This is a genomic window from Nostoc sp. PCC 9305 (genome assembly GCF_963920915.1).
Classification (GTDB): Bacteria; Cyanobacteriota; Cyanobacteriia; order Cyanobacteriales; family Nostocaceae; genus Nostoc.
This window is the reverse complement of record NZ_CAWUDN010000060.1, coordinates 1-49,913: the sequence shown is the minus strand read 5'-3', so window position 1 is coordinate 49,913 and position 49,913 is coordinate 1. Positions and strand designations below refer to the sequence as shown.

General features: G+C 43.7%; 51 protein-coding genes and 7 pseudogenes. 36 read left to right on the top strand and 22 right to left on the bottom strand.

The genetic code is table 11. The annotated features are described in order from the left end of the window. The first annotated feature begins 39 nt into the window (after nt 1-39). Together ACM0OX_RS21745 and ACM0OX_RS21740 are read left to right on the top strand one after the other, a co-directional pair. Nucleotides 40-321 carry a hypothetical protein gene (locus ACM0OX_RS21745; RefSeq protein ID WP_414517049.1) on the top strand — a complete coding sequence of 94 codons (282 nt, stop codon included), beginning with the start codon at nt 40-42 and terminating at the stop codon, nt 319-321. Nucleotides 322-547: 226 nt separating this feature from the next. Beyond that, nucleotides 548-796, top strand: a complete 249-nt coding sequence (locus ACM0OX_RS21740) for a hypothetical protein (protein WP_414517048.1) — start codon at nt 548-550, stop codon at nt 794-796. Between the two features lie 15 nt (nt 797-811). Here ACM0OX_RS21740 and ACM0OX_RS21735 read toward each other — a convergent pair whose 3' ends face one another. The 4 genes from ACM0OX_RS21735 to ACM0OX_RS21720 all read right to left on the bottom strand — a co-directional run bounded on the left by ACM0OX_RS21735 (nt 812) and on the right by ACM0OX_RS21720 (nt 3,106). Continuing rightward, nucleotides 812-1,144, bottom strand: a complete 333-nt coding sequence (locus ACM0OX_RS21735) for a hypothetical protein (RefSeq protein ID WP_414517047.1) — start codon at nt 1,142-1,144, stop codon at nt 812-814. Between the two features lie 775 nt (nt 1,145-1,919). Further along, a complete protein-coding gene (locus ACM0OX_RS21730) occupies nt 1,920-2,195 on the bottom strand; it encodes an HU family DNA-binding protein (protein ID WP_292723339.1) in 276 nt (91 codons plus the stop codon). Nucleotides 2,196-2,380: 185 nt separating this feature from the next. Further along, nucleotides 2,381-2,656, bottom strand: coding sequence for an NACHT C-terminal helical domain 2-containing protein (locus ACM0OX_RS21725; protein WP_414517046.1), 276 nt, complete (start codon nt 2,654-2,656; stop codon nt 2,381-2,383). Nucleotides 2,657-2,659: 3 nt separating this feature from the next. Further along, nucleotides 2,660-3,106 carry a hypothetical protein gene (locus ACM0OX_RS21720; RefSeq protein WP_414517045.1) on the bottom strand — a complete coding sequence of 149 codons (447 nt, stop codon included), beginning with the start codon at nt 3,104-3,106 and terminating at the stop codon, nt 2,660-2,662. A 2-nt stretch (nt 3,107-3,108) separates the two neighbouring features. Here ACM0OX_RS21720 and ACM0OX_RS21715 point away from each other — a divergent pair. After that, a protein-coding gene (locus ACM0OX_RS21715; protein ID WP_414517044.1) for an IS630 family transposase occupies nt 3,109-4,096 on the top strand; the annotation gives its coding sequence in 2 pieces (ribosomal slippage) (nt 3,109-3,449 and nt 3,448-4,096; 990 coding nt in all). A 42-nt stretch (nt 4,097-4,138) separates the two neighbouring features. Here the strand turns inward: ACM0OX_RS21715 and ACM0OX_RS21710 are convergent. From ACM0OX_RS21710 to ACM0OX_RS21700, 3 genes are all read right to left on the bottom strand, one after another. Then, nucleotides 4,139-4,699: a ribonuclease III domain-containing protein gene (locus ACM0OX_RS21710; protein ID WP_414517043.1), complete on the bottom strand. Its 561-nt coding sequence runs from the start codon at nt 4,697-4,699 to the stop codon at nt 4,139-4,141. Between the two features lie 260 nt (nt 4,700-4,959). Further along, entirely contained in the window at nt 4,960-5,181 is a 222-nt protein-coding gene (locus ACM0OX_RS21705) for a hypothetical protein (RefSeq protein WP_414517042.1), read from the bottom strand. A gap of 193 nt (nt 5,182-5,374) precedes the next feature. After that, nucleotides 5,375-5,527: a hypothetical protein gene (locus ACM0OX_RS21700; protein WP_414517041.1), complete on the bottom strand. Its 153-nt coding sequence runs from the start codon at nt 5,525-5,527 to the stop codon at nt 5,375-5,377. 35 nt (nt 5,528-5,562) lie between these two features. Here ACM0OX_RS21700 and ACM0OX_RS21695 point away from each other — a divergent pair, with 35 nt between their 5' ends. After that, on the top strand, nt 5,563-6,114 hold the full coding sequence (locus tag ACM0OX_RS21695) for a hypothetical protein (protein ID WP_414517040.1): 552 nt from the start codon (nt 5,563-5,565) through the stop codon (nt 6,112-6,114). Nucleotides 6,115-6,195: 81 nt separating this feature from the next. Here the strand turns inward: ACM0OX_RS21695 and ACM0OX_RS21690 are convergent, their stop codons facing one another. Further along, nucleotides 6,196-6,804 carry a hypothetical protein gene (locus tag ACM0OX_RS21690; protein ID WP_414517039.1) on the bottom strand — a complete coding sequence of 203 codons (609 nt, stop codon included), beginning with the start codon at nt 6,802-6,804 and terminating at the stop codon, nt 6,196-6,198. 123 nt (nt 6,805-6,927) lie between these two features. On the opposite strand from ACM0OX_RS21690, the gene ACM0OX_RS21685 reads away from it, so the two are divergent. Beyond that, the gene (locus ACM0OX_RS21685) at nt 6,928-7,659 is read left to right on the top strand and encodes a HEAT repeat domain-containing protein (protein WP_414517038.1); all 732 of its coding nucleotides are present in this window, start codon (nt 6,928-6,930) and stop codon (nt 7,657-7,659) included. A gap of 208 nt (nt 7,660-7,867) precedes the next feature. On the opposite strand, the gene ACM0OX_RS21680 is transcribed toward ACM0OX_RS21685, so the two are convergent. The 4 genes and pseudogenes from ACM0OX_RS21680 to ACM0OX_RS21665 form a co-directional block, all read right to left on the bottom strand. After that, nucleotides 7,868-8,935, bottom strand: a complete 1,068-nt coding sequence (locus tag ACM0OX_RS21680; protein ID WP_414517037.1) for a WD40 repeat domain-containing protein — start codon at nt 8,933-8,935, stop codon at nt 7,868-7,870. 82 nt (nt 8,936-9,017) lie between these two features. Continuing rightward, nucleotides 9,018-9,620 (bottom strand): hypothetical protein, encoded by a 603-nt coding sequence (locus ACM0OX_RS21675; protein ID WP_414517036.1) that lies wholly within the window; start codon nt 9,618-9,620, stop codon nt 9,018-9,020. A gap of 253 nt (nt 9,621-9,873) precedes the next feature. Continuing rightward, a complete protein-coding gene (locus ACM0OX_RS21670) occupies nt 9,874-10,347 on the bottom strand; it encodes a hypothetical protein (RefSeq protein WP_104899497.1) in 474 nt (157 codons plus the stop codon). 127 nt (nt 10,348-10,474) lie between these two features. Next, nucleotides 10,475-11,531 (bottom strand): annotated as a pseudogene (locus tag ACM0OX_RS21665) (IS630 family transposase). A 65-nt stretch (nt 11,532-11,596) separates the two neighbouring features. Between ACM0OX_RS21665 and ACM0OX_RS21660 the strand changes: the two are divergent. Further along, complete coding sequence (locus ACM0OX_RS21660; protein WP_414517035.1) at nt 11,597-12,052, top strand: pentapeptide repeat-containing protein; 456 nt, start codon at nt 11,597-11,599, stop codon at nt 12,050-12,052. Nucleotides 12,053-12,594: 542 nt separating this feature from the next. Beyond that, a complete protein-coding gene (locus ACM0OX_RS21655; protein ID WP_414517034.1) occupies nt 12,595-12,903 on the top strand; it encodes a hypothetical protein in 309 nt (102 codons plus the stop codon). Nucleotides 12,904-12,943: 40 nt separating this feature from the next. Here ACM0OX_RS21655 and ACM0OX_RS21650 read toward each other — a convergent pair whose 3' ends face one another. The 5 genes and pseudogenes from ACM0OX_RS21650 to ACM0OX_RS21630 all read right to left on the bottom strand — a co-directional run. Continuing rightward, nucleotides 12,944-13,315, bottom strand: coding sequence for a hypothetical protein (locus ACM0OX_RS21650; protein ID WP_414517033.1), 372 nt, complete (start codon nt 13,313-13,315; stop codon nt 12,944-12,946). A 190-nt stretch (nt 13,316-13,505) separates the two neighbouring features. Further along, complete coding sequence (locus ACM0OX_RS21645) at nt 13,506-13,835, bottom strand: hypothetical protein (protein WP_414517032.1); 330 nt, start codon at nt 13,833-13,835, stop codon at nt 13,506-13,508. Between the two features lie 57 nt (nt 13,836-13,892). Continuing rightward, entirely contained in the window at nt 13,893-14,531 is a 639-nt protein-coding gene (locus ACM0OX_RS21640; RefSeq protein WP_414517031.1) for a hypothetical protein, read from the bottom strand. Between the two features lie 3 nt (nt 14,532-14,534). Beyond that, nucleotides 14,535-14,804: a hypothetical protein gene (locus ACM0OX_RS21635; RefSeq protein ID WP_414517030.1), complete on the bottom strand. Its 270-nt coding sequence runs from the start codon at nt 14,802-14,804 to the stop codon at nt 14,535-14,537. A 344-nt stretch (nt 14,805-15,148) separates the two neighbouring features. Further along, a pseudogene (locus ACM0OX_RS21630) lies at nt 15,149-15,352 on the bottom strand (tyrosine-type recombinase/integrase); the annotation flags it as partial. A 225-nt stretch (nt 15,353-15,577) separates the two neighbouring features. On the opposite strand from ACM0OX_RS21630, the gene ACM0OX_RS21625 reads away from it, so the two are divergent. Both ACM0OX_RS21625 and ACM0OX_RS21620 read left to right on the top strand, forming a co-directional pair. Then, nucleotides 15,578-17,038, top strand: coding sequence for an ISLre2 family transposase (locus ACM0OX_RS21625; RefSeq protein ID WP_414517053.1), 1,461 nt, complete (start codon nt 15,578-15,580; stop codon nt 17,036-17,038). A 251-nt stretch (nt 17,039-17,289) separates the two neighbouring features. Then, a pseudogene (locus ACM0OX_RS21620) lies at nt 17,290-18,120 on the top strand (molybdopterin dinucleotide binding domain-containing protein); the annotation flags it as partial. 165 nt (nt 18,121-18,285) lie between these two features. Here ACM0OX_RS21620 and ACM0OX_RS21615 read toward each other — a convergent pair. Then, entirely contained in the window at nt 18,286-18,960 is a 675-nt protein-coding gene (locus ACM0OX_RS21615; RefSeq protein WP_414517029.1) for a choice-of-anchor R domain-containing protein, read from the bottom strand. Between the two features lie 234 nt (nt 18,961-19,194). Here ACM0OX_RS21615 and ACM0OX_RS21610 point away from each other — a divergent pair, with 234 nt between their 5' ends. The 4 genes and pseudogenes from ACM0OX_RS21610 to ACM0OX_RS21595 all read left to right on the top strand — a co-directional run bounded on the left by ACM0OX_RS21610 (nt 19,195) and on the right by ACM0OX_RS21595 (nt 22,361). Next, nucleotides 19,195-19,350: a hypothetical protein gene (locus tag ACM0OX_RS21610; RefSeq protein WP_414517028.1), complete on the top strand. Its 156-nt coding sequence runs from the start codon at nt 19,195-19,197 to the stop codon at nt 19,348-19,350. Nucleotides 19,351-19,739: 389 nt separating this feature from the next. Beyond that, nucleotides 19,740-20,210: an NAD(+)--rifampin ADP-ribosyltransferase gene (gene arr, locus ACM0OX_RS21605; RefSeq protein WP_414517051.1), complete on the top strand. Its 471-nt coding sequence runs from the start codon at nt 19,740-19,742 to the stop codon at nt 20,208-20,210. A gap of 476 nt (nt 20,211-20,686) precedes the next feature. Next, a protein-coding gene (locus ACM0OX_RS21600; RefSeq protein ID WP_414517027.1) for an IS630 family transposase occupies nt 20,687-21,746 on the top strand; the annotation gives its coding sequence in 2 pieces (ribosomal slippage) (nt 20,687-21,094 and nt 21,096-21,746; 1,059 coding nt in all). A gap of 18 nt (nt 21,747-21,764) precedes the next feature. Then, nucleotides 21,765-22,361 (top strand): annotated as a pseudogene (locus tag ACM0OX_RS21595) (hypothetical protein). Here the strand turns inward: ACM0OX_RS21595 and ACM0OX_RS21590 are convergent. Then, nucleotides 22,343-22,450, bottom strand: a pseudogene (locus ACM0OX_RS21590) (IS66 family transposase); the annotation flags it as partial. The pseudogenes ACM0OX_RS21595 and ACM0OX_RS21590 overlap by 19 nt on opposite strands. A gap of 66 nt (nt 22,451-22,516) precedes the next feature. Here ACM0OX_RS21590 and ACM0OX_RS21585 point away from each other — a divergent pair. The 3 genes from ACM0OX_RS21585 to ACM0OX_RS21575 all read left to right on the top strand — a co-directional run bounded on the left by ACM0OX_RS21585 (nt 22,517) and on the right by ACM0OX_RS21575 (nt 24,669). Further along, nucleotides 22,517-22,825 (top strand): transposase, encoded by a 309-nt coding sequence (locus ACM0OX_RS21585; RefSeq protein ID WP_414517026.1) that lies wholly within the window; start codon nt 22,517-22,519, stop codon nt 22,823-22,825. Next, nucleotides 22,822-23,181, top strand: coding sequence for a transposase (locus tag ACM0OX_RS21580; RefSeq protein ID WP_414517025.1), 360 nt, complete (start codon nt 22,822-22,824; stop codon nt 23,179-23,181). Before ACM0OX_RS21585 ends, ACM0OX_RS21580 begins: the two co-directional genes overlap by 4 nt. Nucleotides 23,182-24,090: 909 nt before the next feature. Continuing rightward, nucleotides 24,091-24,669: a hypothetical protein gene (locus ACM0OX_RS21575; protein ID WP_414517024.1), complete on the top strand. Its 579-nt coding sequence runs from the start codon at nt 24,091-24,093 to the stop codon at nt 24,667-24,669. A 26-nt stretch (nt 24,670-24,695) separates the two neighbouring features. On the opposite strand, the pseudogene ACM0OX_RS21570 reads toward ACM0OX_RS21575, so the two are convergent. Then, nucleotides 24,696-24,830, bottom strand: a pseudogene (locus ACM0OX_RS21570) (IS5/IS1182 family transposase); the annotation flags it as partial. 95 nt (nt 24,831-24,925) lie between these two features. On the opposite strand from ACM0OX_RS21570, the gene ACM0OX_RS21565 reads away from it, so the two are divergent. From ACM0OX_RS21565 to ACM0OX_RS21515, 11 genes are all read left to right on the top strand, one after another. Continuing rightward, complete coding sequence (locus tag ACM0OX_RS21565; RefSeq protein ID WP_414517023.1) at nt 24,926-30,967, top strand: AAA family ATPase; 6,042 nt, start codon at nt 24,926-24,928, stop codon at nt 30,965-30,967. Then, nucleotides 30,964-31,593: a response regulator gene (locus tag ACM0OX_RS21560; protein WP_414517022.1), complete on the top strand. Its 630-nt coding sequence runs from the start codon at nt 30,964-30,966 to the stop codon at nt 31,591-31,593. Before ACM0OX_RS21565 ends, ACM0OX_RS21560 begins: the two co-directional genes overlap by 4 nt. A 612-nt stretch (nt 31,594-32,205) precedes the next feature. Next, complete coding sequence (locus ACM0OX_RS21555; RefSeq protein ID WP_414517021.1) at nt 32,206-32,796, top strand: DsbA family protein; 591 nt, start codon at nt 32,206-32,208, stop codon at nt 32,794-32,796. Between the two features lie 154 nt (nt 32,797-32,950). Beyond that, the gene (locus tag ACM0OX_RS21550; protein WP_414517020.1) at nt 32,951-33,418 is read left to right on the top strand and encodes a VOC family protein; all 468 of its coding nucleotides are present in this window, start codon (nt 32,951-32,953) and stop codon (nt 33,416-33,418) included. A gap of 160 nt (nt 33,419-33,578) precedes the next feature. Further along, the gene (locus ACM0OX_RS21545) at nt 33,579-34,373 is read left to right on the top strand and encodes an SDR family NAD(P)-dependent oxidoreductase (RefSeq protein WP_414517018.1); all 795 of its coding nucleotides are present in this window, start codon (nt 33,579-33,581) and stop codon (nt 34,371-34,373) included. After that, nucleotides 34,342-34,491, top strand: a complete 150-nt coding sequence (locus ACM0OX_RS21540; RefSeq protein ID WP_414517016.1) for a hypothetical protein — start codon at nt 34,342-34,344, stop codon at nt 34,489-34,491. The genes ACM0OX_RS21545 and ACM0OX_RS21540 overlap by 32 nt, the downstream gene beginning before the upstream one ends. Next, entirely contained in the window at nt 34,488-35,267 is a 780-nt protein-coding gene (locus ACM0OX_RS21535) for a hypothetical protein (protein WP_414517015.1), read from the top strand. The genes ACM0OX_RS21540 and ACM0OX_RS21535 overlap by 4 nt, the downstream gene beginning before the upstream one ends. A 399-nt stretch (nt 35,268-35,666) precedes the next feature. Then, complete coding sequence (locus ACM0OX_RS21530; protein WP_414517014.1) at nt 35,667-36,179, top strand: YybH family protein; 513 nt, start codon at nt 35,667-35,669, stop codon at nt 36,177-36,179. A gap of 296 nt (nt 36,180-36,475) precedes the next feature. Further along, complete coding sequence (locus ACM0OX_RS21525; RefSeq protein WP_414517013.1) at nt 36,476-37,252, top strand: SDR family NAD(P)-dependent oxidoreductase; 777 nt, start codon at nt 36,476-36,478, stop codon at nt 37,250-37,252. 55 nt (nt 37,253-37,307) lie between these two features. Continuing rightward, entirely contained in the window at nt 37,308-38,018 is a 711-nt protein-coding gene (locus ACM0OX_RS21520; RefSeq protein WP_335054363.1) for an SDR family oxidoreductase, read from the top strand. An 82-nt stretch (nt 38,019-38,100) separates the two neighbouring features. Further along, nucleotides 38,101-38,448, top strand: coding sequence for an NIPSNAP family protein (locus ACM0OX_RS21515; RefSeq protein WP_414517012.1), 348 nt, complete (start codon nt 38,101-38,103; stop codon nt 38,446-38,448). Nucleotides 38,449-38,575: 127 nt separating this feature from the next. Here ACM0OX_RS21515 and ACM0OX_RS21510 read toward each other — a convergent pair whose 3' ends face one another. Next, the gene (locus ACM0OX_RS21510) at nt 38,576-38,821 is read right to left on the bottom strand and encodes a hypothetical protein (RefSeq protein WP_414517011.1); all 246 of its coding nucleotides are present in this window, start codon (nt 38,819-38,821) and stop codon (nt 38,576-38,578) included. Between the two features lie 72 nt (nt 38,822-38,893). Here ACM0OX_RS21510 and ACM0OX_RS21505 point away from each other — a divergent pair, with 72 nt between their 5' ends. From ACM0OX_RS21505 to ACM0OX_RS21490, 4 genes and pseudogenes are all read left to right on the top strand, one after another. After that, nucleotides 38,894-39,835, top strand: a complete 942-nt coding sequence (locus ACM0OX_RS21505) for an aldo/keto reductase (RefSeq protein ID WP_414517010.1) — start codon at nt 38,894-38,896, stop codon at nt 39,833-39,835. A 264-nt stretch (nt 39,836-40,099) separates the two neighbouring features. Then, entirely contained in the window at nt 40,100-41,446 is a 1,347-nt protein-coding gene (locus tag ACM0OX_RS21500; RefSeq protein ID WP_414517009.1) for an epoxide hydrolase family protein, read from the top strand. A 245-nt stretch (nt 41,447-41,691) separates the two neighbouring features. Then, a complete protein-coding gene (locus tag ACM0OX_RS21495) occupies nt 41,692-43,374 on the top strand; it encodes a GMC family oxidoreductase (protein ID WP_414517008.1) in 1,683 nt (560 codons plus the stop codon). Between the two features lie 260 nt (nt 43,375-43,634). After that, nucleotides 43,635-44,547 (top strand): annotated as a pseudogene (locus ACM0OX_RS21490) (IS982 family transposase). A gap of 96 nt (nt 44,548-44,643) precedes the next feature. Here the strand turns inward: ACM0OX_RS21490 and ACM0OX_RS21485 are convergent. After that, complete coding sequence (locus tag ACM0OX_RS21485) at nt 44,644-44,871, bottom strand: hypothetical protein (protein WP_414517007.1); 228 nt, start codon at nt 44,869-44,871, stop codon at nt 44,644-44,646. On the opposite strand from ACM0OX_RS21485, the gene ACM0OX_RS21480 reads away from it, so the two are divergent. From ACM0OX_RS21480 to ACM0OX_RS21460, 5 genes are all read left to right on the top strand, one after another. Then, nucleotides 44,829-45,401, top strand: a complete 573-nt coding sequence (locus ACM0OX_RS21480) for a bleomycin resistance protein (protein WP_414517050.1) — start codon at nt 44,829-44,831, stop codon at nt 45,399-45,401. The genes ACM0OX_RS21485 and ACM0OX_RS21480 overlap by 43 nt on opposite strands. A gap of 249 nt (nt 45,402-45,650) precedes the next feature. Further along, nucleotides 45,651-45,821, top strand: a complete 171-nt coding sequence (locus tag ACM0OX_RS21475) for a hypothetical protein (protein WP_218651792.1) — start codon at nt 45,651-45,653, stop codon at nt 45,819-45,821. Between the two features lie 18 nt (nt 45,822-45,839). Then, a complete protein-coding gene (locus ACM0OX_RS21470; protein ID WP_414517006.1) occupies nt 45,840-46,919 on the top strand; it encodes an NAD(P)H-dependent flavin oxidoreductase in 1,080 nt (359 codons plus the stop codon). A gap of 56 nt (nt 46,920-46,975) precedes the next feature. Beyond that, nucleotides 46,976-48,028 (top strand): alpha/beta fold hydrolase, encoded by a 1,053-nt coding sequence (locus ACM0OX_RS21465; protein ID WP_414517005.1) that lies wholly within the window; start codon nt 46,976-46,978, stop codon nt 48,026-48,028. A 133-nt stretch (nt 48,029-48,161) separates the two neighbouring features. After that, the gene (locus ACM0OX_RS21460; RefSeq protein WP_414517004.1) at nt 48,162-49,538 is read left to right on the top strand and encodes a dihydrolipoyl dehydrogenase family protein; all 1,377 of its coding nucleotides are present in this window, start codon (nt 48,162-48,164) and stop codon (nt 49,536-49,538) included. The last annotated feature ends 375 nt before the right edge of the window (nt 49,539-49,913 follow it).

The window sequence follows — 49,913 nt, the reverse complement described above, 5'->3', positions numbered from 1 at the left end:
TCTCCGTATTTACTTATCTTTACATAGTTTAGTTTTTTTATGCCCACCTACTTAAATAGTCCCAAATTGTATAAACTCTTTCCTGAACTTTGCTATCAAATCTCCAAGCGTCACAAAGAATATCGAAACGCTTGCACATTAGAGAAGAGAAATCAAGTGATTCATGAAATGAACGAGGCTATTTTTAAGCTTCATAAGCAGGGAAAAGAACCTACCCTTGCTCAAGTTAGGAAACTTTTAACCAAACCAGGATATACACGGGATCAATTTTTTCAAGATGCCTTATTTAAAACTCGACAGGAACTCGGTTATGAAAATTGATATACCACGATAATCATGATTTGATAAATCATGTTCAACCTATTCTTTTGCGATAAACCAATATTTTTGTTCATCCCTGCTTGGAAGCATAACTTTTCTGAGGTGTATTAGAAGCATAAGCCTTTCGTGACGGAAAAGTTATCCTTCCAGTGACAGTCTCCTCTATTCACATAACCCCCACCTCGTCTGTGTCGTTCACCCTGATGGGGTAGAGGGTGAGAGCTGCTTGGACTTTCGACTTGACCCCAACGCCAAAGCAGAGGAGTTATGGCAACCGGAGGGGGCAAGCTACTATAACAGTGAATTAATACTGCAACCACAACAGAGGTGGACGCAACAGCAAAAGCTGGAGTTACTTGATTGGCATCCAATGTTTACTGGTAAGTGTCCCCAGTGCAGTGCATCCTTTGACCGAGACTACACCTCAAGAGTACATTGGGATTGTGAATGCGGTTGGATGGATGACTCAATTTAAGATATTCGTACTTTTTTACTTCCTTGCGCTTAATGCCTGTTGACTTAATTGCATCACAATATTTTGGGGCAATGGGTCTATGACAGCATCAGTCGGCAGAGATTTAATAAAAGCTGTCACCTCTTCCCCAGTTTTATATTTCCCTTCACTCCAAGCATCAGCAATCTGTTTAGCTATTTTATTAGCATCCTCTCGCTGATTATGGGCAGTGACACACTGTATATCATGACCAGTAAATGATATCCATGTCTGCCAAAGTCCCGTAACTGGATGTTGAACAATCCCTGTGGTCAGTTCATTGTCCTCAAGCACTGATTTTTTCTGACTGCGACCGAATCCTTTAAACATGGCAATATTGAGTAAACGCTACTTTAAAATGCCCAAAATCAACACAGCGATCGCGCTTTCATGTAACATCTACAATCCCACACTCACGTTGTCTCTACTGTTGCCACATGCTCCCTGAAAAACAGCGAGAGCTAGGGCTTTGCATCGGATTAGATTGCTAGTGGTAAAGCAATCTATCAATGGCTCTACTTTTTCCGTAACTGCTTCCCAGGGGGAAATCCAGGCACTATCTAATAATTACTAATTCGCAATTCGTAATTAATTCATAATTGTGTAACTATCAGAATAGTTGTAAAAACTTTAAAGTTAAACAATTTTCTCCATGCGCTCGTTACTCTTTCAAAACTTAAAGCTGACTATCCCTACAGCTTTATTATTTACGGTTCTTGGCTATATTCTAAGTCTATTTCTGAGTTTTCTTACCAATCCACAAGCAGCAAGATGGCAATTCCATCTAGAATTCGGGCCTGAACCCCCAAACCTTCATGAGCTTACAATTTTTCAAGCTCAGGCAGCATTCTCCGGTACAGCGCTCGGAATTCTAATAGCTCAAACAACTTTTTTTGTATATGTAAGTAAATTTGGACTCAGCAATCGTAGCACTAAGCAGTAATCGTAAGCGATGTCACTCGACTTGCCGCTTGCACGTCTACGCTATCTGCAACATCTGCAATTCAACGCTCACATTCCATCTACCGTTGCCCCACGCCGTCTTGAGAACAGCGAACGCTACAGAGGAAGCAGTGATTGGATTGCCAGTAATAAAGCAATTCATCTATGGCGCTACTTTTTCTTTAAACTGCTTTCCAGCAGAAAACGCAGGCACTTTCGTCGCTGGGATAGTCATTGGCTCATTGGTTTTCGGATTACGCCCTTCGCGCTCTGAGCGATCGCGTCGCTCGAATGACCCAAAACCAATCAGCGTTACCTTTTCACCATTAGCTACAGCCTCGGTAACAACTGACAAAAAAGCACTAATGACTTCATCAGCTTGCTTTTTTGTGATGTTGGTCTTTGCTGCTACAGCATCCACTAGCTCACCTTTGTTCATAAATCACCCTGAAGTATGCCAGTATTGGAAATTTACTTTACCATTACTTCCTCTTGTTGCGAAAGGGGGGAAAGGACTAACAATCAAGCAGCATACGAAAATTAACTGACAATTTTCAAAAAACTTGATGACAAACAATATCTGACATTAGTAAAAGCTACATCATTTAACTAGCGCCACCCAATTTAGATATCGTTGCTTTGAGTAGGTAAAAATAAGGTTTTTTCAATCTCTTGTTTTTGTTCAATAGCTAATTGACTCTTATTTATACACTCCATAATTGATAAATTTTTTTCATAATATTGCTTTAATAATTCTTTTTGATGTTTGCTCAATACTAAATCATAACCAATTACCTGTTTTATTCTATCAAGCCAATTTTGACCATGAGCTTGCCGCCAGTCACCAAATCTTAATTGTTCTGTTTTTGGATTAGGTAATTCGATTTTTAATTCTTGCAAAGCTTACTTAAGTTCAGGTTCAATATCCAATATTAATATTGATGCAATGATATTAGCTGGATCAAAAGTAGGGTTAAATTTAAAAGAAACTTCAAGTCCCAGATTATTTACACGATTAAAACTATCAAAAAAGGTGCGAACTTGGCTATTAATATTTTCATTAGGGTTAGAATTACGAACAAAGCCAAGAATAAATATACACATGAGAGCTAGATAAAAAGCTTTAACTTGTGTACGTTTATAGCTAGGGCTAACTAAAGATGATTTCTTATCTATCCAAGATAATAGACTCTGTAATTCCTCATCTTGTGCAACTAAAGCATCAGCTTCTTCCTTCTTCTGCTTTATAAATTTAAGTGATTCATCGATATTAAGTGAACTATAGCGGTTTTCACTTGAGTGAGAGACACTCAAATGTACTATAGAGATCAAAGAAGTAAAATTTGTCACTAATGAAAGCATACTCCATAGATTTGCGGCGGAAAATTACAGAAACTTATGAACGCGAATCTATATCTCAACGTAAGTTGGCAGAGCGGTTCAGAGTAGCCCCAAGTTTTATATATAAACTGCTTAAACAATACAGAGAGAAGGGGACGCTAGAAGCCAAGAGTCATGGAGGTGGTCAAAGTCTGAAACTGAGTCCAGAAAACATAATAGTTTTGGGAGAACTAGTAGAACACAAGAATGATACCACCTTAGAAGAGTTGAGAGAGCAACTGTATGAACAGACTCAGGTTCTCTTAAGTAACTCCACTATTAGTCGTGTATTGACCCGGTTGGGATTGACCCGCAAAAAAAACGCTTCATGCCAGTGAAAAACAAACCGAGCGAGTTCAAAATTTACGGAGAGAGTACCGACAACAAATGACTATGTTACCTGTGGAGAATTTAGTCTTCATAGATGAAGCGGGAGTGAATTTAGGAATGACTCGCCGATTCGGACGGGCCCTATCGGGACAAAGAGCTTATGGGACTCGTCCTCAACAACGAGGTCGGAATGTCAGCGTCATCGGTGCAATCGCATTGCGAGGTGTTGTCGCTTCTATTGCTATTGTGGGGGCAACAGATGGTTTAACTTTTGAGGCGTTTATTTCCCAGCGACTAGTACCTAACCTCTGGGCGGGAGCCTGTGTAGTCATGGACAATGCTTCCATTCATCAAGAAGCTTTTTTACGCCCTATTCTAGAGCAAGCAGGAGCTACTCTACACTTTCTCTCTTCCTATTCCCCTGACTTCTCCCCTATAGAAAACTGTTGGTCGAAAGTGAAAGAGTTTATTCGTTCTATCGCTCCTCGCACCTATCATGATTTAGCTCAAGCCATTAACAGGGCTTTTCAACAAGTCTCTCTTCAAGATATTCATCACTGGTTTACTCATTGTTGCTATTGCATCACTGAATACGTAGAGCCACTATCAAGTCTTCCAAGTAACTCTTGAATTCAGTAAATCAAACCTCTAGTACACAAGTTCGTATCTCATTCAAATGCATACCGCTATAATAGCTTGTAAATAGTCTACCGACGGCTCTTCTAAAATTTGATTCGATTGGAGGAAATCATTAATACTAGATTTGATGAAGTAATTGATTAACCATTCGCTAGCTAGAGACAAAATCCTATCATAATGTAAATATATAGCTCCAAATAAAGCTTCAAACATCTCGCCAAAAAGCTCTATTTGTTTATTTTCATCTTGAAAACGTTCACTTCCTCCCAATAAACATAAAAATTTCAGATTTAACTGTTTTGCAAACTTGTAGCAGGTTTTTCTACTTACAATATGGCTTTTTATATTAGTAATTTTCTCTTGATTAAAACCTGGATATTCTTGATATAGATAGTCAATTACAACAGTACCTAAAATAGCATCTCCCAAAATTGCCAATCTTCTATAATTGCGCTCCTGTTTATCTTGCTGCTGTCGATTATTGGAATTTTCATAAATTTGTGAAGGATGAGTCAAGGCAATTTCAAGTAAATCTATTTTTTTGAAGTTGGGGATACAAATTGCTTGTTGAACTGCTTCAATATTTATACTCATGTTATTAGTACTCTAACTTTTACTGATTTTTGTAAACATCCCATTGCCTGGGTTCACTGCCTCATCCCAGTGCAGTTAGTCTTATGTGACTTAATCTTAAAATAGCTTAACTATACTTGCCCCTCAAGAATTTGAGCCAATTCACGACGGCTGCGATTTGCTTCTGACTTGAATCCTCTTAGTTTATTCAACACGAGGTCTTGTTTTCAGTTTTCCCTCAACAGTAGCTTTTCTAACACAAAAACTCCCAAACCGAATCTCTAGATCCAAACCGGATCTTCGCGCCAGATTTTCCACCAACATACTTGACCCTGTTGTTGACGCAGCATATTCAACAAGTTTATCGATTTTTGTAGTTTGGTGCTGCTCAAATCCTTTGCCAGGAATGGTAGTAGGTTTGTGTGATTAAATATAGGGATTTTAGCAGGGTTAGGAATTTGAGGAGTGAAGAGAGCGATCGCTCTTGGTTTTCCTCTGTACAAGACCCTACTCGCGTTCGCTTGAAAAATTTGAAGTTATATTACGAACCATATTCATAGGTTTTGGCAATTTGGCATCACAAGTCTGTGAATTGCAGTTTAAATAAGATATCAACAGAACAGACACAAATCGCCAGTTGTTGACCCAACGCTGTAGAACTCAGCAGCCAACCCACAGCACTCGGTCATCGCTTCTCTACATACAACTGGCTAGTAATGGACTAGAAAACACATAGTAAAGGTGGTATGGCGTACCCACCAACAGCCTGCAACCACGCGCAGTTTCCTCTAATGCCACCGTAGGCAGCAGACATCGCCTAACACCTAAAATACTGCTATGGTCAATCACTACCAAATTGCCTTATAGGAAAAGTTAGATTGAATATGAATGAGACTTTAGCAGCCACACTAGGGGAATTACAAGCACAAATATATTGGTTACATGATGCTGAGGAGTTTGCAGAATTGGCATCAGCAGCAGCTACTATATATATGAAACTTGGTTATACTCAACAGCAGTCCGAAACGGCAGGTAATTTAATTAGTCAGGCTTATCAATTATCTGATGATGCTGTTTTAGCCCAAGAAGCAGGTGATTTTGAAAAAGAAATACAGTTTTATCATCAAGTTAAAGATAAATTAACCCAAGTAGAAACTACATTACTTTATCAAAACAGCATTGCCATACATCAAATGAAATGGTGGATGTATTTTCGTCATCAACAAAAATTACAAACTATTATTCACTTATTTTTACAACATTTTCAAGCGGTAGGGTTGATGAACTTACTTACTGCTCTTAAACTTACATATTTTATAATGGAGATATGCAAAGTTCATAAATCGCGTGACACAGAAACCACCAAACATAATGCTATAAAATACTGGACAGAATTATTGGAAATCAAACCGCCACAATATCCTTATCTTGGTTAAATTACCTATTTTTCTAGGCTAACTGCTTCAATCACGTTGCAATACAGTTCGGTTAAAGAGAAAAGGGAAATCTAGAACCAATTACTGCTCAAGAGAAATATTGTCCGAGTAGATATGCCATCTCCGTTGCTTTGGAGTTGAGCCAGGAACGTTATTGACTCTTCGCAGCTTATAGCTACCACGAAAACGCTGTGGAGTTCCATTGCTAGTAACACTCGTAACAGTAACGGGAATTTCAATATATAGCGAGCCTGCTGCCCCTTCTAAAGAACCCGGTTTTCCGACTTCTTCAACAATGGATACGATGTTAGCAAAACCCTGCTGAAATTCCTCAAATGATTGCTTACTGGCAGTACCATCTCCATCCCAAGCCAAGTAAGCTTGTTTATAGTCTTGGCGAGCAATGGCATCGTAATAATCATGAATGAGTTGGACTGCTTGTTGTTCTTGGGACTGGTTATTGTCAGGATTTTGTGTGCCAGAAGCGGGTGGAGAAGATGGATTAGACCTGTCCGAAAGATTTGCCAGCATTGGGCGATTGGCAGATGCTAATTGTGATGTAGCAGAGTTACTGCAAGCTGTAATAGACATAGCAAGCAATAAAACTCCAATGACTGGATAACGTTGTTTTAACCAGATACAAAAAGAAAGGTTGATATTCAACAAAGCTATCTCCTGTGGAATCTGCACTCTTCACTGATAAATTCAGCATAGTTGAATTTATTGGTTACAGCCATTTACAAATTAAGATGAATAGTAATACTTTCAGCCAATAAGCCCCTAGTGTGGGCGACGCTATTTTTACACCAATTTATGAATCTTCAAGAAGTCAAAAATCAATTTCCAGAAGCAGTAGGTGAGATCGAGACACTTGAAAGACTAGGGTTTGCTTCCCGTAGTGGTAATTGGATTGATACCCTTGACTTTGAGAAAGCACAGACAGCTTGTTGGTTATTCGGAAGAGTCGGTGATGATCGAGACGCTGATGCTCTTATTCGTACTTTGTCTAGTCAACGTCATGAATTATGGATGCAAGCAGCAACTTCCCTTAGTCTCATCGCTACTGAGAAGCACCTAAAATCTTTGTTGTCTATTCTGTCTACTAGTTCTGATCCCATACAGCGAAATAGTGTGGTGTATGCAATCTCTTTTCTCTCGAATTACCAAGGAAATCAGGAAGTTATTAGTACGCTGACCGAAGTAGCAGCAAACATTGCTGAGGCTCCTTTTGTTAGAGCGCAAGCATTAGAGGGAATTGGCAATAAGCTCTCTCATGAATTACCAGAAAATTTATATCAGCCAGCAGTGAGTGTAATTATCCAAGGGTTGGATGATACTGAACCTGAAGTTAGATTTTGGTCATGTTTTGCTGCCGGTGCTTTAGAAATCAAGGAGACTTTGCCCAAGCTGCAACTATTGGCGCAGACTGATAAAACAATCGTAGCTGGGTGGTGGTCTGTAGGTGAGGAAGCTGAAGATTCAGTTACTCTTATGAGTGGAGGAGAACCACCACTGCGTAAACCATACAATTTACCTACCAATTAAATCTATTTTCTAGAACTCTAGTGGTCTGTCTGTTTTGTATTTGCTGTCGACAAATGGCGTGTTAGAAACGGAAAAGTACCGATTTTAGAAAAGCTATTTTGAATCGTACTTTTTGAGCGAGAATACCCATAGTTAAAGTTAAGTTCTGTATCCGTAACCAGCTTCTCCTTTTAGAAGTTCCCGTGCGCCAAAAATAGGGCTAATGCAGTTATTTAATTTGCCAAATATGTATAATGCTATCCTCATTGCTACTAACAAGGGTTTTACCATCCCGGCTCAGAGCAAGCCCTAAAACAGAACTGGAACCATCTTGAAAGGTATGCAATGGCTTTAAAGTCTCTAAGCTCCACAGTTTAATACTGCCATCATAATTGCCGCAAATCAGAATTTTTCCATCGGGGCTAATGGCAAGAGATTCAACTGAACTAAAATTATCACTAAACTCATGCAGCAGTTTTCCAGTTTGAAGATTCCATAACTTTAGGGTACTAATCGCACGATTTCGAGAAACTAGCTGACCAAAACTACCAGTAACAAGCTTTATGCTATCTGGAGTAATGGCAATAGCATCAACTCCGGTTTGGTGTCCTTTGAGAATATGGCGTGTTTTTTTGGTTTGTAAATCAATCAGCCTAATTGTATTATCATCGCCACCCCCACTACTCACAAGGGTTTGCATATCAGGGCTAAATGAAACTTTACTCACAAATCCTGAGTGTGCAGGAATAGTATCAAGCAGCTTAAGCGTGTGTAAATCCCAAAGCTTGATTGTGCCATCGTCACTGCCACTAGCAATCAATTTACCATCTGAACTAATCGCAACGCTTTCTACCGGTTGAGTATGTCCACTGTCGCCCTTTAGCATAAGGAAAGTGCGTAAATCCCAAACCTTCATTGTTGGGGTGGTTATTCCACCAGTTACAATCCGCTTGCCATCTGGACTAATCGCAATTGAAGTGACACCATCTGAGTCAGCTTCTAAACTACGCAGCAATTTCCCAGTACGTAAATTCCAGAATTTAATTGTATCATCTCTACCTCCAGTAATTAGCGTTTCCCCATCTGAGCTAATCGCAACGGCTCGAACACCAAAAGTCACTTTTTTATGCCCAGTCAGTGTGTGAACAAGTTGAATCTGTGGTTGTAACTGAGTAATTGTACTCTTGTCTATGGGAAGATTTGAACTAGAAGAATGTACATCAATACCAGTGATGTTTACTGCAATTGCTAAAACTATAATGACTGGTCTGGATTTGAGAAAATGCAATAATTTCATGGTGCCAAGGAACGCAATTACATAACATAGTTCCCATTGGATGGGACGCGATCGCTTATAAATAGAGCAAATCAAATCTTAGTTAATCAATTGGTTCTTTGGTACAATGTAGATAATTTGAATTAACCCATCCTGACAAACCATTAATTCTAGTATTGGGCCCTTGAACGACACTTATATAAGCCCAGATACCCTCTTGTTTCTTCAACAAAACATTATTGCCATTATCAAGACCTGCCCTAGATTGTCCATTCGGGCTATCACGAAGTGCCAGTTGCCCAGATGTAATATTCACTACATCACAATAAGTTACACCCTTGAGAGTTCCTACATTTTCAGTTGTCTCTACTAGTTGACGGCGTAATATCTGCTTATCTTTGTTGTAAATATTCAAATACATTCCTTCATTGGCATTTTCACGCCAGGAAACTGAATAAGTATAATCGCCATTTTCCCAGGTAATACCCCGATAACCATTATCACGCCAAGATGTTCCATTTTCTAAATTTATACATTTCCCCTGAGCATCACAACCTCTGTAGGTTTTGCCATTTTCTCCATCATCCAAAGTAATTGTAAATTCTCCAGCAAGGTAAGTCTCCGCTTTTGCATGAGTAGCAGTTACTCCAATAAAGAAAACAGTCAAAATTGCAGTCAAAAACAATCCTTTTATGCGTTTAATCATATTTACCTCTAGAATTTTCTAAAAATCAGAAAAACTTTTCAAAATTAGTATTTATCTTGTAATCTGGTAGGTTTTTTCTCTTAATTAAGCGGGTGATTACATCTTTAATAGCATTTTATTTATCAAAGTATGAAATTTATCTATTTTCAATAATGGGATTATAAATAAAACGTAAAAACTAGATAATACTAATAACACTATAAAAACTATTTAAATGAACAAGATATTGCAATTTAATTCCCAAACAGGTTACTTATACTTGTCCTTGAATAATTTGAGTTAATTCACTGCGGCTGCGATTTGCTTCTGACCAAAAAGCTACCCAAAAAATCATTAGCATCAACATCGGCATACCTACAAATAGCGCAGCCATATAATTAGGCATAGCCCCTGTCAACGTTATCGGAATGACTGCACCATACCAGGATAAAAACCAGAATCCTAAAAATGCCATCACAAAAGGATGTATCCTCATTTGTACATGAATCAAGGTTTGGTGAGATTCTACTTCAAAGCGTCCTCGAATCACTGGTAAAAACGAGTTCCGATAGTGAATTATGCGACTGATTTGAAACCCTGATTCCGAAATGGTTCCTTGATAAGGGAGGTGTTTCTTAGAGAATCTAAATACTTTTGTCGGTTCAACTTGTGCATTCAGCCGTTGCAGAACTATAGGCAGTTCATCAGGTGTCAAAATCGTAAAGCTATTGTCGGGTAATACTTTCATGTTGATTGAGGTTGCTGACTGAGAATAAAAACTCGATAATTTGTAATATGAATCCTCTTAGTTTATTCAACACAGGGTCTTACTTTAAGTAGGTGGGCGGAAAAACTTACAACTATGTAACGAAAAGTTAAGGAGAAGGATTAGAGTGAAATTTTACACGTTTTGTACTGTAGTTACCTTTTTCTCCTCTAGCTTGAACACCATCAATTACGGCATAAGCAAGGTCTAATTCATCATCAAATATTTGCCCAGATAGCTCATCTTTTTTCAGGTGTTGCCATTCCAATTCAATTGGATTCATCTCGGAGCAATACTTGGGTAAAAAGAAGATGTACAAACCCATCTGTTCCCACTTTGGCCATAGCTTTTGTACCTCAAGGCATCTATGTATTGGTCCGTTATCCTGCACAATTACCCTTATGCGTCCCAATTCCGATGCCTCTTGTGCTTCTTTTTCCATCATTTCGATATAAGACTTGCGGTTAACACCCCCAATCACCAAACCATAAACAAAGCTTATTATTGGTTGGAGAAAGCCGATAATACTTAATCTACGACCTCGACGCAATGTGAAGTTCTAAACGTTTTTGCTCACCCCTGAAATAATAGGTGTAACCCGGTTCACTCCACATACAAAACCCTGATTCGTCTAGATATTTAAGGTCTATTTCTCCTGCCGCAGCAGATAACTCCAAGATGTCTAGGTCTGCTTGTTTCCTCGCTTTTGTAATCGGGTCTTGTTTTCTTTTATGACAAATTCAAAGCCCGTTTCCAATTGACCCCCTTTTTTTGAGTACCCGTCTTAATCTGTCAGGACTCAGTTGCACGTTACGTTGTGTCTTTAACTTCTCTGATAATTGGGAACTATTATATGTGCGTGGCTCAACTCTTAAACATTCTTCTAAAAATACGATATCCTCTTCTTTCCACTTAGGTTTTAACCCTCGACCTGGTAATTCCCAAAGACTCTCTAAACCCTGCTTTCTCCATTTATGCAAAACATCTCTAACCGTTTGCTTATCCCAACCAAAATGGGCTGCTATTTTTTCTACATACCAGCCATGTGCGTTTAGCCTGATTACTTCTGCTCTATCTTTAACCTTCTGCGACACCTCCTCTGTTCTTAGATTTAACAGAGTTTGGTCTTGCTCACGAGTTAGAAATACCCTTAAACGAGCGCCCATATATAAGTCACCTCATGTAGATGCATTCTCCGTATTTACTTATCTTTACATAATTCAGTTTTTTTATGCCCACCTACTTAACTTATACAAAATGGTTTCAAGCAAGAAACCTTGATCGCGCTCGTGTTGGGATGACTTATCTTCAAAATTCAAAAGTGCGAAAATTGTTGATTACAAGACAGGGAAAAAATAAAAATTTTGATGGATTTAATTTAAGGAGTGTTAATCTCCAGAGAGCTAATTTAACAGATGCTAGCTTTATTGGTGCAGATTTAAGCAAAGCCAATTTACAGGATGCAGATTTATCAAAGGTAAAGCTGAAGCAAACTCAACTAGACGGCACTGATTTTACAGGTGCAATTCTCACCGGCGCATTCATTGAAGATTGGAACATTAGCATTGATACCAAATTTGATGGGGTTAGATGCGAGTACGTTTATATGCACCTGCCCACGCAAGACAACCCAGACCCTCACCGTAAACAGGCGTCACCGTGCCAAAACGGGAAAATTGTACGCTAAGGCTGAAACCATTCCCCCATAAGCATTTTAGCCACCAATTTTCAATAATACCCGTAAGTGATATTGAGCCGAGATAGGGTGTAATTTCCGGAAAAATGGTCTAAAAGGGCTTGCTGTATCTAAGTTTTAGCGATTTTGGCTAGCAACTTTATAAAATTTACCGCAGCCTGCGATTATTTTTGGTCAAATTCTAATTTCTTCTTTGGCTTTTTAGGAGCTTCTTTTGGTTAGTTTCGATTGGCAAAGAATTTTGTATAGTAATCGCTTCTCTTTAGGTGTCCGTGTGCGCCAATTACGCCAATTATCTATACTCATAAGTAGAAAGTTCTTATGATTCTAATTCGCCAATAAAACCAATCAAGGCAAATGGACATTTACAATTCAAAGCTTTTTCTAGGAAATTGGCGTGAAAGTGATATTCCTGACAAAGAAGATCAAAAATTTCTTCATAACTCAATTTTAGATTTGTATCTAATTCTCAAAGTCGTGTTTCTATTTTGGTCGTATATTTTTTAAAGTTGTTAGTTATTTTAGGGGACTGTATGAATATACTCGATGGTCTTTATATATTAGATGAAAATCACAAACCTATTGCTCCCACAAGTCTTGAGCAATGGTCTAAGTGGCGGAAAGATGATAACAATGTACAAGTAGCTTTAAGCACTTTTTCTTGGGGAAGAGTATCTACAATTTTTTTGGGAAAGGATTATTCTAATTTACTAAATCTTGAACCACAGCTTTTTGAAACTATGGTTTTTGGAGGTGAATACAATGGTAAATTCTGGAGATATTCAAATTCGGAGCAAGCTGTTAACGGACATAAAGAAGTTTGTACGTGGATGTTAGACTAAACAGAGAAATAGCAATGTGCCATCTCCGCTATATCTAACCCTATTTCTGGTATCCCATTTTATTTTGAGGACTGTTTTCATGTTTTTTAGCAATTGCAACAATAGTCGAAATTGACTTGACTTCATTATTCATCTTGCCAGTAATAAGTTGGTTGTATAAATATTTAGCTTCTTCTAATGAAAAAACTGATGGATTAGCAGCAGCATTAGCTTCATGACCACTTTGCCAACCACCCATATTGGAAAAAATTTCGTACCTAACAAGAGGACGATTTTCGCCACCTACATTAAACCACACGCAACTACGTTCTTGTTCAATGTCAATCGAAACTATTGGAGGAATACATCGCCAAGATGCAACTTGCTTTGACCAAGTTTGAAAACCGCCATAATTTTCATTCTTGATATTCATTTTTTATTTTTCTTCCCTTGCTATAAGATTTAGACAGTCTATTATTCATTTATCTTTGCTTGCTGATTGTTGCTATTTGACATGAAACCGATGATTACCAGATTGGTTTGTGCAACCATGCAACTGCATTGGTTGTAAAGTATAATATTCAATCTTTCTTTATAATTTTGTTGTCAATTTTCTCATAAAGTTAACTAAAAAGTTGATTTAAAATATTGTTTATTTGCCCGGAAAAGCTATAAGAGCAACTGTGAGTAGCATCATTATAATTAGCCTCAAGGCAATTCTCCGCATTTTCTAATCTACCAACTGGGCCTTTGATTTCAATTATTGCTATTTGTTCACCTTCAGCTTCAATAATTGTTTTTACTCTTGATTCTGGTAGGTTTTCGGGAGAGAGCGAATCTATTGATAAGCCTGTATCTACAACAATATTTGATAAATGATAAATTGATTTACATCCATCATCTGTACAAAATACTAAACAATTATTCCTAACGTAAATCTCAGTAATTCTCATTGTATAAATCCATGTTTTGATGATCTGATTGTATAAAAATTCAAAATCTCCATTTTGTCACTTCAGACGCGGCCAAATTCTTTGTGCTGGATGCCACCCGGAATCAATAGCCTCTTGATTTTTTGTACTGCTAATATCAAATTGCACGCATATAAACCTTTTACCAGTATCCATGTCATGGTGCAAGGCATAGGGTAGATCCGCGGCTTCTGCCCATCCAATTTCTCTTAATATTCGCTGATCGTTGATAATTTTCACGGTCAAGACACCTTTTAAAAATTTGTATGGCAAGTATCTTGCCATCGCAAACCCTAATTCTTTTGCTTCTGGGGGAGGATCACAAATCCTTTTGCCCTGCTTATCCTCCCCAATTCCTAAAAATGAATCTTCATAAACATAAAACAGGCTTACTGCTGGGCTGTAACCAGCTTCTTTTGCTTCAGGAGCTACCCAGTAATCAACTTCTAATGTGGGTATTTTGTATATTTGATCGTATTCTGGAATCCACCTCTGATAAGGCAGAAAGCACCATCTATTTTGGCTTTCTAATGCGTTATTTTTGCAAGATTTAGCATTGGGGCATTTATCAGCAGGAATGCCAGTGAGCATTTCACAATCTAAAAATTGCCAACATCCTTCATTGCTTGTGCTTTGAGTTTTGCGTTTAGGCATAATTCCGGAGTAGTCATTAGTCATTGGTCATTCAAAATTAACAAATAAAGATAATTGTTTTTTAATCATTGATATGTCATTGGACAAATCTTTTTTTAATGATTTTAGCCTTGAAAGAGAACCAGAAACATAATCATTTAGGTCATTTGGGTTGCCTGCCTCATCCAATTCCTCTTTTAAATCTTCTAGTAAATCAATAGCTTGATCAATCTTGCTCAGGTTTTCACCAAAATTAGTCAGGTGGTAGGAGATGGTGTTTAACCGATTGGTTACTACTGATTCAATATGCTGAGTCATAATTCCTATTTTGTAACTTTCCTAATTCTCTTCAAATTCGCAAAATGCTCAGTTGTGCGTATACCGCCCGCATACTCAATCAAGCAATAAGGGGCTTTTGCAATGGTGTGTTCAACAATTAGGCAGGGCTGCTTTGTCTTTTCGTTTAAATACATAATTCCCTTTTCGTCACTTGATGGATAATCTTGTTTTATTGTTTTTCAGTGCGATGGCTGATGCTTTGTCTGAGTGGTTGATTACCCTTATTTTGTTGGTGCAGAGTAGTATGTATTCCCTGCACCAACATGGTACGTTTTTACAAAAGTATTTTTTTATTATCACACTTAGTGAGTTATATGCTGAAATTATTCAGAAAAGTTTGGTAGGTTTTTTAACGCCAATTGTGCCACAACTTCTGCACGTTGTGACGTTACTTTTTGATACCGTAATGTTGTCTGAATGCTTTCATGTCCCATGAGCCCCCTGAGTTCTTCAATCCCCATTAATCCCACTCGCTCTGTAGCAAAAGTGTGCCGTAGGTCGTGAATACGAATTTCTTGGAGTTCAGGACGGGAGCAATGCGATTTTGTTAGACGACTCAAAAAAAGTGCGATCGCTAATAACCTTCTTCAGTACAAAAAGATATTGGCTACATGGTAGATAGTATTAATACTTAAAATATCCGAATAATGAAGAGCGTCTGTAACATCAGTTTGGAGTACTATTTTTTGTGGGTACAAAAAAAGTAGAATTCCCTTTTAGCAATAGTTTTGAGATAGGAAACGCCTACCTTGATGAAAAAAGATATATATGCAACTTTAGATTTAACTAAATCCTTAGAAGATTTTAAACTTGAGGTTACGAAACTTTTAGAATTAACTAATGTCCGAGAATGGGATGGACAAATTGTCAAAGAAAGAGAACAAAAAATTAGAGATACAGCCCTGATTTTAGCTGGTCAATCTATCGCCTTGTTTTTATATAATCTTTCCCAATCTCAAGAAGCTCTCGATACAGCAATAACTCAAACTCAAGGCTGGTGGCATCCCCAAACGCAAAGACATGGTTTAAGAAAAAGACAAATATTGACAGTTGGAAATGTTTTAGTGACTTTAATTTTACCCTATGTAGTAACAATCACTGAAAAAAATGATAAAAATAAATCCGGGAGCCAAGGCTTCTGTCCATTTTTAAAATGGTTGGGTATGTCAGAAGGCTTAACACCATTAGCCTGGTCAACTACTGCTCAATATGGTGCAATCACTAGCTCATTTAAAGCCGCTTGTACAACTTTGACGGGTTGGGGAATTAACCTTAGTTTAAAACGAATTGAACTTTTAACATATAAATTTGGACAAATTGGAATCAACTTACGTCAATCTAAAATCTTAAGTCGGCAATTAGGGAATTTAGCTGAAGGTAATATTCTTAAAGACCAAAGAGTTGTCATCGCCGTAGATGGTGGTCGGAGTAGAATCCGAATTAATAAAAAGGGGAGAAAAAATTCCAAAACCAAGCGACACGGGTTTATCGGCAAATGGATTGAGCCAAAGTTATTCACAATTTATGTTGTTGATGAGCAAGGTAAAAAAATAAATACTTCTGAAATTCCTATTACGAATGATGGCACTTATGAAGGATATAAAGCGCTTTTGGAGATTTTAGAAGTGTATTTAGTTGACTTGGGAATTAGTCAAGCAAAACAAGTCTTATTAATCGGAGATGGAGCGGAGTGGATCTGGATACATATTCCCCCGCTTTTGGCAAGATTAGGATGCCCAGTTGAAACTTATCAGCTATTCGATTTTTATCATGTTACAGAAAATATAAAAGTATTTGCAGACGCAGCTTTTAATGAAGAAGTACAGTCTAAAGAATGGTTTATAAAAGTTAGAAAGAGTTTAAAAAAAGGTAAAGCTAAATCCTTAATCACCCAGATGGATGAGTTGATTGCTGTAGCTACTGGAGAGCGGTGTAAGATTATGGTAACTAAACGAAATTATATTTTAGATGCTTATCGTAAAGGGCGTTTAAATTACGATAAAGCAATAAATAAAAAACTACCTATTGGCAGTGGTGCAATTGAGAGTTTAATTCGCCAAGTTATAAATTTAAGAATCAAAGGAAACAGTAAATTCTGGTTGAAAGAAAATGCAGAAATTATGTTACATCTGCGTTGCAAATGGATGGCTGGAAGTTGGGATAATTTTTGTGGTTCTATCTTTAATTCCTTTATCAAACCCCAAACTGCTTGATAAATTTTATACTTTTATTCTGTCTTTAATTAACTTTTTGTCATACTTGATACTAAGTATAAAAAACTGATTGCAGATATTTTTATAAATAATCGTCAAATGACTTGCTAGCAATCTTTGTGAGATATCTCATCAAGATGAATTCTCATGTAAAGCAGTATTTTATTTGCAAATAAAATCACCTTGTACCTAAATATAATTTTTAGCGATCGCTTGTTTTTGACCAGACCTCACAAAATCGCATTGCTCCCACCATCATCTATCTTGCTACTAAACCCAATATTGGGCACTTTCACGGATTGGCAAAAACGAACACAATCCTTATTCCCGTCCTCAACCGATTTGAAAACCCTCACAAAACCACCGTTGAATCGGGTAACAACTTTGTGCGCCTCAATGATGAAGGCAAAACTCACCTGAAGAATGCAGATTTAATTTCCGAAGTCGAGTTTTTAACTGAACTGGCACATCGCTTGCTGGGTGAGTATCCCGTCGAATGGCGCAAACTGCAAGATACTCGCTACGTGCGGCAACTGATTGCCACAACTATTCCCGGCTATGAAAAAATTGCGACGATTGACGACACCAGTGAAGAGTTCATCATCTCCGGGCGCATCGTCACTGAACCCCACTTCAAAACACCGTCAGGCAAGGCAAAAATGTTGACTACCCCACTGCCGAATCTGGCTTTACCTCAACCTCAAGACTTTGGTATTGATGAAAGAGCAAATAGTCTCGTGCTGGCGTTAATGACTGGACGCAGCTATTCCCAACACAACACGGTGGTTTACAAAATCGATGATCAATACCGAGGAATGCCCCATCGCCACTGCATTTTGATGAATCGCATGGATGCAGAAAAGATTGGGTTAGCCGAACACGATCGCGTCACAGTACAGGGCGATGCCGACAAACTAGAGAACGTGGAAGTGATTTATGGTGCTGTGCGAGAAGGCGCAGGGTTAATGTTTTATCCCGAAGTGAATGTCATTTTTAAAGCTAGAACAGAAAAACTTTCCGGTACACCTGCTTACAAACGAGTGCCGGTGGTAGTGTACGGAAAGCCGCTATCGCCACATTGATCAGCTATTTCAACCTGGAGATCCAGCATTAAGTTGTTAATGGGAGCAATGCGATTTTGTGAGGTCGGCCAAAAAAGGTGCGATCGCTAAAATCAATTCTCATCTTTTCAGCAATCATTAAAGTAAAAGGCTTGCCGTGCCTATTACATCCCCCTTGTCACGCCCTCAGAGGTTTGTGTTTTTGAGAATTAAAGTCCGATCTAACTTGCATCGCATTGCTCCCGTAGATAATTTACGTTTTAAGCCACCAATTAATCCAAGTCCTGCTATCGCTCCTAAGCCTAAGAGATTATAGGATTCTGGTACTGGTACCACATTCACCTGTAGCTGGTAAGGTCCTTCGCTATTTGGTCCTGCAAGCTTAGTATTATACCAATACTCATTGGCGACATTAACCCCTGAACCATCTCCTGAGTAAGACCAGCGAGCACTAGAATTATTTTCGGTAGTTAATTGGATCCAGTAGCGCGTATTAGCGGCCAAGGTGTAAGGAGTTGCCAGAGTGTAAATGTAGTCAGTTAAGCTACCTGTTAGTGTACTGTCATTAATCGTGGCAATTGTTAGTAAACTACTGCCAGGACTTGTGCTGCTGTCACTGAGTAGGCTTAATGTGCTGATACCAGGTACACCAGTTTCTTTCAAGCTCAGTACCACGCTAGTTAGGCTCTCGGCTGTGGAATCTGTAGAAAATGAGTTAGCAGGTTTAATCGTAACACTACTTGAACCCACAGATGAGATATCAGTCAAGCTATCATACAGGACAGCAGCATTAGCGTGCTGCGTGTTCACAATTGTCAAGGCTAAAGTAGCCAGACCTAACACTAGTACCTTATTTTCCATCTTACGAAATTTTAAAAAGGTTTGCGCTATCGAGTATAGCGGTTATGGGGTACAGCCGGGATACGGATACCGGCTGTACCCCCTAAAGCGCCAAATCCTTATCGTGTTGGGGAAGTCTGCCTCCTTATTGCCAAGGATAATCCTGATTTACGAGGAAAAGGCGGATTTTGGAGCATAGTCAACCATGTGGGCGAATTCAGTTGTACAGTCACAATGTGGGATGGAGAGTACACTGTGACAATTGACCACTTGAAGCCACTGAATTACTTGCCTGCGGAATGTCAGCAGATGCAGCTAATCAGCGATCGCATCAGTAGGTTGCGGGAAAATGAGAAATTAGAAGAAGCTGCCCGTGCTGTGCTGAAGCATCCAGGGTGGGTGTTGGTGTGAGGTAAAGGTTATTTGCAGCCGCTCAAGCGAACCGTTAGCAGTAGTTACGATGCACTTCAACAGACTAAGGACAAGTAACTAAATCGAAATTACAATCATTACGAGACAAAGTAATCATGGAATTCAACCCAAACAACAATGTTGTTAAACTCTGTCTTCAAGGTATGGGCATGGAAGAAAAAGGCAAAGCAGAAGAAGCAAGTAAACTGTTTCTTCAAGCCTGGAACGAAGCGACATACGACTTTGAAAAGTTTATTTCAGCTCATTATGTCGCCCGACATCAAAAAGATGTTTCCGATAAATTAAAATGGCTAGAAACGGCTTTGCATTTTGCATTAAAAATAAATGACGACTCTGTTAAGAGTGCTTTCCCTTCTCTATATTCAAACATTGCCAAATGCTATGAGAACTTAAGCGATCCTGACAAGGCAAGAAAGAATTATGAATTAGCAACTTCGTTTAAGGATAAACCTTCTGACAAAGGCCCCTTTTATCATGGAACGAAAGCAGATTTGCAGGTTGGCGATTTGCTGACAGCAGGAGGCAGTTCTAATTACAAATCTGAACTCAAAATGAATCACATTTATTTTACAGCTCTTGTTAATGGAGCGGGACTAGCTGCTGCATTAGCAAAAGGCGATGGACGTGAACGTGTTTATATCGTTGAACCGACAGGGAGTTTTGAAAATGACCCGAATGTTACAGACAAAAAATTTCCGGGTAATCCGACACGCTCATATCGCTCCCAAGTACCATTAAAAATCGTTGGCGAAGTCACAGATTGGGTGAGACAAACACCTGAAGAACTCCAAAAATGGCGTGAAAAGTTGGCCAATAACAAAGGAGAAATTATTAATTAATTTCTAAGATTCCCACATCCTGCTCACCGATCGAAACAAGTAGAAGTCCATCTGATTGAATATTAATTGCAGCTCCGATAACAGCAACATACGCTGCAACAAATGCAGCAATTAAATTAGTAACAATTTGTATATAGTGTCAAAAAGTCACAAAGAGTTCCCGGAACTCTATCTCTAGAAACTTTTGTCGCTGTTCATTATCGTACATACTATTTAATACATTAACTTATTTGTAACTTTTTACTCTTCTAATATTCCATAAGTGAGTCAGTAATGATAAAAAATGGTCAAAGATTGGCTTATGAACAAATTCACCCCTAAACGCAAAAAGCCACCTCTGCTTTATCTAGTAATTCAAAATCGCCCAACTCAAACATTTCCTCCTTCAAAAACCCAGCGACAGCAACTATTACAGTTAAGTAGGTGGTTACAATTAAATATAAGATAGAGAAAGTTTAAAAAACAGGTACTACGAGATGTCTGCTCGATTGCGAGTTAGATTAACAGATTTAGAAGATTTGACGCTTTTGGAGTTGCGGTCTGCGACAACAGTTCCTCAACGAACACGAGATCGCGCCCACATAATTCGATTAAATGCCCAAGGATGGAATGTACCAGCGATAGCTAAAATTTTTGAGTGTCACGAACATACGGTACGAGCAGCACTGAGGCGTTGGGAAAATAAGGGTTTGGGAGGATTGTGGGAAACTTCTGGGCGTGGAGCAAAGTGCAAATGGCTTGAGGCAGACTTAGCATATTTAGAGGATTGCTTAGAGTTAGAACCACGTACTTATAACAGTTTGCAGTTATCAGAAAAATTGGCTCAAGATAGAAATGTGCAATTGAGTCCGTCTCGTTTGCGACGTTTGCTCAAAAAAAAAGTGGAAATGGAAACGCACCCGCCTTACTCATAAGAGAAAACAAGACCCAGAAAAACGACGAATTAAGCAAGCAGACCTAGATACCTTAAAGCAAGCGGCAGTAGAAGGTTATGTCGAGCTTAAGTATCTTGATGAGTCTGGGTGTTGTCGTTGGAGTCCCGTTAGCTACAGTTACAGTCGTATCGGTAGCCAAAAACAAATGGCACAAGTTGGTAGCCGTGGTGGTCGCATTAGTATTTTGGGTTTATGGCAACCCCAAGTCAGTTTTGAATATGCCTTGGTTCAAGGTGGGTTCAAAACAAAACCCTACATCGAGGTTATGGATTGGGTTGCAGCTAAGGCACAAAACACTTTAGTTGAAACTGGTCGCATCAGTGTTATTGTTCACGATAATAGTTCCTTGCATACCAGTAAGAAAGCAAAACAAAAATGGCTTGAGTGGCAGGAAAAAGGATTATTCGTTTTCTTTTTACCACCTTATTGTTCCGAAATGAATCGGATAGAGGAAGAGTGGCATCAACTAAAAACTCATGAAATTGCTGGACAAATGTTTGACAATAACTACGATTTAGCTATGGCAATTATTGATGGCATGGAAGCTAGAAGCGTAAAGGGGGAATATGCCCTTGAGCGTCTTATATTTAATTGTGCCTAGCTACTTACTGCTGTTGAAATACCAGAATTGACCGAGCAAGAGATTCGCGATCGCTTGCACTTGGAACGCAAAGTTGAGAGGGCATTTTTTGAAGCGGGGAAGGCATTGGCAGAACTGCGCGATCGCCGGCTATACCGTTCCACTCACGGCACTTTTGAGGAATATTGTAAGGACAGGTTTGGATACAACCGTTCCCGCTTCTACCAGTTAATTGATGCGGCGGCTGTTGTGGACAATCTGCATAAATGTCCACCATTTGTGGACATTTTACCGACAGCAGAAGGGCAGGTTAGACCATTGACCAAGCTAGAAACCGAACAACAGCAGGAGGTTTAGCAAGCTGCTGTGGAAAAAGCTGGTGGTAAAGTGCCAACTGGCCGCATCGTCAAAGACGTTGTGCAACAAATTATAGAACGTACTCAACTACCCAACACCTACCAAATTGGCGAAGTCTGCCAAATTTTAACCAGGGACAATCCAGAACTTAGAGGTAAAAGCTGCTGTTGGGCGATTGTTAGTCAAGTGAATGACTTCATCTGTACGGTGAGAATTTGGGATGGGGAATGTACTGTTGGTTTGCAGCACCTGAAGTCTTACATTAGTTTTTTGAAGTGACGGCGTAGATGAGCCAAACATTTCTGTTGGTCACTCACTGCATAACCATTGTAGACACTAAAATCGTCGCTGCTGAGTACCCCTGTATAGAACCCATTTGACATCTTATGAGGTTTTGAATTAAGGTACTTCTGAGCATCTACAATCCAATCCTAATGGCGTATTCCAGCGATCTCACTGATGCAGAATGGGAAATTTTTGAACCCTTATTCCAAGAGATATTACCGAATAAGAAGCAGACTCGACCAAGCAACTGGACAAAACGAGATATCTTCAATGGAATTCTCTATCAACTGAAAAATGGGTGCAATTGGCAAGACTTACCTAAAGATTTCCCCCCTTATTCCACCGTATATTGGCACTACAAACAGTGGCGCTCTGCTGGAGTATTCGAGGAACTAATGAGTGTCTTGCATGGACAAGTCCGTGAACAGGTAAAAAAAAAACGCACTGGACAACCTTGATCATCATTGACTCCCAAGCGGTGAAAAATACCTGCAATGCCAGTGTGGAGTCGAAAGGTTTTTGTTTCTACAAAGCCACCAATGGTATTAAAAGGCACTTGGCTATTGATACCCTTGGGTTTCCCTTTTTTACCCACTGCACTCGCGCCAATGTCTCGGATGATGCCGGATTAATTGAGATGTTTACTCTCAACATCGACTACTTCAAGTCAAAACCAATCGATATTCCCAAGATCACCATCCTACTAGACCACGGGTATCACCCAGAATATTTGACTCAGGAGTTAGAGCAGATTTACCCGGAGATCATGACTAAAATCCAGTTTCAACTTTCTACGAAACCCTCAAAACTTTGAGATTGCAGCACAAGGAAAATGTGGATTTGTTCCGGCAGTAGCCAGATGGGTGATCGAGCGCTCCAATGCTTGGATGGAACGCTGTAAAATTCTGGTTAAGAACTTTGAACGAACCCTGGTTGGTGCCACTGCCAAACTCAATCTCTGCTTCATCAGGCTAATGATTAAGAGGCTTGCAGCACCTTCTTAGATGTCAAATGGGTTCTATAACTGACACTGAAGCCGTAAACCTTGTTTTTAATGATGCAATTGTTGGGTTGTAGAGATTGTATGGTTATGTCGCCAGCGTGCGAACCGACAGGTCGGCGCTTCGCTATCGCGTAGTGGGTGCTATCCATCATCGTGAATTAAATTATACGTAATTACAATTATCTATAGGTATTATTTTTTCAATCTGTTTATTTATCAAACAGTCAATATATTACAAAAGTAGTATTTTGTACTACAAACTAAGACGATTGGTATTAAAGGACTGTCAATTAATCTAGTTTATTGATAATAACTTTAGTGATAAAATGACCCTACTAAACATACCTTATTTTAGTTACAGGACTGTACGGTGACAGCAATAGTCTATTGTGGAGTGCAACTGTAATAAATCATATACAGAGAGGGTTATGGGGTTTTGTGTCAAGCCGATTGACCTTTGACGTAATGCTGAAATAATTGGGTTAATTTGCCCTCAGAATACCTCAATTATGGGGATTGTCAGAGTTTATTTTTCAGTTAATTATTTATTTTGATTGACAAAAATCAAACCCAATTTCACTTAATTGGGGTAATTAGTGTGTCAATTGGGGTAGTTCGGAGTAAATACGGGGGTGAGTTCTCCTGCCGTATGATTAAAGTAAGAGTATTGACAAATAGCTTACTGAGAAGCTTGATTTGCACGTTAATAGAAGAGAAGCTATGGCAAGAGCTAGTAAGCCAGCTGATTCGGTTGAGTTGGCGCGTATCATGCGGAATAAAGATATGGAGGACGGTATAGTAATTAGCTATCTCCAGTCGAAGAAGCGAGGGCAAACTGAGTTAGTATGTGAGGCGCTGCGGGCGTATTACCTACCATTTGCGCTATCTGCTGCGGGGGTATCTGGTGTTGAATTGCAGTCAGCCCTCCATGATGCGATCGCGCAACTTGAAGTTCAGATAATTAAGATGAAACGGACGTTTGGGATGGAGGGGTTGCCCCAGGTAGTTCTTGTTAATCCTCATAGTGGAGTTTTCTCGCAAGGTGCAATTGGCTTACAACAAACAATTGGAACTAATGGTGTAGGAATAACTCCTGTTTCAGCTAATTTAGTTCCTCCTTCGGTTTCTTTTTTTGATGCCACTGAGCCAAGTCCTGTCTCGTTACCTGTTACGGCAGAACCAGTAGGGTCAAATATTTTGGAAGAAGATTCTGAAGATGATGGTTTCTTTAATGATGATGAGGATGACCCAATTGCTAAGGCAGAAATAGAAGTTGATGCAGGATTTCGTCTGGAGTGAGGGGATTATTAGAGCCTGTTTTAAAACTAGAGCCGCAGGATGATAGAAGCGGGTGTTAGCATTGCAAGATAGTTATCAGCTTTTTTGTCATACCGTGTAGCAATGCGACGAAATTGATTTAAACGGTTGAAACATCTCTCGACCTGATTACTTTGGCGATAATAGGTAGATTGACTTCTCAAAGTAGAACTTGAATAATAAGCATTAATTCTATTTGGGCTTGCGGTTCTTTCTATGCTTTGACAAGGTGATAAGAATGATTACGCTACCTGACGTTGCGGTTGATGCTCAGATATATTCCAGCAATAATTCTGTGGTGTATCGTGGCATCAAGCTGTCAGATTGCACGCCTGTTATTCTCAAAGTTCTCAAACAGGACTATCCTACGGCATCGGAACTCACCCGCTACAGGCAGGAATATGAAATTACGCGATCGCTTAACTTAGAAGGCGCGATCGCGGCATATAGTCAGCAGGAATATCAGCGCACACTCATTATTCTTTTAGAAGATTTCGGTGGAGAGTCTCTGGAGAGATGGATACAGCAGCGTCCAGATTTCTGCCCTATGCCCTTATCAACTTTTCTATCCCTTGCCATTAAACTCACAGGTATTCTGGGCAGAATTCATGCTGCTGGTGTCATTCATAAAGATATCAACCCTAGCAATATTGTCTTCAATCTAGATACTGGGGTCGTTAAATTTATTGATTTCGGAATTGCTACTCGATTTAACCGCACCAATCCAACCTTCAAAAACCCTCATGTTCTAGAAGGCACTCTTGCATACTTATCTCCAGAGCAAACCGGACGGATGAACCGTTTGCTTGATTATCGTACTGATTTTTACTCCCTTGGCGTAACGTTCTATGAACTGCTCACTGGACAGTTACCGTTTGCTACAACAGACATTCTTGAACTTGTCCATTGTCATCTTGCCAAATCACCTGTTCCGCCTCATGAACTGAAGGCAACGATTCCCAAAGCAGTTTCAGATATCGTTTTGAAACTAATGGCAAAAAATGCGGAGGATCGCTATCAGAGTGCTTGGGGTATCAAAGCAGATTTAGAAATTTGTGCTGACCAATTAAAAAAAAGCGGGCAAATCAATAGTATTCAACTGGGTCTATTAGATGTTTGGGATCAGTTTCAAATTCCCCAAAAACTTTATGGACGAGATCAGGAAGTTGCAATGTTACTAGCGGCTTTTGTTCGCGTAGCGTGTCCGTTGGCGCAGCCTCCCGCAGGGAAGGAGAGTCGCGTTGCTTCAGAAAACCTTGTACAACAAACTTCAGAACAGAAACTAACAGACAATCAAATCTTCAAAGTCGAAATGATGCTGGTTTCTGGCTATGCGGGAATTGGGAAATCAGCATTAGTGCAGGAACTTTATAAACCAATCACCGCAAAGCGCGGCTATTTTATTTGGGGTAAATTCGATCAATTTGGGCGTAATATTCCTTACAGTGCGATCGCAGATGCTTTGCAAAAATTGGTGCAACAACTACTGGGTGAACCGGATGAGCAACTTCAACAGTGGCGATCGCGCTTGCTAACGGCTTTGGGAACCAACGGACAAATTATCATTGATATCATCCCGGAAGTTGAATTAATTATCGGCAAGCAGCCGTCCGTAGCGGAAGTTGGAGCAACGGAAGCTCAAAATCGTTTCAATCTAATTTTTCAGAAATTTGTGCGGGTGTTTTGTTCAGAGTCACACCCGCTTGTGATCTTTTTAGATGATTTGCAATGGATAGACTCAGCAACACTGAAGTTAATCGAGCTGATGCTGCTTGATGAACAAACCCAATTCCTATTTTTAATTGGAGCCTATCGAGATAATGAAGTAAATCCAACGCATCCATTAACATTAACCCTAGAGAGACTACGAAAACAAGGGGCAGTGCTTCAGGAAATTAGCCTAACACCATTAAGGCTGCGTCCACTGAGTCAGTTGATTGCCGAGACGCTACATCAGAATGCAGACATCGTTCGTCCCTTAGCTGAGTTAGTTTTGCGTAAAACCGAGGGCAATCCTTTCTTTGTCGGTGAATTTTTGAGAATGCTGCATAGTGAAAATCTACTGACCTTTGACCCCCCTCAATCTCCCCTTACCAAGGGGGGACAGAGGGGGGTAGGGGGGTGGCAATGGAACATTGCTGATATTCAAGCCCAGGATATTACCGATAATGTAGTGGAGTTGCTACTGATCCAGTTAAATAAATTACCAGAAAACACACAGCAAATTCTCCAGTTAGCAGCTTGTATCGGTGCTGAATTTAATTTAAATACGTTAGCGATCGCTTGCGAACAATCTCAAGAAGCAATTTCTCTAGATTTACTAGTAGCCATTCAAGCTGGATTAATTCAACCTATATCTGAATTAGATGAAAACTTGTTAGTTCAAGAATATAAGTTTTTGCACGATCGCGTACAGCAAGCAGCTTATGCCTTAATCGATGAGTCGCAAAAACTTGGGGTACATCTGCAAATCGGTCGCAATTTACTCGAAAAGACTTCACCGGAGCAACTAGCAGAGCGGTTGTTTGAAATTGTTGACCAACTGAATTATGGAACCGAGTTAATCGGTGAGCAATCCCAACGGAATGAGATTGCCACACTGAATTTGCAAGCAGGTCAAAAAGCGCTGGCAGCGACGGCTTATGAAGCGGCTTTCAAGTATTACAATGCAGGGCTTAAACTCCTTGATGTAGAAAGTTGGCAGCGTGAGTATGACCTAACTTTGGTGTTGCATTCCGAGGCAGCAGAGGCAGCATACCTCAGTGGTCACTTTGACGAAATGGAGCGGCTTGTAGAAGAAGTGGTCAACCGTGCGAGGACGGCGCTTGATAAAGTGAAAGCTTACGATAGCAGAATTCAAGCATGGCTGTCACGGGGCGACCCTAAAGAAGCCCTTAAACATGGCTTGGAAGTGCTGCAACTCTTGGGAATTAGTTTAGTAGAAGTTCCAAGTCAGTTAGACGTTCAAGCAGCATTAGAGGAAACAGCTTCACAATTTGCTGGGCGGGAAATCGAAGATTTGATTGATCTGCCAGAGATGACTGAACCTGTGCCACTGGCAGCAATCCATATTTTAGTCAGCACAGTGGGAGCGGCTTTTAATGTGTCACCCGCTTTGATGGTGCTGATTGTGTGCAAAATGGTGAATTTATCGATCGCCAATGGAAACGCTATCTGGTCGCTTCTCGGTTATGCTGCTTATGGCATGATGCTATGTGGAGTTGTACAAGATATTGAACTGGGCTATCGATTTGGCAAATTATCCTTAAACTTAGCAAAAAGATTAAATAACAAGAGAGTTAACTGCAAAGCATTGCTGATGGTGAATTTTCATATAATTCACTGGAAAGACCATCTTAAAGAGACGTTCCCTATCTTAGCTGAGGCTTATCAAAGCGGTATAGAAAGTGGAGAGTTTGAATTTGCCAGTTATTGTGCATTCAGCCTATGTTATTACCCCTTTTTTGCAGGACAAGAACTGACAGAACTGGAACAACAAACAGCGATTTATCGTCAAGCCACCAATCAAATTAGACGAGAGACTGCTTCCATTTGGCTGGCAATGTTGCAGCAAACGATCCTTAACCTGCGAGGTCAATCTGAAAATCCAAGTCGCTTAGTGAGTTGTATCTATGACGAAGAGCAAGCACTATCACGAGCGATCGCTGTCAAGGATGGAACTAGCCTTCACTACTTTTACTTAAATAAGCTGATTTTATGCTATCTGTTCGGGGAGTATAAGCAAGCTGCAAAAACGGCTACTTTGGCAGAACAGTATTTAGACACAGCCACAGCAATCATCTCTGTACCTCTGTTTCATTTCTATGACTCTCTAATATTTCTGAGCTTGTTGGCGGATGCTTCAAACTCTGAAAAAGCAGCTTGGTTGAATCGCGTTAACACCAACCAGGAAAAAATGCAGAAATGGGCACACCATGCCCCCATGAATTTTTTGCATAAATTTCAGTTAGTTGAGGCAGAGAAAGCACGAGTTTTGGGTCAGTTTTTTGAGGCAGAGGAGTTTTACGAACAAGCAATTCTTGGTGCTAAAGAAAACGAGTACCTTCAAGAAGAAGCCTTATGCTATGAATTAGCTGCAAAACATTACTTGGCTCGTGGTCGAGAAAGGTTTGCTCAACTTTATATGAAGGAAGCCCATTACTGCTATGAGCGGTGGGGAGCAACTGCAAAAGCCAAAGATTTAGAGACTCGCTATCCACAGTTTTTTCCTCAATCGCTGAATGTGGCTGGCGCACTAGTTCATACCACTGCTGGAACTACTTCTAATAGCTCAGATATCGCTTTCGATTTAGCGGCGGTGATGAAAGCATCTCAAGCCATCTCTCGTGAAATTGAACTGGATCAGTTACTCAATTCTTTGATGCAGATATTAATTGAGAATGCTGGCGCACAAACTGGATGCTTGATTTTGGAAAACGCAGGAGAATGGGCGATCGAAGCTGCTTGTGAACTCAATGGTGATGCAAATTTTTGTGCTACACAAGTATTGCAATCGATTTCAATGGTAAATCGCTTACCCGAATCCATCATTCATTATGTGATTCGGACTCATGAATCTGTGATCTTAAATGATGCAACTCGTGAAGGTAATTTCATCAATGAGCCATATATTCAGCAGAACCAAACGAAATCACTTCTTTGTTTGCCGTTGTTGAATCAAAGTAAACTTGTTGGTGTGCTGTATCTGGAAAATCGATTAGTAACTGGAGCATTCACAGCAGAACGCTCACAACTTCTAAATCTACTATCAACTCAGGCAGCCATTGCGATCGAAAATGCCAAACTCTATTCAAAGCTACGCACTAGCGAAAGTCAGATGGCTCAATTTCTAGAAGCGGTTCCGGTAGGAATTGGAATAGTCGATGCGACTGGTCGCCCATACTACGCCAATCAACGGGGAATTCAGTTAATGGGCAAAGAGATCGATCCTTTGGTAGCACCGGAGCAAATCGCAGAGGTTTATCAACTTTATGTGGCAGGAACGGATCGGATATATCCAACTGAGCAACTGCCAATCATCAGGGCGTTGAGCGGCGAACGCACCAGAGTTGACGACGTAGAAATTCACCAAAACAACGCAACCATTCCAGTTGAGGCATGGGGAACTCCAGTATTTGACGAACAGGGCAATGTGGTTTATGCGATCGTCACCTTTCAAGACATCACAGAGCGCAAACAAGCAGAGCAACTATTAGCCAATTACAACCGCACCTTAGAGCAACAGGTAACTGAAAGGACGGCGGCTTTACAGCAAAGCCAAGCAGAACTGCGCGAGCGAGAACAGGAATTACGAGTGATCACGGACGCTCTACCTGTTTGTATCACATATATAGATGCCGACCAGCGTTATCGGTTTGCCAACCGCACTTATGAGGAATGGTTTCACCGTAGTCGAGGTGAGATTCTGGGGAAGCATATTTGCGACAACTTGGGTGAGGCGGCTTATCAAGTTGTACAACCGTACATCAATCAAGCACTGGCAGGGCAAATCACAACCTATGAGGCAGACATTCCCTGTCTGTTTGGCAAGAAATATATCAGTAATTCTCTCATCCCCGATTTCGATGACAATGGTCAAGTCAAAGGATACTATGGTCTGATTACAGATATCAGCGATCGCAAACGTGCCGAAGAAGCCTCAATTTTAGAGGAACGGAACCGTATGGCACGCGAAATCCATGACACTCTCGCGCAAGCCTTTACGGGGATTCTGGTTCACATGGGAACCGTTTCTCGATTAGTGGCAACCAACCCCCAAGCAATTCAAACACATATTAATACCGTGCGAGATTTGGCTCGCACCGGGCTGACAGAAGCTCGACGCTCCGTTGCAGCACTGCGTCCCCAATCCCTAGAAGACGGCAATCTCTGGACGGCACTGCAACGATTTGTAGCTACAATGCAATCTTCAACCGAAACCAGCCTGATTTGTGATATTATCGGCACGCCCTATACGTTACCGCCTGAAACAGATAATAATCTGCTGAGAATTGCACAGGAAGCATTTACAAATTCAATTAGATATGCTAATGCAAACGAAATTCGGATTGAATTAGTTTATGAACCAACGCAATTCTGCTTACGAATTAAAGACAATGGACAAGGATTTGAAGTCAACCATACCATCCTAAATCGGGGGTTTGGCTTACTGGGAATTACCGAACGAGCGGAACGTATTGGGGCACAACTCTCAATTGAGAGCCGGCTGGGGCAGGGAACAGAAACGAGCGTATCTGTACATCGGGAGGCATCAGCGTGATTCAGTCTAAAGCAATCCGCGTTTTGATTGTTGACGATCACTCGATTGTCCGGCAAGGACTAGCCGCGATGATTGAGAATGAGCCAGATATGACAGTGGTGGGTCAAGGGGGCAATGGCCAGGAAGCGATCGCTCAATATAAACAACTCCAGCCTGATGTCACCTTGATCGACTTGCGGATGCCCCAGGTAAGCGGCGTTGATGCGATCGTTGCCATCTGTGCTGAATTCGCCCATGCCCGGATGATTGTACTGACCACTTATGACGGGGACGAAGATATTTATCGAGCATTACGCGCCGGAGCTAAAGGTTATCTGCTGAAGGACGCTGAACCGGATGCACTCCTGAATGCGATTCATATTGTTCATAGAGGACAACAATATATCCCTTCCGAAGTCGCTGCCAAACTGGTGGAACGGATGAACATTCCAGAGTTGAGCGATCGAGAACAAGAGGTTGTTCGTCAGATGGTGCTTGGCTTGAGTAATCACGATATTGCTGCGGCTTTGAATATTACTGAAAGTACTGTCAAATTTCACATCAACAAAATTTTGAGCAAATTAGGTGTGAGCGATCGCACTCAAGCGGTGATTACCGCACTGAAGCGTGGACTTGCCAAGTTGTGAAAGCAATGAGAACTGAACTTAAGTTCGGTTGAGGGTTAGTTTTAGAGATAGTAAGCAACTGTTGTTTCATCGCTTCAATTACTCAACTCTGAGTTGGCGACAAAGCTGAATTAGTTTCATAAGCTAAAGACATAGAAAAAACGGAGTCGGGAGGAATCACAGATAGGAGTCAGCATAATTCGTAATTCATAATGACGCTCGCAGACTCGCTACCGCTACGCTAACGTAATTCGTAATTTTTACCCCACGGATAAAATTTGGGGGCTTGAATCTTGAATGAGGAATGAAACCAATTCGCAATTCACAATTCGCAATTCGCAATTAAACTAAGCCACCCACTAGGGGGAGCCACTGCGGTGGACGGGTTCCCCGGCATAAAGCAAGTGGCATTGGGGTTTCAACCTACCTTGCGATGATGCGGATTATTTCGCGCGACTTGCGGGCGAGGTTTTTACCTTTTCCCCTTATTGATAAATTTATTTTTTTCCATTAATGAATTAAGGGGCTTGTATTCTTAATTCATTAATTACGAATTACGAATTACGAATTAGTAATTATTTGATCATGGCAATCCCTTGATGCTGCGATCAACCCTTTTTGGTAGAGTGTGTGATGAATCAAAATAGTCATCTTAATCAACTCTTTGTTCCACCTTCCCAACGCGATCGCTATCAGGGAATGCTCAATGCCCCGATCATACTCGTGGAATATGGAAATTACCAATGTCTTCAGTTCCGGGAAATGCATCAGTTGATTCAGGCAATTGTGCAAGATTTCAATTCCGGGCTGACTGAGAAAAATTCGATTTGTGTAGTGTTTCGTCACTTTATTGAACATTCAATCTATCCTCAAGCACAAAAGGCAGCAGAAGCAGCGGAAGCAGCAGCAGCGCAAGGTCAATTTTGGCAGATGCACGAGATGCTGCTTAACCATCAAGAAGCATTGGGAAATGGCTATCTCGTTGAATATGCCAATCATCTAGGTCTCGACATTTACAAATTTTTGCAGGATATCTCCAAAAAAGTCCATGTTGACCGCATCAATCAAGATATCGAAAGTGGTCGCCAAAGTGGAGTAGTAACTGCACCAGCTTTATTTATTAATGGAAGTCGGTATCGCGTAGGCGTAGCCCACCGCAGGTATCGCTGGGACATGGAGCAGTTGATGACAGCCATTATCGCTGCAAGTAATCAAGTGCTTTGATCCTCAATCACACAATTCAAAGCAGAACGATTAAGTTGCATTTTTGCTCAAAGAACTTGAGTGTTCTGAATTGAGCAATGGTCGCATTGCGATCGCCCAAGAATGAAAACTAACCAATCTGAACATCAAACCCATCAACCTAAAGGAGAACAAAATGAGTAGCAACTCCCTAAACAGTCAAAACATGAAGCTCGAAGTTGTGGTATTGCCCGTCTCCGATGTCGATCAAGCCAAGGACTTCTATAAAACGTTGGGATGGAGGCTGGATGCCGATTTTGTCAGCGGTGAGGACTTCCGAGTGGTGCAGTTTACCCCTCCTGGCTCGGAGGCTTCAATCATCTTCGGCAGTGGTGTTACATTAGCCGCGCCCAGTTCAGTTCAGGGTTTATACCTCATTGTTTACGACATCGAGGCAGCCCGCGCCGAACTCGTCGATCGGGGTGTCGAGGTGAGTGAGGTGTTCTACGACGTGGGCGGGGTCTTCCACCACGCCGGAACCGAGGGACGAGTACCTGGCCCCGATCCACAACGTCGCGACTATGCCTCGTTTGCCTCGTTCAGCGATCCAGACGGCAATGGTTGGTTGCTCCAAGAGGTGAAGACGCGGGCCCCCGGACGGTAGACATGAATCGCTCAAGGGCGAAATGGAATCATTCATTGGGAGTGCCTCACTTTGAGCCTCCCAAATTTGGGGGATAGGAAGACGGTTGGAAAAACCAAGGTGTCTCCAACCCATTTATTCACTAAGAAATGTTTGTACATATTCACAAAGGAGCAATACCATGAACCAACTAGTCAATAAGAGCGTACTTATTACTGGAGCATCCAGTGGAATCGGTGCTGTCTATGCCGATCGCTTCGCAAAGCGTGGCTACGATCTCGTGCTGGTAGCGCGTGACCGCACCCGAATGGAAGCTCTAGCCGAACGACTACGCCGGGAAACCGGGGTGGCAGTTGACATCCTTCAGGCGGATCTCACCGATGCTGGTGAACTCGCCCAGGTGGAGGAGCGGTTACGTACTGACACGCACATTAGTATCCTAATCAATAACGCAGGTGCCAGTATTACTGGCAGTTTCGTAGATCAAAGCCCGGACGAGGTGGCTAAAATCATCAACCTCAACATCACAGCACTAACACGGCTTACGAGTGCCGTTGTCCCACGGTTCGCCAAGACAGGCGATGGCGTGATTATTAACATCAGTTCGGTGGTTGCGTTAGTACCAGAATTCGGTTTGACCATCTATGGTGCAACCAAAGCCTTCGTCCTCTTCCTCACCCAGGGTCTCCACTTTGAGCTTGGCTCCAAAGGTGTCTATGTTCAAGCTGTGCTACCAGCATCAACGCGGACGGAAATCTGGGAGCGCTCAGGTTGGGATATGAATGCGCTACCGCCTACTATGGAAGTTGATGAACTGGTGGATGCTGCCCTTGTTGGCTTCGATCGCCGCGAAACTGTCACAATCCCGTCGCTTCCCGATGCAGAGCAGTGGAACACCTTCGACGCTGCTCGTCAGATCATGCTTCCAAATTTTAATCAGGTGGATGCCGCAGCCCGCTATCACCTCGTCTCGTAACTCTGCGATCGCTACATTTAATCCTGAGTTTGAGCGCTTTATGGCGAGACGCATCGGTGCCGAAACGAGCGAGATTAAAGCGCAAGCTTTTGTCCTGTATGAAAGAAAACGAAGATGAATGACTTACTAGCATTAACCATCAACGCGCACGGCGGTATGGAGCGGTGGAAGCAGTTTAAAGCGGTTTCTGCACACTTGGTGAATGGCAGGGTACTTTGGAACATCAAAGGCAAAGCCGGAATGTTGGATGAGATCGATGTAACCGTTGACCTGCACCGTGAATGGGCATCCCATACCCCCTTTGGCGCTCCTAATCAACATACTTCACTGGAAGCAGAACGGGTGGCAATTGAAGCCACAGATGGCACAGTAATTGAAGAACTACTGCATCCGCGATCGTCCTTTAAGGATCACACCCAGCAAACCCCGTGGACAAACCTTCAGTTAGCTTATTTTGCTGGCTATGCGATGTGGAATTATTTAACCAACCCGTTCACCTTCACCTTACCGGGTTATGAAGTAGAAGAAATAGAACCCTGGCAGGAAAACGGCGAAACCTGGCGAAGACTGCAAGTGACCTTTCCGCCCTACATCGCCACGCACAGTAAAGTGCAGACCTTTTACATCGACAAATATGGGTTAATCCGACGGCACGATTACGATGTGGAAATCAGCGGGGGCATACCTAGTGTGCATTATCTTTGGGATCATACAGAGGTATCGGGGATTATCATACCCACCAAGCGTCTGGTTTACATCCGGCAGCCTGACTTGTCACCCCTCAAGGAACCCCTTATTGTATCGATCCAACTCAACGACATCAAGTTCAGTGAGCTAGAACCAGCCATTAATTTCCAACCCTCAGGCAATGAATTAGTCTCAGGAACGCTTTGATAGTGAAAAGCTTATTTTGGAATCTAATTGGCGCGACTAAAACATTTAGAACCGAATGGCACGCTTGTAAAGCTGAAATAGTTGCCTGATAAGGGGTTTAGAAAACTAATAGGTTTAAGACCGGGAATCAGAATAATTTGCAACTCTCCATTTGCGATGCCGTTCGCGAAGCGTCTCGTAGAGAAGGCGGGCGCTTGCGCCATCGCTGCTTCATTAGTCTACATTTTTTCCAAATGATGAAACCCTTGTAAATAATACATTTGCGCTTTTCTTAGTGCCATTCGATTATAGAACATCTGCATCACTTGAAAGCCGTAAGCGATGCCTGCGGCGGGCAAAGCGATCGCCCCTTGAAGTCACAAATCCCACGTCCGGATAAGAAAACGGAGAGCAAAATCAATGACCTTTATAGTAAACCATTTCACCACGGGCTATGGCAAAACGGCTCGTAACTTGCTTAATGAAGCGACTCAGCCATCAGAAGCAGGGGCGCGTGCGGCACTTGAAACGTTCTATTATGCCTTCAATCAGCACTCGATTGAGACACTTACTCAGATTTGGCTCAACTGTCCACTGGTTCAACTAAACAATCCGGTGGGAGGAATGCTCCGAGGCTATGAACCGATTCGCGATCTCTACTCCAAACTTTTCACAGGATCGTTAAACGTCTGGGTTGAGTTCGAGGATATTGTAGAGTACTTCAGTGGAAAGACAGCCATCTTTGCTGGAGAAGAGCGCGGTGAATTTACAACTAAAGATCGCATTATTCCACTTAGATTCAGAACGAGCCGCTGTTTTCAGTACTCAGAAAATGACGGTGGGTGGCGACAGATTCATCATCACGGATCGATCGACAATGTGAAACTGCTGGAAGCGTATCAACTTGCTGTAAACGAGAAAGTTGTGGCGTGATCTCCACGACAGATTGATGCGATAAACATAAACTGCAAAGTGAACTGGCAACGGCTCAAGCGTTTGACGACGAAGGTGCAAAAGTTGTTGTGACGGGGTGCAATACTGCTCGCTTTGTGCATTTTTAACTCGGCATTAGGTTTGGGGTAAAGGTTAAAGATTTTTTCTTTCCCCTTTCCCCTTTTCCCCAAAACCCGACAAGTATTGTGACGGGGTTGAGCGCAGAGAGGTGAAGACACGCACTCCCGGACGGTAATTTGCAATATTCACACATTCACTTTCCAAAGGAGATTGTTATGAAGCTTGAAGGTAAGAAGGCACTGATTACCGGGGGAAACAGCGGCATTGGCTTTGCCACCGCTAGACTCTTCATTCACGAAGGGGCTGAAGTCGCAATCACGGGTCGAGATCAGAAGACGCTCGATGCTGCTGTCAAAGAACTGGGTTTAAAAGCCGTTGCCTATCGTGCAGACGTGACGGACTCCAATGCCCGTGCCGACCTTTTCAGCAAAATTGGTCAACGCTTCGGCAGTCTAGATATCATCTTCGCTAACGCTGGTATTGCTGGAGCTACACCCATAGGCAGCGCTGATGAAGCGGTGTTTGAGAACATCATTCGCGTCAATCTTACCAGCGTTTTCTTTACAGTCCAAGCCGCACTGCCACTGCTTAATGATGGCTCCTCAATTATCTTGAACAGTTCGGTTATCGGTTCGCTGGGTAGTCCCGGCAGGGCAGCCTACGCAGCAAGCAAGGCGGGTGTTCGCGGCATGGCGAGAGCGATCGCATCTGAACTTTCTCCCCGCAACATTCGAGTCAATGTTGTCGCACCAGGAGCAATCAAAACTCCCATCTGGAGCCGTGGGTCTACTCCACCTAAGAAGGCGGACGAACTGACAGAGGAATGGGCAGCAGCGACTCCACTAGGTCGTTTGGGAGAAGCGGACGAGATTGCCAAAGCAGTCCTCTTTCTTGCCTCAGACGACTCATCCTATGTCCAGTCGGTTGAACTTTTTGTTGATGGTGGCATTGTTGGTTCTCCAATCGGTGGAGCGACTTTCCGCAGTGCATAAATCTTTTGACATTCTTTGTTTCATCAACCCCTCAAACACATAAAGGAGTTTTATTATGGGCATCGAACAGAAAGTCGCTGTGATTACCGGCGCGTCGCAGGGCATTGGCGCAGCTCTTGTCAAGGCGTACCGCGATCGCAATTATCGGGTGGTTGCAATCTCACGCTCAATTCAGCCATCGGATGATGATGCAATCCTGGCGGTGTCAGGCGACATCGCTGATCGAAAAACTGCCGAGCGTGCGATCATCGAAGGCGTGACCCGATTTGGGCGCATTGACACGCTCATCAACAATGCTGGTATCTTCATCGCCAAGCCATTTACCCAATACACCGAGGCAGACTACGAGGTATATCTGGGCACTAACGTCACTGGCTTCTTTCACATGACGCAACTGGCGATCGCCGAGATGGAGAAGCAGGGTAGCGGTCATATCGTGCAGATTTCGACGAGCCTGGTTGACAACCCCATCGCTGGCGTACCGTCTGTACTCGCGTCGCTGACAAAAGGCGGACTAAATGCTGCAACCAAATCGCTGGCGATCGAGTATGCCAAGCGTGGTATCCGGGTGAACGCGATCGCGCTGGGTAACATGAAGACGCCAATGCACCCTGCCGAGACCTATGCACAGCTCGCTGCCATGCACCCGCTCGGTCGTATGGGCGAAATCTCTGACATCGTCGATGCAATCCTCTACCTGGAATCAGCCAACTTTGTCACGGGCGAAATCCTTCACGTTGATGGTGGTCAGAGTGCGGGTCACTAACGCCGCCTTGCGCTCAGAAAAATGGCTATGACACTCTCAAACACGATTGCTTGATCGTAAAGCTTTTAAAGAAGCACATATCATGACTCAACTCGATAAAGGAATGATCTACGAATTACGCATTTATCAGTCCATGCCCGGACGACTACCAGCACTGCTTTCGCGCTTTCAGAACCACACGTTGCGGATTTGGGAAAAGCATGGCATCTGCCAGGCTGGATTCTGGACGACGCTAATTGGCGAGAGCAACCAGCAACTCACCTACCTGCTCGCTTGGGACAGCATGGCTGAGCGTCAGGAGCGTTGGAGTGCATTTCTCGCCGACCCCGAATGGATCGCGATCAGTAAAGAGAGTGAGAAGGACGGCCCACTCGTGCAAAACATCAGCAACGAACTGCTTCAACCGACCGCCTTTTCCTCGGTGAAGTGAGCGGTGGGGCGAGCGACGGAACTCAAACCCACAACTCGCCTCACTATCACAGCTGAGTAATGTGGACAGACACTACGTAACCATAGTTAATTCAACATCAGTTTGTAAACGCAATCTAGGTAGTACGTTATGGAGTTAGTAACATAACCTTGATCACCGAAGCCGCCTCTATTCCTAACAGCACGTTGGCGCGCCGAAGTTCAAGGAAGACATCATTCAGGCGTTCTACGACGGCATCAAGCACAAGCCAGACTCGACTTTTGGCAACGTCAAGAGCGATGACATCGCTGACAAAGAGCCTCATTTTCAGCGAGGAAACTTTTGCAAGGTGATTCGCTCTTCGTCCTGGGGCGCCTGAGTCTTGCTCCGTCACTAGTCCGGATCTTCGTTGCAACACCTTCCAAGAGTTCCTGTATCTCGTCACGTCAAAACAAGGAGTATAAACATGGTTACCCAAGACACGCTTCGCTATACGACAATACCTCTCACTCATGGATCTGGCGCCATGCCGGCGCTCGGGTTTGGAACACTCATCCCCGATCCTCTTGCGACCAAGAAAGCGACCAAGGCTGCATTGGAAGCGGGATTTCGGCATCTCGATTGCGCGGAGCGATACCACAACGAAGCCGTCGTCGGCGAGGCGATGCAAGAGGTGTTCAAGGTAGGGGGCATCCAGCGGGAGGACGTTTTCGTCACCACAAAGCTATGGAACAACAACCATCGTCCAGAGCGTGTCCAGCCTGCGTTCGAGGCAAGTCTCCAGCGACTACAAATCGACTATGTCGATTGCTATCTTATCCACACCCCGTTTGCTTTTCAGCCGGGCGATGAACAGGAACCGAGGGACGATCATGGGCAGATCATCTACGATCCTGGTGTCACGTTGGTGGACACATGGCACGCGATGGAGCGCCTGGTGGATGGCGGTCGGTGTAAATCGATAGGTTTATCGGATATCGGTTTGGAGCGGCTGAAAGAGATCGTTGCCGTGGCGCGAATTAAGCCTGCCGTGGTGCAGGTTGAATCCCATCCGTATCTCCCCGAGTGGGATCTCCTCAAGTTTTGCCAGCAACAGGGTATTATCCTACTCGCATTTGCCGCACTGGGTCATTCGATGGAGCCAAAAGTTACGGAAGACCCGATAATCGCGGCTGTTGCGGAGCTCGTCCACCGGACCCCAGAGCAAGTCGCGCTGGCCTGGGCTGTACAACGCGGTACCGCTCTCCTGACCACCTCGACATCCCCTCGCCATATACAAGAGAGCTTTGATATCTCGACCTTGCCCAAAGAGGCTATGCTGGAAATTAGCGACCGCATCACGACCAGAGTCCGCTTCAACGCAGTGGTCGATACCGGCGTGCCTGGATTCATTCCTCGGACCAAGTGAACGGTTGTTATCGACGGAAAATAAAGCTAAGTAGCCGCGCAGAAATAACTTACCTGTTTTAAAAGTTATAGAAAAAGGTGAAAAGACGCTAAATCAACATTTTCTCTTTCATTCTTCCTCTTTTCTAAGGTAAAACTGGGTAACTTATTTTGGCGCGAGTCCTAACCGCTTTTTCTTGGCTAGACCAACACTAATACCCACATTTGAAACAGACAGCCGGTTCAATTACAGCAAGTTGGGTTAAACCCAATTGGACAAAGATCAATGTCTGAAAAAATCAACCATCAACGCCGCCGATTTTTGGGCATTGCGGCCATGACCATTGCGACTACACAGCTAGGTCGATTCGGTTCTGCCAATGCCCAATACAGCAAAGTAACACCAAAGGAGACCACCATGACTCAACTTGAAACCTTGCACACCGACACAACTACAATCCGTCCCTTCCACATCAACGTTCCGCAAGCGGCACTCGACGACCTCCGCCGTCGCATCATAGCAACGCGATGGCCCGAAAAGGAGACGGTCGCCGATCAGTCGCAGGGTGTGCAGCTCGCAACAACTCAGAAACTCGCGCGCTATTGGGCAACCGATTACGACTGGCGCAAGGTTGAGGCGAAACTGAAAACTCTACCGCAATTTATCACCACGATCGATGGACTTGATATTCATTTCATTCACATTCGATCCAACCAGGAAAACGCCTTGCCGCTCATCGTCACGCACGGCTGGCCCGGATCGATCATCGAGCAACTGAAGATTATCGAGCCACTGGTCAACCCCACGGCATATGGCGGCAATGCAGCGGACGCTTTTGACCTCGTGATTCCCTCGCTTCCAGGCTATGGTTTTTCAGGCAAGCCGACCACGACCGGCTGGGACCCTGCCCGTATCGCACGCGCCTGGGTTGTGCTGATGCAGCGCCTTGGCTACTCGCGATTTGTGGCGCAAGGGGGTGATTGGGGGAATGCAGTCACAGAGCAAATGGCCCTGCTGACACCTCCGGGACTGCTCGGCATTCATACCAACATGCCTGCCACTGTTCCAGCCGATGTTGCAAAAGCACTCAAGTTCGGCGACCCACCGCCATCCGGTTTCTCAGCCGAAGAGAAGAACGCGTGGGATCAGCTCGACTTTTTCTATAAGCACGGACTTGGCTACGCTCAGGAGATGGCGAACCGCCCGCAAACGCTGTACGGCATTGCGGATTCACCGATCGGTCTGGCTGCCTGGATACTCGACCACGATGCACGCAGCTATGCGCTCATCGCACGTGTCTTTGACGGACAGTCTGAGGGACTGACGCGAGACGATATCCTCGACAACATCACGCTTTACTGGTTGACGAACACGGCTGTCTCTTCGGCTCGTCTGTATTGGGAGAATAAGTTTGTCTTTTTCGACCCTAAACACGTCGCCATTCCGGTTGCCGTGAGCGTCTTTCCTGATGAGATATATGCAGCCCCGCGAAGTTGGACAGAGCGGGCGTATCCCAAACTCATCCACTATAACCTAGTGGAAAAGGGCGGACACTTCGCGGCGTGGGAGCAGCCAACGATTTTTACTCAAGAACTCAGGGCAGCGTTCAGATCGCTGCGCGCGTCAAAATGACTGCTTTAGAAAGAACATAACTACAAGGAGGTCGGCACGTGTCCCAAGAAATTAATCATAATCGTCGCTACTCTTTAACAACTGCGGCTTCTGCTCGGAAGTGATACTGCTCATGCAGTGGAGCAGAGTGACATCGCACGGTTTGAAGCTGACCGAAAGTGGCGGAACTTAAGCATCTCTACCGATTTTGAGCCGAGTGACAGATATAACGGAATCATTTCAATTTTGAAAGCAAGGTAGACCCAATGAAAACGAATTTTGAGCATGAACGGGACAACGATCCGGGTAGCACCAGTAATGATGACAATTTCACTGATCGCGTCCGCAGCAACCAGCACAAGCTCACCTCTGAACTAAGACACCAGTACGATTTTATTGTTTGCGGATCTGGATCTTCTGGCTCAGTAGTTGCCCGCAGACTGGCTGAGAACCCGGATGTTAGCGTTCTACTGCTTGAAGCTGGCGGCACCGATGATGTACCCAGTGTTGTCACCGCGAATCAATGGTTTATGAATCTTGGAAGCGATCGCGACTGGAGCTTCCAGGGACAGCCGAATCCCCATGTCAACGATCGTTCAATTCCGTTCTCGATGGGCAAAGTACTTGGCGGTGGATCAAGCATCAACGTCATGGTTTGGGCACGCGGACACCAGCACGATTGGGATCTCTTCGCCGCTGAAGTGAATGATCCAGCCTGGGGCTATGAATCGGTCTTGAATCTCTATCGCCGCCTGGAAGATTGGCATGGTGCGCCAGACCCGATGTACCGGGGAACGGGAGGACCCGTCTTTGTGCAGCCCGCGCCAGATCCAAACCCGATCGCACCCGCAACGATCGCAGGAGCGCGATCGGTCGGTATTCCTACTTTCGAGAATCCGAACGGTCGCATGATGGAAGCAGTGAAGGGCGCCGCTATCAGCGATGTGCGAGTCCGCAATGGCAAGCGCGAATCTATCTTCCGCTCCTACGTCTTCCCTTATCTGGATCGACCCAATCTGACGGTTCTCACTCATGCACTGGTGACGCGGCTGACGTTCCAGGGTAAGCGTGCCACTGGCGTGGAGATTTCTTACCGTGGCACACTCTATCGCATTGGTGCGGCAGTCGAAGTTGTACTGTCGCTCGGTGCGATCCATACGCCGAAGGTGCTGATGCAATCTGGCATTGGCGATGAGGCTGAGTTGCAGCGTTTGGGAATTCCGGTCGTGCAGCACCTTCCCGGTGTGGGGCAAAATTTTCAAGACCATGTTGCATTCGATTGTGTCTGGGAATATAAAACCGCTCTCCAACCAAGAAACAACTTGTCCGAGGCAATCTTTTTCTCAACCAGCCAGTCCGGGCTTGACAGTCCAGATTTATTTGTCTGTCAGGCCGAGGTGCCAAAATCCAGTGCTGAGAATGCCGTCCGGTTTGGGCTGCCTGATGCAGGCTGGACGTTATTTGGGGCGATCGCCCATCCCAAAAGCCGAGGCCGCCTGCGCCTAACGAGAGCTAATCCATCCGACCCGATTGTGATTGATGCAAACACTCTGTCTGACCCAGATGATCTCAAAACCGCGATCGCCTGCATAGAACTCTGCCGCGAAGTCGGTAACTCTGCTCCACTTCGTCCGTTTGTCAAGCGAGAAGTAATGCCAGGTAATTTGAAAGGGGCCGAACTCGAACGTTTTATTCGAGATGCCGCGACGAGTTTCTGGCACGAAACCTGTACCGCAAAGATGGGACAGGATGCTATGTCAGTGGTGGATAGCAACCTGAGAGTTTATGGAATCGACAATCTCCGGATTGCTGATGGATCGATTCTGCCACGAGTAACGACCGGTAACACGATGGCTCCCTGCGTAATAGTCGGGGAGCGGGCAGAGGAAATTTTACATCTCGAACACCAGCTACAATCCACCGTAAAAACAGACTCAAGCGTGCAATAAAACCACCGCACTTTTCATTGGCGGACGCACATCTAAGTCGCGTGTTAACTCAAAGAACTTGAGTGGTCTAAATTGACGTGAGTTCGACGGATAGAAAACGGCAAAAAGCTTGCTAGATATGAAACATGAGAACCTGGGTAGATGTTGCGATGGTACAAAGCGCCCGCCGAGGCGATCGCTAAGATTAATTGAGAATGAGTAAAAAAGGCACAAAAAAACGCCGAGACTAAAAATATCTAAGAAAAATAAGGGTCTCGGCTATGTCTACCATTGTATCTCGCCTCGATATCGTACAAATATTCTGTGAGGTAGATGATTTTTGTAAGCAGTGGGAGAATTTGTGGCAACAAGTACCACAGTTACCATCCACAAAGGGAGAGCGCCGCAGCACTTCCCGAATGGCATTTATCAGAGGTAATGACAATTGCGATCGCATTTCATGGTAGTGGCTATAAAACTTTCAAGGAGTTCTACACGTTGCACGTACTACAAAGCTGGCGTGGAGCGTTTCCAAATTTGGTCAGTTACACAAGATTTGTAGAACTCATGCCCTGGTGTTTAATGTTGTTGTGTTGTTTTTTTCATACACGGACAGGAGAAATTACAGGGATTAGTTTTATTGATTCCACGCCGATAGATGTGTGTCACAATTGTCGCTCTCATGCGCATAAAGTTTTTAAAGGGTTAGTGAAATGGGGGAAAAATTCTGTGGGTTGGCATTTTGGGTTTAAACTTCATTTGATTATCAACGACAAAGGAGAATTGCTGGCATTCAAACTAACTCCGGCAAATGTTGATGACCGTAAACCAGTCCCAGATATGACTAAAGACTTAATTGGTAAACTTTTTGGAGATAGAGGATATATCTCGCAAAAACTATTTGAAGAGTTATACAAACGAGGTTTAGAGTTAGTCACTAAATCTAAAAAGAAGATGAAAAACCGTTTGGTAAAACTGATTGATAAAATTCTTTTACGCAAACGGGCGGTAATTGAGTCTGTCAATGACCATCTCAAAAATATGTGTCAAATAGAACACTCTCGGCATCGTAGTGTGTTTAACTTTTTGGTCAATTTGATGGCTGGTTTGGCTGCTTACACCTACTTGCCCAAAAAACCGTCGATTGATATTTACCCAAAAGATTTACCTGCACTACCTCCTGCCGTTTTTTAACCGTCGAACTCACGTTAAATTGAGCGATGGTCAGATTACGCTCTACTCGCTTCGTGAGTTCCTTCAATCTTTGATTGGAGGCAGCCCAACCCGCAATCATGCGATCGCCCAAGAATGAAAACTAACCAATCTGAACATCAAACCCATCAACCTAAAGGAGAACAAGATGAGTAGCGATCGCGTAAACAGTCCAAACATGAAGCTCGAAGTCCTAGTGTTCAGGGGTTTCCGACGTTGACCGCGCGAAGGCATTCTACGAGAATCTCGGCTGGCGGCTAGACATCGACGTGGTGGATGGCGACTTCCGTGGTGTGCAGATGACACCGTACAACTCGGAAGCCTCGATCATCTTCGGCAAGGGAGTCACTCCGAACAATTCTGGCTCGGCGCACAGCCTAGTCCTCGCCGTGGACGACCTCGACGCCGCTCGCGAAGACTTAATCGCTCGCGGTGTCAACGTGAGCGAGGTCTTCCACTACGCCGGCCGCCCCTTCAACAACGCCGTGGACAACCTACGCATCCTGGGGCGCGACCCGCAAGGTCGTTCCTACTTCTCATTTGCCTTGTTCGAGAACCCAGATGGGAACCTCTGGCTGCTCCAGGAAATCCAAACGCGGCTTCCCGGTCGCGTTTGGAACTCTACGCAAGCACGAGACATGGACATTGCAACCCTTGCAAACCTTCTTGGCGAGACGGCAGAGTCCCACGATCGCTACGAGAAAACTCACGCCGAGCATCATTGGTGGGACTGGTACGCGCCCTACCTGAGTGCGCGTCAGAATGGCAGCAGTCCAGAAGAGTCCGCCGCCGCTGACCGTTACATGGAGGAGGTTTTTCATGTTCTTTCCAGATGATACGGCCAGAGTTGCCACACCCGCCGAGTACGTCGGCGACTAGGTAGCAGCAGAGGCTTACAAAGCCAATGATTTTTGCTCAGGAACTTAGGGCGGCGTTCAGGTCGCTGGGCTGAGTCCGCGTCCTCACTTCAAAACTTGCCCAGATGTGTCGGCAGCGTTCCTTTGCCCCGTATCAGATGAGGAGATCGGCTGTTACCGGAGATCATTTTATCACCTGGGATGAACAGTAAATTAAATTATAAAACAATGAAAAAGACTAAAAATATCCTTGCCAGTACGATTGTTAAAGCCGCCGCCGTGCAGATTAGTCCCGTGCTGTACAGTCGGCAGGGTACCGTCGAGAAGGTCGTGAAGAAGATCCGCGAGCTGGGCAAACAAGGCGTCCAGTTCGCTACCTTCCCCGAAACCATCGTTTAGCAAGCGTGGGAGATACTTATGTGGCCTAAAACAGAACTGATAGATTTGCTCAAAATCGCGCATCCAATAATTCAGGCTCCGATGGCTGGCGCTTCCACACCTGAGTTGGTTGCAGCCGTTTCTAATGCAGGAGGTCTTGGCTCCTATGGCGCTGCGGCCACACCACCAGCCAAACTTCGCTCCATTATCAGGCAAATTCGAGAGCTGACAGACCAACCCTTTGGAGTTAATTTGTTTGCCCCAGCAGTTGAAGCATATCAACTTACACCTGAGCAGCAAATACCGATGTCTGAATTATTAACAAAATGGCACAACGAACTTGAGGCGGGGCCTGTTCCTGAACCAATACCGATACTTGGGCCATTTGTAGATCAATTTACTGTCCTGCTTGAGGAGAAAGTACCTGTTTTTAGTTTCCACTTTGGACCTGCGCCAATTGAGGCAATTCGTGAGATACACGCTATAGGCTCAATTGTATTAGCAACTGCGACGACCGTCAGTGAAGCAAAAGCTCTAGTCGTTGCAGGAGTCGATGTCATTATAGCCCAGGGCTTTGAAGCCGGAGGTCATCGCGGAACCTTTGCGGTACCTTATGAACATGGATTGATTGGAACAGTAGCGTTGGTGCCGCAAATAGCTGATGCGGTATCGGTTCCGGTCGTTGCGGCGGGCGGAATCATGGATGCTCGTGGAATCGTTGCTGCGTTTGCACTTGGGGCAAGCGGGGTACAGATGGGAACCGCCTTTCTCGCTTGCCCTGAGAACAATATCCCAGAAGTCTATAGGCAGGCTGTACTCAAGTGTAAGGACGAAGACACGGTTATTACTGAAGTATTTTCCGGCAAACCCGCCAGAGCAATACGAAATCGATTTATCCGTGAAATGGAGAATCACAAAGACAAGGTACTACCATTCCCTGCTCAGATGTCTATAGGGCGGGTTTTGTATCAGACTTCTGCTCAACAATCAAGTCCAGATTTTGTCAGTATGTGGGCAGGACAGGGAGCAGCATTAGCCGAAGCTCTCCCGGCAAGTGAACTGATCGAAAAAATCATACAAGAATTTATTGCCGTAACTGCTTCTTTACAACTCAAATAAACAGATAGCCAATTCAATTAAACCAAGTTGAGTTAAATCCAATTGGAAAAAGAGAAATGTCCGAGAAAATTAACCATCAACGCCGCCGCTTTTTGGGTACTGCGGCTATGACCATTGCTACTACACAGCTAGGCATATTCGGTTCTGCGAGCGCACAATCAAGCAAAACAAAACCAGCAGTTTTATCCATGATGAAGTCGGGGACAAACATCTCGTTCGGCTCACTGAAGCAGATCGATGCTGGTGTTCTAAATGTCGGATATGCTGAGGTTGGCCCCGCGAATGGTCGTCCGGTAATCCTCCTGCACGGATGGCCCTACGACATTCACAGCTATGTCGATGTCGCTCCTTTGTTGGCGTCGGCGGGGTACTGGGTGATCATCCCATATCTGCGGGGCTATGGCACGACGCGCTTTCTTTCGAGCAAGACGTTCCGCAATGGGCAGCAGTCGGCGATCGCTGTCGATATTATCGCGCTGATGGATACACTCAAGATCGAGAAGGCGATTCTCGCTGGTTATGATTGGGGCGCGCGAACAGCCAACATCATCGCGGCGCTCTGGCCGGAGCGCTGCAAGGCGCTCGTCTCCGTGAGTGGTTATTTGATCGGCAGCCCTGAAGCCAACAAGACACCGCTACCGCCGCAGGCCGAACTCCAATGGTGGTATCAATTTTATTTCGCGACGGAGCGGGGCCGCGCCGGCTACGAAAAATACTGGCATGACTTTAACAAGCTCATCTGGAAACTTGCTTCGCCGCAATGGCACTTCGATGACGCGACGTTTGAGCGTAGCGCGGCTGCTTTCAATAACCCGGATCATGCCGGTATCGTCATCCATAACTATCGCTGGCGGCTCGGTCTGGCTGAAGGCGAGTCGAAGTATGACGATCTTGAGAAGCGACTCGCCGTAGCCCCTGCGATCTCCATACCCACCATCACTCTCGAAGGTGATGCCAACGGTGCGCCACACCCCGACAGCAGCACCTACGCAAGGAAATTCTCCGGCAAATACGCACACCGGATCGTCAAGGGCGGGGTCGGGCACAACCTGCCGCAAGAAGCGCCCCAGGAGTTTGCAAAGGCCATCGTCGAAGTTGACGGTTTTTGATGTAGGGATTGAGTATTTCATTCTTGGATGTCCCTTATAGCACTACCAACATGATTGGCGAGAAGGCAGCCGATTTAATCAAAGCCAGTCGGACTCGATAAACTGTAATAACCAGCTATCAACAGAGGTAACAATGGAAACAGCAGATGTAATTGTAATTGGAAGTGGTCAGGGCGGAGTTCCACTTGCGGCTGACTTTGCCAAAGCAGGCCGAAAGGTTGTTTTGTTTGAGCGCGATGCGTTGGGTGGCAGTTGCATAAACTATGGTTGCACACCTTCTAAAGCCTTTTTAGCTGCTGCTCATGCCGCAGGTCGCGCAGGGCAAGCCGCGAAGCTAGGCATACACGCGCAGGTTGAAGTCGATTTTTCTGCGGTGATGGAGCGTGTGCGTAGCATTCGCAGCCAGTTTAACCAGGGTACCAAGCGGCGATTAGAGAGTGCAGGGGTTCGAGTCATCTGCGCTGAAGCTGCTTTCACCGGAGAGCGAACTGTGAGTGGAGGAGGTGTGACGGTGCAGGCTCCGCTCATTGTTATCAACACAGGCACATCCTCTACTATTCCTGACATTCCTGGTTTAGCTGGAACGCCTTATCTAACCAACCGAAATTTCTTTGATTTGCAGCAAATTCCGCCCCGGTTGCTCGTAGTTGGCGGTGGCTATATTGCCCTGGAGTTAGGGCAGGGAATGGCACGTTTAGGGAGCCAAAGCAAATTGATTGTGCGGGGTGATCGCCTGCTGGCTCAAGAAAAATCCGATGTCAGTGCTGTGCTTGCTGATGCCTTTGAGCAAGACGGAATTGGACTGCATTTCAATGTGACTGTTCAGCAGGTTGTTTATACCAACGGTGTGTTTACCCTAACGCTGAACAATGCTGAAGTACTCGATGGGGAAGCATTGCTGATTGCAACTGGGCGCAAACCGAATACTCAGGCATTAAATTCTGCTGTGACAGGCATTGAATTAGATGCACAGGGTTTTATCAAAATCGACGATCAGTTTCAAACGACTTGCGCTGGAATTTATGCGATCGGGGACGCTGCCAAGCAGCCTGCTTTTACCCATGTTTCTTGGGAAGACTATCGTCGCTTGAAAGCCATTCTGTGTGGCGAACACCGGACACGCAACGATCGAGTATTAGGCTATGCCGTCTACACTGAGCCGCAAGTGGGCCGGGTAGGCATGACGCTAGAGCAGGCTCACAAACAGGGCATTACTGCCCGCGAAGTCACCCTGCCAATGGCTCACATTGCCCGTAGCATTGAGTGGGGGCACGATCTGGGTTTCTACCGTATGGTCATCGACACACACACAAATTTGATTTTAGGAGCAACGCTGGTTGGTTACGAAACCGCTGAACTGGTGCATGTCTTTTTGTCACTTATGGAAGCTAAAGCAACGTGGCAGGTACTCGAACAATCGGTTCACATTCACCCAACTTACGGAGAGGCATTGCCCAGTCTTGCAAGGCTACTCGTTGGAGATGATATGCCAACTTGTCCCAATATGTAAGAAAGGAGTAACCAATGACTAAAAAAATGGATAGTCCGACGGTTCCATCTTAACTCTTGTTCCACTAGTGTCTGTCCACCTATCCCTAATCCTTTGACAACTTCTGCCATGAATTGTCGTCGGTCACTTCCCTTTAATTTTGGGGCTGTTTTGATGTACAAAGATTTTAGATTCTCGGTGAGTTGAATGATCGATTTTGAGGACATGAGGCAACTTGCAGCCCGAAATTATCTTTCTATTATCCCAGGATCAATCATTTTGTGGATTATTCTAGGTGTTGGAAAAAAGCATATTCTCTGCCTTCGCTTGTGAGACTTGTGTAAGTAGGTGGGCGGAAAAATTTACAACTGTGTAACGAAAAGTTAAGTAGAAGAT

What these genes read in the sequence shown, in the direction of transcription:
- ACM0OX_RS21745 (WP_414517049.1), top strand. Translation starts at nt 40, where the DNA reads ATGCCCACCTACTTAAATAGTCCCAAATTGTATAAACTCTTTCCTGAA.
- ACM0OX_RS21735 (WP_414517047.1), bottom strand. Translation starts at nt 1,144, where the DNA reads ATGTTTAAAGGATTCGGTCGCAGTCAGAAAAAATCAGTGCTTGAGGAC.
- ACM0OX_RS21730 (WP_292723339.1), bottom strand. Translation starts at nt 2,195, where the DNA reads ATGAACAAAGGTGAGCTAGTGGATGCTGTAGCAGCAAAGACCAACATC.
- ACM0OX_RS21710 (WP_414517043.1), bottom strand. Translation starts at nt 4,699, where the DNA reads ATGAGTATAAATATTGAAGCAGTTCAACAAGCAATTTGTATCCCCAAC.
- ACM0OX_RS21695 (WP_414517040.1), top strand. Translation starts at nt 5,563, where the DNA reads ATGAATGAGACTTTAGCAGCCACACTAGGGGAATTACAAGCACAAATA.
- ACM0OX_RS21685 (WP_414517038.1), top strand. Translation starts at nt 6,928, where the DNA reads ATGAATCTTCAAGAAGTCAAAAATCAATTTCCAGAAGCAGTAGGTGAG.
- ACM0OX_RS21680 (WP_414517037.1), bottom strand. Translation starts at nt 8,935, where the DNA reads ATGAAATTATTGCATTTTCTCAAATCCAGACCAGTCATTATAGTTTTA.
- ACM0OX_RS21675 (WP_414517036.1), bottom strand. Translation starts at nt 9,620, where the DNA reads ATGATTAAACGCATAAAAGGATTGTTTTTGACTGCAATTTTGACTGTT.
- ACM0OX_RS21670 (WP_104899497.1), bottom strand. Translation starts at nt 10,347, where the DNA reads ATGAAAGTATTACCCGACAATAGCTTTACGATTTTGACACCTGATGAA.
- ACM0OX_RS21660 (WP_414517035.1), top strand. Translation starts at nt 11,597, where the DNA reads ATGCCCACCTACTTAACTTATACAAAATGGTTTCAAGCAAGAAACCTT.
- ACM0OX_RS21655 (WP_414517034.1), top strand. Translation starts at nt 12,595, where the DNA reads ATGAATATACTCGATGGTCTTTATATATTAGATGAAAATCACAAACCT.
- ACM0OX_RS21650 (WP_414517033.1), bottom strand. Translation starts at nt 13,315, where the DNA reads ATGAATATCAAGAATGAAAATTATGGCGGTTTTCAAACTTGGTCAAAG.
- ACM0OX_RS21645 (WP_414517032.1), bottom strand. Translation starts at nt 13,835, where the DNA reads ATGAGAATTACTGAGATTTACGTTAGGAATAATTGTTTAGTATTTTGT.
- ACM0OX_RS21640 (WP_414517031.1), bottom strand. Translation starts at nt 14,531, where the DNA reads ATGACTAATGACTACTCCGGAATTATGCCTAAACGCAAAACTCAAAGC.
- ACM0OX_RS21635 (WP_414517030.1), bottom strand. Translation starts at nt 14,804, where the DNA reads ATGACTCAGCATATTGAATCAGTAGTAACCAATCGGTTAAACACCATC.
- ACM0OX_RS21625 (WP_414517053.1), top strand. Translation starts at nt 15,578, where the DNA reads ATGAAAAAAGATATATATGCAACTTTAGATTTAACTAAATCCTTAGAA.
- ACM0OX_RS21615 (WP_414517029.1), bottom strand. Translation starts at nt 18,960, where the DNA reads ATGGAAAATAAGGTACTAGTGTTAGGTCTGGCTACTTTAGCCTTGACA.
- ACM0OX_RS21585 (WP_414517026.1), top strand. Translation starts at nt 22,517, where the DNA reads ATGGCGTATTCCAGCGATCTCACTGATGCAGAATGGGAAATTTTTGAA.
- ACM0OX_RS21575 (WP_414517024.1), top strand. Translation starts at nt 24,091, where the DNA reads ATGGCAAGAGCTAGTAAGCCAGCTGATTCGGTTGAGTTGGCGCGTATC.
- ACM0OX_RS21565 (WP_414517023.1), top strand. Translation starts at nt 24,926, where the DNA reads ATGATTACGCTACCTGACGTTGCGGTTGATGCTCAGATATATTCCAGC.
- ACM0OX_RS21555 (WP_414517021.1), top strand. Translation starts at nt 32,206, where the DNA reads ATGAATCAAAATAGTCATCTTAATCAACTCTTTGTTCCACCTTCCCAA.
- ACM0OX_RS21550 (WP_414517020.1), top strand. Translation starts at nt 32,951, where the DNA reads ATGAGTAGCAACTCCCTAAACAGTCAAAACATGAAGCTCGAAGTTGTG.
- ACM0OX_RS21545 (WP_414517018.1), top strand. Translation starts at nt 33,579, where the DNA reads ATGAACCAACTAGTCAATAAGAGCGTACTTATTACTGGAGCATCCAGT.
- ACM0OX_RS21540 (WP_414517016.1), top strand. Translation starts at nt 34,342, where the DNA reads ATGCCGCAGCCCGCTATCACCTCGTCTCGTAACTCTGCGATCGCTACA.
- ACM0OX_RS21535 (WP_414517015.1), top strand. Translation starts at nt 34,488, where the DNA reads ATGAATGACTTACTAGCATTAACCATCAACGCGCACGGCGGTATGGAG.
- ACM0OX_RS21530 (WP_414517014.1), top strand. Translation starts at nt 35,667, where the DNA reads ATGACCTTTATAGTAAACCATTTCACCACGGGCTATGGCAAAACGGCT.
- ACM0OX_RS21525 (WP_414517013.1), top strand. Translation starts at nt 36,476, where the DNA reads ATGAAGCTTGAAGGTAAGAAGGCACTGATTACCGGGGGAAACAGCGGC.
- ACM0OX_RS21520 (WP_335054363.1), top strand. Translation starts at nt 37,308, where the DNA reads ATGGGCATCGAACAGAAAGTCGCTGTGATTACCGGCGCGTCGCAGGGC.
- ACM0OX_RS21515 (WP_414517012.1), top strand. Translation starts at nt 38,101, where the DNA reads ATGACTCAACTCGATAAAGGAATGATCTACGAATTACGCATTTATCAG.
- ACM0OX_RS21505 (WP_414517010.1), top strand. Translation starts at nt 38,894, where the DNA reads ATGGTTACCCAAGACACGCTTCGCTATACGACAATACCTCTCACTCAT.
- ACM0OX_RS21500 (WP_414517009.1), top strand. Translation starts at nt 40,100, where the DNA reads ATGTCTGAAAAAATCAACCATCAACGCCGCCGATTTTTGGGCATTGCG.
- ACM0OX_RS21495 (WP_414517008.1), top strand. Translation starts at nt 41,692, where the DNA reads ATGAAAACGAATTTTGAGCATGAACGGGACAACGATCCGGGTAGCACC.
- ACM0OX_RS21475 (WP_218651792.1), top strand. Translation starts at nt 45,651, where the DNA reads ATGAAAAAGACTAAAAATATCCTTGCCAGTACGATTGTTAAAGCCGCC.
- ACM0OX_RS21470 (WP_414517006.1), top strand. Translation starts at nt 45,840, where the DNA reads ATGTGGCCTAAAACAGAACTGATAGATTTGCTCAAAATCGCGCATCCA.
- ACM0OX_RS21465 (WP_414517005.1), top strand. Translation starts at nt 46,976, where the DNA reads ATGTCCGAGAAAATTAACCATCAACGCCGCCGCTTTTTGGGTACTGCG.
- ACM0OX_RS21460 (WP_414517004.1), top strand. Translation starts at nt 48,162, where the DNA reads ATGGAAACAGCAGATGTAATTGTAATTGGAAGTGGTCAGGGCGGAGTT.